At 70.0% G+C, this 49,428-nt stretch carries 47 protein-coding genes, 2 tRNA genes and 3 pseudogenes; 27 read left to right on the forward strand and 25 right to left on the reverse strand.

Annotated elements, in window-relative coordinates; genetic code table 11:
- Positions 1-223: 223 nt before the first annotated feature.
- Both ETD83_RS08050 and ETD83_RS08055 read right to left on the reverse strand, forming a co-directional pair.
- Positions 224-997, reverse strand: coding sequence for an ArsR/SmtB family transcription factor (locus tag ETD83_RS08050; RefSeq protein ID WP_138644435.1), 774 nt, complete (start codon positions 995-997; stop codon positions 224-226).
- Between the two features lie 73 nt (positions 998-1,070).
- Positions 1,071-1,868, reverse strand: coding sequence for an SAM-dependent methyltransferase (locus ETD83_RS08055; RefSeq protein WP_138644436.1), 798 nt, complete (start codon positions 1,866-1,868; stop codon positions 1,071-1,073).
- Positions 1,869-2,014: 146 nt separating this feature from the next.
- Between ETD83_RS08055 and ETD83_RS08060 the strand changes: the two genes are divergently transcribed.
- The gene (locus ETD83_RS08060) at positions 2,015-2,512 is read left to right on the forward strand and encodes a hypothetical protein (RefSeq protein WP_138644437.1); all 498 of its coding nucleotides are present in this window, start codon (positions 2,015-2,017) and stop codon (positions 2,510-2,512) included.
- A 353-nt stretch (positions 2,513-2,865) separates the two neighbouring features.
- Positions 2,866-4,386, forward strand: coding sequence for a phospholipase D-like domain-containing protein (locus ETD83_RS08065; RefSeq protein WP_138644438.1), 1,521 nt, complete (start codon positions 2,866-2,868; stop codon positions 4,384-4,386).
- Between the two features lie 50 nt (positions 4,387-4,436).
- On the opposite strand, the gene ETD83_RS08070 is transcribed toward ETD83_RS08065, so the two are convergent.
- Complete coding sequence (locus ETD83_RS08070; protein WP_329602701.1) at positions 4,437-5,339, reverse strand: TetR/AcrR family transcriptional regulator; 903 nt, start codon at positions 5,337-5,339, stop codon at positions 4,437-4,439.
- On the opposite strand from ETD83_RS08070, the gene ETD83_RS08075 reads away from it, so the two are divergent.
- Entirely contained in the window at positions 5,340-5,903 is a 564-nt protein-coding gene (locus tag ETD83_RS08075; protein ID WP_138644440.1) for a dihydrofolate reductase family protein, read from the forward strand.
- Positions 5,904-6,044: 141 nt separating this feature from the next.
- Here ETD83_RS08075 and ETD83_RS08080 read toward each other — a convergent pair whose 3' ends face one another.
- Complete coding sequence (locus ETD83_RS08080) at positions 6,045-6,332, reverse strand: hypothetical protein (protein WP_138644441.1); 288 nt, start codon at positions 6,330-6,332, stop codon at positions 6,045-6,047.
- 355 nt (positions 6,333-6,687) lie between these two features.
- Between ETD83_RS08080 and ETD83_RS08085 the strand changes: the two genes are divergently transcribed.
- A complete protein-coding gene (locus ETD83_RS08085; RefSeq protein ID WP_138644442.1) occupies positions 6,688-8,343 on the forward strand; it encodes an amidase in 1,656 nt (551 codons plus the stop codon).
- A 364-nt stretch (positions 8,344-8,707) separates the two neighbouring features.
- Here ETD83_RS08085 and ETD83_RS08090 read toward each other — a convergent pair whose 3' ends face one another.
- The 3 genes from ETD83_RS08090 to yczE form a co-directional block, all read right to left on the reverse strand.
- On the reverse strand, positions 8,708-9,775 hold the full coding sequence (locus tag ETD83_RS08090) for a homoserine dehydrogenase (protein ID WP_138644443.1): 1,068 nt from the start codon (positions 9,773-9,775) through the stop codon (positions 8,708-8,710).
- Between the two features lie 278 nt (positions 9,776-10,053).
- Entirely contained in the window at positions 10,054-10,914 is an 861-nt protein-coding gene (locus tag ETD83_RS08095) for an LLM class flavin-dependent oxidoreductase (protein WP_171064078.1), read from the reverse strand.
- Positions 10,915-10,925: 11 nt separating this feature from the next.
- Entirely contained in the window at positions 10,926-11,546 is a 621-nt protein-coding gene (gene yczE, locus ETD83_RS08100) for a membrane protein YczE (RefSeq protein WP_205717549.1), read from the reverse strand.
- A gap of 75 nt (positions 11,547-11,621) precedes the next feature.
- Between yczE and ETD83_RS08105 the strand changes: the two genes are divergently transcribed.
- Positions 11,622-12,095 carry a MarR family winged helix-turn-helix transcriptional regulator gene (locus ETD83_RS08105; protein WP_138644445.1) on the forward strand — a complete coding sequence of 158 codons (474 nt, stop codon included), beginning with the start codon at positions 11,622-11,624 and terminating at the stop codon, positions 12,093-12,095.
- Positions 12,096-12,927: 832 nt separating this feature from the next.
- On the opposite strand, the gene ETD83_RS08110 is transcribed toward ETD83_RS08105, so the two are convergent.
- Positions 12,928-13,197 carry a MerR family transcriptional regulator gene (locus ETD83_RS08110; protein ID WP_138644475.1) on the reverse strand — a complete coding sequence of 90 codons (270 nt, stop codon included), beginning with the start codon at positions 13,195-13,197 and terminating at the stop codon, positions 12,928-12,930.
- Between the two features lie 1,329 nt (positions 13,198-14,526).
- A complete protein-coding gene (locus ETD83_RS08115; RefSeq protein ID WP_138644446.1) occupies positions 14,527-15,720 on the reverse strand; it encodes a PP2C family protein-serine/threonine phosphatase in 1,194 nt (397 codons plus the stop codon).
- Positions 15,721-16,258: 538 nt separating this feature from the next.
- On the opposite strand from ETD83_RS08115, the gene ETD83_RS08120 reads away from it, so the two are divergent.
- On the forward strand, positions 16,259-16,783 hold the full coding sequence (locus ETD83_RS08120) for a MarR family winged helix-turn-helix transcriptional regulator (protein WP_171064079.1): 525 nt from the start codon (positions 16,259-16,261) through the stop codon (positions 16,781-16,783).
- 548 nt (positions 16,784-17,331) lie between these two features.
- Here the strand turns inward: ETD83_RS08120 and ETD83_RS44285 are convergent.
- Positions 17,332-17,595: a GPGG-motif small membrane protein gene (locus ETD83_RS44285; RefSeq protein WP_138644448.1), complete on the reverse strand. Its 264-nt coding sequence runs from the start codon at positions 17,593-17,595 to the stop codon at positions 17,332-17,334.
- Positions 17,596-17,760: 165 nt separating this feature from the next.
- On the opposite strand from ETD83_RS44285, the gene ETD83_RS08130 reads away from it, so the two are divergent.
- The gene (locus ETD83_RS08130; RefSeq protein WP_138644449.1) at positions 17,761-18,603 is read left to right on the forward strand and encodes a DUF1206 domain-containing protein; all 843 of its coding nucleotides are present in this window, start codon (positions 17,761-17,763) and stop codon (positions 18,601-18,603) included.
- A gap of 260 nt (positions 18,604-18,863) precedes the next feature.
- On the opposite strand, the gene ETD83_RS08135 is transcribed toward ETD83_RS08130, so the two are convergent.
- Positions 18,864-20,036, reverse strand: coding sequence for a PP2C family protein-serine/threonine phosphatase (locus ETD83_RS08135; protein ID WP_138644450.1), 1,173 nt, complete (start codon positions 20,034-20,036; stop codon positions 18,864-18,866).
- A 155-nt stretch (positions 20,037-20,191) separates the two neighbouring features.
- Between ETD83_RS08135 and ETD83_RS08140 the strand changes: the two genes are divergently transcribed.
- From ETD83_RS08140 to ETD83_RS08160, 5 genes are all read left to right on the forward strand, one after another.
- Positions 20,192-20,632, forward strand: a complete 441-nt coding sequence (locus ETD83_RS08140; protein WP_138644451.1) for a MarR family winged helix-turn-helix transcriptional regulator — start codon at positions 20,192-20,194, stop codon at positions 20,630-20,632.
- 455 nt (positions 20,633-21,087) lie between these two features.
- The gene (locus ETD83_RS08145) at positions 21,088-21,486 is read left to right on the forward strand and encodes an STAS domain-containing protein (RefSeq protein ID WP_171064080.1); all 399 of its coding nucleotides are present in this window, start codon (positions 21,088-21,090) and stop codon (positions 21,484-21,486) included.
- Between the two features lie 52 nt (positions 21,487-21,538).
- Entirely contained in the window at positions 21,539-22,384 is an 846-nt protein-coding gene (locus ETD83_RS08150) for a hypothetical protein (RefSeq protein WP_138644453.1), read from the forward strand.
- 14 nt (positions 22,385-22,398) lie between these two features.
- The gene (locus ETD83_RS08155; RefSeq protein ID WP_205717550.1) at positions 22,399-22,764 is read left to right on the forward strand and encodes a hypothetical protein; all 366 of its coding nucleotides are present in this window, start codon (positions 22,399-22,401) and stop codon (positions 22,762-22,764) included.
- Between the two features lie 104 nt (positions 22,765-22,868).
- Positions 22,869-23,108, forward strand: a complete 240-nt coding sequence (locus ETD83_RS08160) for a hypothetical protein (protein ID WP_138644454.1) — start codon at positions 22,869-22,871, stop codon at positions 23,106-23,108.
- 28 nt (positions 23,109-23,136) lie between these two features.
- On the opposite strand, the gene ETD83_RS08165 is transcribed toward ETD83_RS08160, so the two are convergent.
- The 7 genes from ETD83_RS08165 to ETD83_RS08190 all read right to left on the reverse strand — a co-directional run bounded on the left by ETD83_RS08165 (position 23,137) and on the right by ETD83_RS08190 (position 27,779).
- Positions 23,137-23,991, reverse strand: a complete 855-nt coding sequence (locus tag ETD83_RS08165; protein ID WP_138644455.1) for a hypothetical protein — start codon at positions 23,989-23,991, stop codon at positions 23,137-23,139.
- Between the two features lie 384 nt (positions 23,992-24,375).
- Positions 24,376-24,564, reverse strand: a complete 189-nt coding sequence (locus ETD83_RS08170) for a hypothetical protein (RefSeq protein ID WP_138644456.1) — start codon at positions 24,562-24,564, stop codon at positions 24,376-24,378.
- Positions 24,565-24,823: 259 nt separating this feature from the next.
- Positions 24,824-25,990: an acyl-CoA dehydrogenase family protein gene (locus tag ETD83_RS08175; RefSeq protein ID WP_138644457.1), complete on the reverse strand. Its 1,167-nt coding sequence runs from the start codon at positions 25,988-25,990 to the stop codon at positions 24,824-24,826.
- A 186-nt stretch (positions 25,991-26,176) separates the two neighbouring features.
- Positions 26,177-26,250: transfer RNA gene (locus ETD83_RS08180), tRNA-Val, on the reverse strand.
- A 122-nt stretch (positions 26,251-26,372) separates the two neighbouring features.
- Positions 26,373-26,443, reverse strand: a tRNA-Gly gene (locus ETD83_RS08185).
- Between the two features lie 313 nt (positions 26,444-26,756).
- Positions 26,757-26,927 carry a hypothetical protein gene (locus ETD83_RS42300; RefSeq protein ID WP_171064081.1) on the reverse strand — a complete coding sequence of 57 codons (171 nt, stop codon included), beginning with the start codon at positions 26,925-26,927 and terminating at the stop codon, positions 26,757-26,759.
- Positions 26,928-26,981: 54 nt separating this feature from the next.
- Positions 26,982-27,779: a putative protein N(5)-glutamine methyltransferase gene (locus tag ETD83_RS08190; protein WP_138644458.1), complete on the reverse strand. Its 798-nt coding sequence runs from the start codon at positions 27,777-27,779 to the stop codon at positions 26,982-26,984.
- 62 nt (positions 27,780-27,841) lie between these two features.
- Here ETD83_RS08190 and ETD83_RS08195 point away from each other — a divergent pair, with 62 nt between their 5' ends.
- From ETD83_RS08195 to qcrB, 4 genes are all read left to right on the forward strand, one after another.
- Positions 27,842-28,552, forward strand: coding sequence for a 2OG-Fe(II) oxygenase (locus tag ETD83_RS08195; RefSeq protein ID WP_138644459.1), 711 nt, complete (start codon positions 27,842-27,844; stop codon positions 28,550-28,552).
- Between the two features lie 113 nt (positions 28,553-28,665).
- Positions 28,666-29,250, forward strand: a complete 585-nt coding sequence (locus ETD83_RS08200) for a hypothetical protein (protein WP_138644460.1) — start codon at positions 28,666-28,668, stop codon at positions 29,248-29,250.
- Positions 29,247-30,335: a PrsW family intramembrane metalloprotease gene (locus tag ETD83_RS08205; protein WP_138644461.1), complete on the forward strand. Its 1,089-nt coding sequence runs from the start codon at positions 29,247-29,249 to the stop codon at positions 30,333-30,335. The genes ETD83_RS08200 and ETD83_RS08205 overlap by 4 nt, the downstream gene beginning before the upstream one ends.
- 121 nt (positions 30,336-30,456) lie before the next feature.
- Complete coding sequence (gene qcrB, locus ETD83_RS08210) at positions 30,457-32,085, forward strand: cytochrome bc1 complex cytochrome b subunit (RefSeq protein WP_138644462.1); 1,629 nt, start codon at positions 30,457-30,459, stop codon at positions 32,083-32,085.
- Between the two features lie 3 nt (positions 32,086-32,088).
- Here qcrB and ctaD read toward each other — a convergent pair whose 3' ends face one another.
- Positions 32,089-33,774, reverse strand: a complete 1,686-nt coding sequence (gene ctaD, locus ETD83_RS08215; RefSeq protein WP_138644463.1) for an aa3-type cytochrome oxidase subunit I — start codon at positions 33,772-33,774, stop codon at positions 32,089-32,091.
- Positions 33,775-33,887: 113 nt separating this feature from the next.
- Here ctaD and ETD83_RS08220 point away from each other — a divergent pair, with 113 nt between their 5' ends.
- The 3 genes from ETD83_RS08220 to ETD83_RS08230 all read left to right on the forward strand — a co-directional run bounded on the left by ETD83_RS08220 (position 33,888) and on the right by ETD83_RS08230 (position 36,201).
- Positions 33,888-34,454, forward strand: a complete 567-nt coding sequence (locus ETD83_RS08220) for a YbhB/YbcL family Raf kinase inhibitor-like protein (RefSeq protein WP_230420764.1) — start codon at positions 33,888-33,890, stop codon at positions 34,452-34,454.
- A 68-nt stretch (positions 34,455-34,522) separates the two neighbouring features.
- Positions 34,523-35,710, forward strand: a complete 1,188-nt coding sequence (locus ETD83_RS08225; RefSeq protein ID WP_138644464.1) for a zinc-dependent alcohol dehydrogenase — start codon at positions 34,523-34,525, stop codon at positions 35,708-35,710.
- Positions 35,711-35,814: 104 nt separating this feature from the next.
- Positions 35,815-36,201 carry a nuclear transport factor 2 family protein gene (locus ETD83_RS08230; protein WP_138644465.1) on the forward strand — a complete coding sequence of 129 codons (387 nt, stop codon included), beginning with the start codon at positions 35,815-35,817 and terminating at the stop codon, positions 36,199-36,201.
- Between the two features lie 103 nt (positions 36,202-36,304).
- On the opposite strand, the pseudogene ETD83_RS08235 reads toward ETD83_RS08230, so the two are convergent.
- A pseudogene (locus ETD83_RS08235) lies at positions 36,305-37,117 on the reverse strand (catalase); the annotation flags it as partial.
- Positions 37,118-37,331: 214 nt separating this feature from the next.
- Between ETD83_RS08235 and ETD83_RS08240 the strand changes: the two are divergent.
- Together ETD83_RS08240 and ETD83_RS08245 are read left to right on the forward strand one after the other, a co-directional pair.
- The gene (locus tag ETD83_RS08240) at positions 37,332-37,688 is read left to right on the forward strand and encodes a histone-like nucleoid-structuring protein Lsr2 (protein ID WP_138644466.1); all 357 of its coding nucleotides are present in this window, start codon (positions 37,332-37,334) and stop codon (positions 37,686-37,688) included.
- 17 nt (positions 37,689-37,705) lie between these two features.
- Complete coding sequence (locus ETD83_RS08245; RefSeq protein WP_132169897.1) at positions 37,706-38,035, forward strand: histone-like nucleoid-structuring protein Lsr2; 330 nt, start codon at positions 37,706-37,708, stop codon at positions 38,033-38,035.
- A 183-nt stretch (positions 38,036-38,218) separates the two neighbouring features.
- On the opposite strand, the gene ETD83_RS08250 is transcribed toward ETD83_RS08245, so the two are convergent.
- Both ETD83_RS08250 and ETD83_RS08255 read right to left on the reverse strand, forming a co-directional pair.
- Positions 38,219-39,223: a hypothetical protein gene (locus ETD83_RS08250; protein ID WP_138644467.1), complete on the reverse strand. Its 1,005-nt coding sequence runs from the start codon at positions 39,221-39,223 to the stop codon at positions 38,219-38,221.
- Between the two features lie 191 nt (positions 39,224-39,414).
- Complete coding sequence (locus ETD83_RS08255; RefSeq protein WP_138644468.1) at positions 39,415-40,374, reverse strand: MBL fold metallo-hydrolase; 960 nt, start codon at positions 40,372-40,374, stop codon at positions 39,415-39,417.
- A gap of 165 nt (positions 40,375-40,539) precedes the next feature.
- Here ETD83_RS08255 and ETD83_RS08260 point away from each other — a divergent pair, with 165 nt between their 5' ends.
- From ETD83_RS08260 to ETD83_RS08280, 6 genes and pseudogenes are all read left to right on the forward strand, one after another.
- Complete coding sequence (locus ETD83_RS08260) at positions 40,540-41,889, forward strand: hemolysin family protein (RefSeq protein WP_138644469.1); 1,350 nt, start codon at positions 40,540-40,542, stop codon at positions 41,887-41,889.
- The gene (locus tag ETD83_RS08265; RefSeq protein WP_138644470.1) at positions 41,886-42,899 is read left to right on the forward strand and encodes a hemolysin family protein; all 1,014 of its coding nucleotides are present in this window, start codon (positions 41,886-41,888) and stop codon (positions 42,897-42,899) included. Before ETD83_RS08260 ends, ETD83_RS08265 begins: the two co-directional genes overlap by 4 nt.
- A 60-nt stretch (positions 42,900-42,959) precedes the next feature.
- On the forward strand, positions 42,960-43,193 hold the full coding sequence (locus tag ETD83_RS08270; protein ID WP_138644471.1) for an RNA polymerase subunit sigma-70: 234 nt from the start codon (positions 42,960-42,962) through the stop codon (positions 43,191-43,193).
- Positions 43,194-43,197: 4 nt separating this feature from the next.
- A pseudogene (locus ETD83_RS46275) lies at positions 43,198-43,329 on the forward strand (Clp protease N-terminal domain-containing protein); the annotation flags it as partial.
- A 96-nt stretch (positions 43,330-43,425) separates the two neighbouring features.
- Positions 43,426-43,743 (forward strand): Clp protease N-terminal domain-containing protein, encoded by a 318-nt coding sequence (locus tag ETD83_RS46280; RefSeq protein WP_456236745.1) that lies wholly within the window; start codon positions 43,426-43,428, stop codon positions 43,741-43,743.
- Between the two features lie 28 nt (positions 43,744-43,771).
- Positions 43,772-45,151: an FAD-binding oxidoreductase gene (locus tag ETD83_RS08280; protein ID WP_138644473.1), complete on the forward strand. Its 1,380-nt coding sequence runs from the start codon at positions 43,772-43,774 to the stop codon at positions 45,149-45,151.
- Between the two features lie 45 nt (positions 45,152-45,196).
- On the opposite strand, the pseudogene ETD83_RS08285 reads toward ETD83_RS08280, so the two are convergent.
- From ETD83_RS08285 to ETD83_RS08295, 3 genes and pseudogenes are all read right to left on the reverse strand, one after another.
- A pseudogene (locus ETD83_RS08285) lies at positions 45,197-45,993 on the reverse strand (LLM class flavin-dependent oxidoreductase).
- 49 nt (positions 45,994-46,042) lie between these two features.
- Complete coding sequence (locus tag ETD83_RS08290; RefSeq protein WP_138644478.1) at positions 46,043-46,846, reverse strand: carbon-nitrogen hydrolase family protein; 804 nt, start codon at positions 46,844-46,846, stop codon at positions 46,043-46,045.
- Positions 46,847-46,880: 34 nt separating this feature from the next.
- Positions 46,881-49,388 (reverse strand): DEAD/DEAH box helicase, encoded by a 2,508-nt coding sequence (locus ETD83_RS08295; RefSeq protein ID WP_138644474.1) that lies wholly within the window; start codon positions 49,386-49,388, stop codon positions 46,881-46,883.
- Positions 49,389-49,428 lie beyond the last annotated feature (40 nt).

The following is a 49,428-nucleotide window of genomic DNA, read 5'->3' on the forward strand; positions in this document are numbered from 1 at the left end:
CCCCAGGGCGCCTCCCCCGCCGTCCACCCGGAGTCGATGACCGCCGAACTCGACCCCGCCGACGAGGAGTACCTCGCCTGCCTCGCCGACTCCCTCTGGCCCGACGACGAGTACCTGGAACTCGAGCACACCACCGACGGCGAAGAGGAAACCGGCGGGAGCGGCATGCGCCTCTAGCCCGGCCCGCGAGTCACCGAGGCGAACCGGGGCCGGAGGCAGGCGGTCATTCGGCGGGAAGGGGCTCGCCCGTCTCCAGGAGCGTCTTGAGGCCGGACAGGACCTGCGGCCAGCCGTGGCGCGACATGTCGAGGAGGGCGTCGCCCGCCGCGTGGACGACCGTCAGCTTGACCGTCTCACCGGACGCCTCGATGTCGAAGGTCACCTTGGAGCGGGGTTCGGCGAGGAGCTTGAGGCGCGTCTCCTCGTCCACGCCCACGGCCTTCGCCCATTCCGGGGTGAACGTGTGCCAGGTGTAGGAGAGGCGGCGGGGCGGGTCGGCTTCGAGGACGACCTGCTCCGGGTCGGCCATCGTCGCGCTCTCCTCGTGCCAGGTGATCGTGGAACCGGGGGCCCAGTCGGTCTCGAAGGCGACGCCCCAGTAGCGGCGGGTGAAGGCCGGGGCGGTCAGCGCCTGCCAGAGCCGCTCCGGCGTGGTCCGGATGTAGGTGGTGTAGACGAACTCGCTCATGGGGTCCTGCTCCAATGCGGTTTTCAGGTCGGCGAGCGCGTTCGCCCGCTCCCGGTCGTACCGACTCATCCAGCGGTCGGCTATGGCGTTGATCGGGGCGGCGTTGAGGTAGTGGAGCTTCTCCCGGCCCCGGCGCATCGTCGTCACCAGGTCCGCGTCCTCCAGCACGGCGAGATGCTTGCTGACCGACTGCCGGGCCATGTCCAGCCCCGTGCACAACTCCCGGAGGGTCTGCCCGTTGCGGGTGTTGAGGCTGTCCAGCAGCCTGCGGCGGCTCGCGTCGGCGAGCGCCTTGAAGACCTCGTCCATGCACCGTCCCAATATGCAGCCATCTGGTTGCCTGGCACAATATGCAGCCATCCGGCTGCATGTCAATCCCGGGTCACGGCTTGCGGCCGACACCGCCGTAGGCGTCCACCGCGTCCGGTTCGGAGGCGCCCTCCGGACGCCAGTGCGTCACGGGGACGATGCCCGGCTCCAGCAGGTCCAGGCCGTCGAAGAACCGCCCGATCTGCTCGGGGGTGCGCAGGACCAGCGGCGCGTTCCCGGACGCGTTCCAGACCTCGACGATCCGGTCGGACGCCTCGCCGTGGACGACGTTCGTCCCGTCGAACATGGCGAAGTAGCTGCCCGGCGGCACCGCGCCCAGAAGCCGCCGGACGATCGCGAACGCCTCGTCGTCGTCCGGGATGAACTCCAGGATGCCCATCAGCGTGAACGCGATCGGCCTGCCGAAGTCCAGCGTCGCGGCGGCGGCGTCCAGGATGCGGTCGGGGTCGCGCAGGTCGGCGTGGACGTAGGCCGTCGCCCCCTCGGGCGTGCTCGCGAGCAGGGCTCTCGCGTGCTGCAGGACGAGTGGATCGTGATCCACGTAGACGATCTTGGACTCGGGCGCCGCCCGCTGCGCGACCTCATGGGTGTTATCCACCGTCGGCAGGCCCGACCCGACGTCGATGAACTGGCGGACGCCCGCCTCCGCGGCCAGATGCCAGACGACCCGGTTGAGGAACAGCCTGGACGCGCGGGCGAGGCGCGCCACGTCCGGGAGCATCCCGAGGATCTGGTCGCCGACCTCCCGGTCCAGCGGGTAGTTGTCCTTGCCGCCCAGCCAGTAGTTCCAGATGCGCGCCACATGGGGAACGCTCGTGTCGATGTCGGGACCGGGCCTGTCTGCGCTCATACGCGGTTCCGTTCCCGGCCCCCGCCCCGTCAGTCGTCGCCCCGCCTGTCGCGACAGTGACAACCTTGGCGGTGGCGCGGCAGGGGAACCGTGACCTCGGCTTGCACGTCTGTTGAACAGGCAGCGAGCGACGGAATGAGATCGCGTTGGACGAACTGGCCGAGGCGGCAACCATCATCCAGGCGGTCACGGTCATCCTGGGAATCCTGTTCGCGATCATGCAACTCCGCCAGGTCTCGCTCGCCCGCAATCTGGAGACGATGAAGTCCCTCTTCGATGGATTCGCCGAGCTCTCCAGCTATGCCGAGAGAAAGGCGATCCTCGACACCGGGCCGGTCGAGCCGCAAACCGCCTCAGAACAGGACCTCCTGCTCTACGCGCGGCATGCTGACTTCTTTCACAGTCTCGGCTTCCACTCGCGCAACAAGTTCGTCTCGCGCCGTTATCTTCTGGAGCTGTACAGCGGCGGGATCATCAGCATGTGGCAGTGCCTAGAGCCGTTCGTCCAGTACATGCGCGACGAGAAGGGCGTCTCGAACTACAGTCACGACTTCGAGGCCCTGGCAGCCGCCGCCCAGGCCTACCGCGCGAAGAACTTCCCATCCGAAAGCCTCCGCTGGGCCGCCGGCAGCGAACCCGGCTGACGAACCCGAGCGCATCTCGGCATTTATGGAGTGAAATTCAGCGAACTCGGTGGCGGGCCCTACTCCAGGCCCGCAGGCCGGGCCGCGACGTCGGAATCGGCCGAATCTTCAATCCCGCTTGGCTGACGCTTGGGCGCCGGACGAGGCCGAATGGGATACGCATGGATATGTGAGGGGACACGTTTCCCCGGCTTCGTGAGGCCACGAATTACAGATGAGGTCCGCTTTCGGCGGAGGTCTTGTGACTGAATTATTGCTCGTCAGACCCAGGGATCACGCGCTATTGGGAGTCCGATGGTCCGGGCTGGACGCCGCTGGCGCCGGTCCGGACGTCGCTTCCCGGGAGGAAAGTCATGGCCAGCACTGATCCAGCGACCTGGTTCCTGCCCGCGTCACAGATGCCGCGGTTCCCCGCCTTCACGTCCGAGAACCAGGTGACCCCGCTGGTGGACGGCCGGGAGTACATGGCGCACCTGGCGGCCCGGCTGGCGGGTCAGGTGTCGGGCGACCACCTGCACTTCACCGGATGGCGGACGACCGGCGCACAGGCCCTGGAACCCGACTTCGCGCCCGGGGTCACCTTCCTCGACCAGGTGTCCGACCTGATGTCGCGCGGGGTGACGGGCCGGTTCCTGATCTGGCTGGCCGGGCCCGGCGGGAGCGGCAGCGGGAGCGGCAGCGGTGGTGCCGCTCCGGCCTCGCAGATGGTGGAGAACATCGACTTCGTCGCCCAGGCGAACAACCTCGGCGCGACGGCCGTGCTCGACAACCGCACCGTCTCGTTCAGTTCCCACCACCAGAAGACCGCGGTGCTCAGCGTCGACGGCGTGGAATGGGCCTACACCGGCGGTATCGACATCGCCCCCGACCGCTGGGACGTCCCCGCGCACGACCAGCCGTCCGGACGCACACGGGAGGGTTTCGACGCCTGGCATGACGTGCACTGCGCGGTTCAGGGCCCCGCGGCGGCGCACGTCTGGCAGAACTTCACCGACCGGTGGAACGATCCCACACCGGCCAACTCGATACCGGCCATGCCCGGCCCGGTCGTGCCGCCGCCGATCGTGGGCGGCCCACCCGCCCCGTTCAGCGCCGGAACACATCATGTGCAGGTCCTCCGGACCCTGGCCTGCAACGTGTACCCGTTCGGCATCGCCGGGGAGCAGACCGTCCGGCAGCTCTATGAACGCGCCGTCGACAATGCCGAGCACTATGTCTACATCGAAGACCAGTACCTGTGGCCGTGCACCGGGGATTTCAGCGGTGGCCCCGCGGGGCTGGTGAACAGGCTGCGCGAGGCGACGGTGCGCGGCGTCAAGGTGATCTGCGTCGTGGCTCACCGCAACGACCTGGCCGTGACCGCGCCGTACCACAACCAGATGCAGCAGGACGTGCTGGACCTGTTGCGCCGCGACCGCCCGGACAACGTCTTCGTCTTCCATCTCCAGACGCCCGGGCAGGGCTCCGACATCTACGTCCACGCGAAACTGATGATCGTCGACGACTGCCTGGCGGTCATCGGCTCCCCCAACATCAGCCGCCGCAGCCAGACCTCCGACTCCGAGCTCTCGGTCGCCGTCGTCGACGCCGATGTCGTCCCCGGCACGATGGACGGGGTCGCGGTGCCGGTCTGCCGGTTCGCCAAGGACCTGCGCATCGCCCTCTGGAGCGAGCACCTCGGCCTTCCCGACCCGAGTGCCGTCGACGACCCCATCGCGGGTCTCACCGAGTGGCCGGACCAGAACATCTCGACACCGGACGCCCCCGATTCGAGGCACCACGCCGTCTGCCACTTCGTCGATCCGGACCGGCCCCTGCCCTTCCTGCCGGACCTGCGTCCCCTGATGAACCTGGAGACCACCTGCTTCCCCTGACCTCCCCATCCTCGTCTCAGATGGCGACTTCAGGAGCCGGGTGATGGGCCTCACGTGTGACTTGCCGGGTCGGTGCTGTCGCGGCCTACGCCGGGAGCGGATCGGCGGGGTCTTGGGGTGCGTTGTTTGATGGCGTGGTCGAAGCCGTCGAGGATGGCCTTCAGGCCGAACACTTGGGTCACGGTGGTCGAAGGGCTGGCCCTGATGGTGGCGAGCATTGGGAAGCGATCGGCGTTGCGCAGGATCAGGTCACGCATGATCGGGGTGGCGGCCTCGCCGGCCGTCCAGGCCTGGGTGCCGTGGGTGGCGGCCGCATGGACGCCGCGGAGGTGGCTGGACACCAGCATGACCGCCTCCAGGCGTTCGCGTTCGGTCAGGGGGGTGTCGCTCAGGGCGGCGAGGGCGACTTCGGGCCAGCCGGTCTCGCGCGGGCCCATCACGCGTTCGCCGGCGGTGATCGAAGGCAACCAGGGATGCTCCTGCCAGGTGGCGGCCAACTGGCGTGCGTACTCCTCCAGGCCGGCCCGCCATCCGTTGAGCCGGCTCAGGTCGGGAGGTTCGCCGACCGCGGCTTCGATCATGACGGCGATCAGTTCGCTCTTGCCGTTGACGTAGCGGTACAGAGCCATCTTGGTGAGGCCGAGTTCGGCGGCGACCCGCTGCATGGAGACGGCCTCCAGGCCCTCGGCGTCGGCGACCCGCACCGCGGTGTCGGCGATCTGAGCGACGTCGAAAGCGGGCTTGGGCCCTCTGCTGGACGGTTTCCGCAGGCCCCATAGCAGTTCGGCCAATTCCTTGGGGTCCTGGTCGGTTGCCATCCGCGTCCTCTCGCTTGCCAGCTCGCTCAAACTATCTCTACGATACACAGTGTCCTTAGGACGCAGTTTGCTTCCTCGGAGTGGAAGAAGGAGCGCGTCCACAGGAGGCTCGTCATCGAGACAGGGAGCAGGCATATGTCCAAATCGGTGCTCGACATGTCGATGTCGCTGGACGGGTACATCTCCGACCCCGACGATTTTCTCGGCGGCGAGGACGGCGAGCGGCTGCACAAGTGGGCCGACGCGGCCGGTCAGCCGTCCGAGGCGGCCAAGCAGTTCCAGGACGAATGGAACGCCGCCGGTGCGGTCCTGGCCGGACGGCGGACCGCCGAACTCATGGATCACTGGGGTGGCGATCACGGCGGTCTCCCGATCTTCGTGCCCAGCCACCGGCCGCCCAGCCCGGCCGCCCGCTGGGGCTATCCGCTGGTGACCTACGTCCAAGACGGGATCGAGAGCGCGATGGCACAGGCCAAAGCAGCCGCCGGGGACCGGGACGTGCAGGTGCGCGGCGCCTACACGGGACAACGGGCGCTGGAGGCCGGGGTACTGGACGAGATCGTGATCCATCAGGTCCCGGTGCTGCTCGGTCGCGGTCACCGGTTGTTCGAGGTGCTGCCCCTGGAGATCGAACTGGAGATCGTCCAGGTACTGGACACGCCGGAGGCCACCCACATCCGCTACAGAGTCCGCATCTGAGCCGGGTCGGCCACAGAGACGCTGGACCGGCTTCAGATCACGCGCTCGAATTCGAAGTCGCCAGGGTCCTTCGGTTGTGTATTTCCTCACCACCACCAGGTGGAGCGCTTGCCCCGTACCGCGGATCTTGCCGTTGAATAGCTACGCATCTTCGCAGCTGGCCTGCAACTGAGCTCGGTAGAAACGGCCATAAGGGTCGGCGGGATCGAAGAAGACCTGCGGATCACCGACGATGACACAGGGTCCGTAGTAGCCGATGGATTGCGCCGTGGCTCGGGCGTCGTCCAACGCGGCATCGAGGGCGGTCGGTCGGGTGGGGCCGAATCCGCCGCCGTCAACTAGCACTGAACCGGCGGGTGCGGCTGCGGTACTGGCGAGGAAGGCAACGACGAGAGCGCTAGCGACGGCGGCACGGCGGATGCGAACCATGGGAGACTCCGATCATCGAGGAGCTGGCCTGACAACCTCCGATCGGATATTCGCGCGAGACACTCGAACGGATGGCGGTGGCGCAGAAGTTTCTCAGGCCGGGTTACGAGTAAGCCATTGTTCCCGGAGCCGGTTGAGCTTCCGGGTGGCTTACGCGCAGCGGCGCGGGTCGGCACCGAGAGTCACATGGCGCTGGCCTTCGTGGGTGATGTGTCCGCTTCTGGCGGGTAGCCGCTCCGGCACCCCCGGGCCATAATCAAGGCGGCACAGTCAGCGGCTACTCACGGGCGGCAGGGCCGAACGCACATCTCCCGCGCTGGACGTCGAGGCGCCAATCGGTGACGAGGAGGCCGATATGGCAAGACGAAGACGGAACCTGCGCACCCGAGCAGCGGCCTTGGTAGCCGGTGTCGGCATCCTGACGGCGCCCGTGGTCACAGTCGGCGCGGCAACGGGCAGCGGTGCCGCGCTTGGCGACGCGGGCAACCGGGCGACACCGGCCGACATCGCCGAGTGGGTGGTGGACATGGACGCCGCCGAGTTACGCCGACTGCTGGCGAGCGGCCAGGTCACCTCGGTCCGATTAGTCAAGGCATACCAGGCACGCATCGATGCCTACGAGCAGGCGTATGCCGACCAGCCCGGTGTCAACGCGGTCATTCGCAGGGACCCTACAGCGATCGCCGATGCCGCCCGGCTCGACGCCGAGCGCCAGCAGGGCCACGTCCGCGGCCCACTGCACGGCATCCCGCTCCTGATCAAGGACAACTACGACACCGAAGACCTGCCCACGACCAACGGCTCGCTGGCACTGAGGCACTGGCGCACCGCCGACGACGCCGAGCAGGTCGCGCGGCTGCGCGCGGCCGGGGCGATCATCCTCGCCAAGACCAACCTGCATGAGTTCGCCTCCGGCGTCGAGACCATCAGCTCGCTTGGCGGACAAACCCGCAACCCCTACGACCAGACCCGCAACCCGGGCGGTTCCAGCGGCGGCACGGGCGCCGGTGTCGCGGCCGGCTTCGGCGCGGCCGGCCTGGGCTCGGACACCTGCGGCTCCATCCGCAGCCCCGCGGCGCACAACAGCCTGGTCGGGTTGCGGCCGAGCCAGGGGCTGTCCAGCCGCGACGGCATCGCGCCGCTCTCCGACACCCAGGACACCGGCGGCCCCATGGCCAAATCAGTCACCGACATCGCACTGATCCTGGACGCCACCGCCGGATACGACCCGGACGACCCGCCCACCAAAGCCTCCATAGGACGGATCCCCCGCACCTACACCACCGCTCTGGACGACACCGCCCTGGTCAACGCCCGCATCGGTGTGTTCACCGACTATCTGAGCACGTCGGTGCCCGCGCAGGCGACGACGGCGCTGGTCCGGACGGCCACCGAGGACATGGCCTCGCAGGGCGCGACCATCGTCGAATTGCCGGCCCAACCCGCGCTGATGTCGGCGGTGGACGCCTCCTGGGTGTTCGTCCACGAGATGGAGCGCGACCTCAATCGCTACCTGGCGGCGCCGGGCTCACGATTCCCCCGTTCGCTGGCCAGGCTGGAGCCACCGTCCGACATCGTGACCCTGGCCGACATCGTCACCTCCGGCCAGGTCACGCCCACCGTCCTGCAGCGGCTCAAGGAACGGCTGGGCACCTCGACCGGCCCGCAGGACGCCTACCACCAACGGCTGGCCCAGCGCGCACAGGCACAACAGTTGCTCCACAAGCTGATGAACACGCATGACCTGGACGCACTGGTCTACCCGGCAGTCTCACAACAGGCCGCGCCGATCGGGCAGCCCCAAGAGGGCCTCAGGATCTGCGCCCTCGCCGCCAACACCGGGTTCCCCGCGCTGACGATCCCCGCCGGTTTCACACCCAAGGGCATGCCGGTAGGTGTCGAGCTACTGGGACGCCCGTTCAGCGAACCGACACTGCTCGGGCTCGCGTTCGACTACCAGACAGCGACACACCACCGCCGACCACCGGCAAGCACCCCACCCCTGAACTGACCCCGCGGACCGAGTGCGGTGTTCCGCTGTGTCATCCCGTGTTTGCAGCCGGTGCCGGTGGGTCCAGGCTCATCACCGCCAGTGCCTCGGCGGAGGTCTGGTTCCTGAGGGTGGCCGCCACGCCTGCTCCCGGGCAGGACACGTTCTGTGCCACCGCCTCGTCCAGCCACCGCTGTACCCCACCAAGACCGGCGCCCGTGCCCGCCGAAAAGCTCATGCCGTCGTCGGCTCCGGCATCGCCGTCGTCGTCGCGTGCGGGGACGCGGGCAAGGGCAGACGCGGCAGCCAGACGCGGCGCCGCCACTGTCGGAGGCTTCGTCTGGGGCGCCGGCCGGTCTTGCCGCCTGGTCGCCGGTTCGCCGGGTCAGGACACCGCGGGCTGCGCATTCGTGATCGCGATGATGTCGCTGAGCACGCCTTGGCCGGCGAGTTCCGGTCCCGCTCCAGGCCCGATGATCGTCACTGCTCCGACCGGGCCGGCCTGGCACACCACGGCGTTGGTGACGCCGTCGATACCGGCCAGCGGGTCGCCGGCGGGAACGACTTCGGGCTGCACGCGGGCGGTGACGGTTCCGGTGCCGTCGGGACCGGAGAACGCGAGTGTCGCGAGGTGTCTGAGCCGCCCGCCGGCCGACGCCGCCTGGCGGACTTGCCGGGCGGTGACTTCGGTGATGCCGTGGCGGGTGACCTGCTCGCGGCTCAGCTGCCTGCCGAAGACCAGCGCCGACAGGATCATCACCTTCGCGACCGTGTCGTGACCCTCGACGTCGGCGGCCGGGTCCCGCTCGGCCAGTCCGGCGCGCTGCGCCTCGGCCAGCGCCTGCTCATACGACAGACCGTTGGCCATCTGGGACAGGACGAGGTTGGCAGTGGCGTTGAGCACTCCACGCAGCGCGGACGGCGCGGTGCCCGCCAGGCCCTCGGTCAGCGTGCTGAGCACCGGGGTGCCGGACATGACCGTGGATTCGGCTCGGAACGCCACGCCGTGGCGCTCCGCCAGCGCGCTGAGCTCGGCGCCGTGCAGGGCGACCGGCCACTTGTTGGAGGTGACGACGGGGATTGCGCGCTGCAGCGCCTCGCGCATGTGGGTCACGCCCGGTTCGCCGTGCGCCGCCGGGCTCGCCGTCACCTCCACCAGAAGGTCGGCCTCGGTGGCGCGAAGCCCGTCGATCGCGTTCGGCCAGACACGCGCCGCGGGCTGGTCGGTGATCGGCCGGCCGGCGGATGCCGCCGCCAGCGTGGACCCGAGGTCGAGACCGTCGGGGTGATAGATGAATCCGTCTCGGGCGTTGCCGACGCCGACGACCGTTACAGCTCGGCCGTACCGGGTCGCGATCCGTTCCGCCTGCGCGTCGAGGGCACTGGCCAGCCATCTGCCAACCATGCCGAAGCCGACCAGCCAGATCCGCACCGGGCGCTGTGTCCGAGTCATCTGCGAGCCTCCGCTCTGGGGCCGTGCACCCGCGCTTCGCGGATGCGGGACGTACCAGGCCACTCCTCGGCTCGAACCATCCGGTCGGCCCTCCGAACACGGACTAGGACGCCCCACCCGCGCTGGATCTGGCTGCGCTGTACACGTTCACCCTGTCGTACCACGCATAGGTGTCGAGGGCGGACTGTCGCTTGGCTCGGGAGGGTGGCGGTCTGCCCTCGTGTTCGCCGCGCAAGACCTCGAGCCGATGCCCATCCCGTTGCCCCCAGCACGGGGTGTCACGCCGACGCGCGGACGGCCGGGAGGACCTCCTCGGCGAGCCGGTGGACCTGCTCGGTGCGGTCCGGGCCTGTGGGCTTGAGGTTCAGTGCGGTGAAGCCCAGTTTCACGCAGGCGGTCAGGCCCTCGGCGACCTGCTCGGGGGTGCCGGTCAGATCCCCGGTTCCGGCGCCGATCCGGACCTCGATGTTGTACGCGAGCGCGACGGCGCCGGGATCCCGGCCGGCCTCCTCGGCCGCGGCGAGCACCCGGTCGCGCGGCCCGGCGATCACGTCGGGCGGTACGAGCCCGTACGACGGGATCCAGCCGTCGGCGACCCGGCCCGTGAGTGCCAGCGCGCGGGGGCCGAAGGTGCCGAGCCAGATGGGGATGCGCCGGTCGGGCTTGGGCTCCAGGTCGGCGGCCTCGGTGTGATAGAGGCGCCCGGCGAAGGTGAACGCCGGCCGGGACCACAGCCCGCGGGTGATCGCGACGGCCTCCTCCAGGCCGTCGATCTTGTCTCGCGGCGTGGGCACCGGCAGCCCGAACGCCCGGAACTCCTCGTCGGAGTACCCGCCGCCCATCCCCAGGATGAGCCGGCCGCCCGAAAGCCGGTCGAACGTCTCGGCCATCTTGGCGACCATCGCCGGCGGCCGGTACGGCACGCCGAGCACCCGGGTGGCCAGCCGGATCCGGGTGGTGGCCGCGGCGATCCACGCCAGCATCGTCCACGTCTCGAACGACGGGCTGGTGCCGCAGGGGTGGTCCGAGGTGGAGACGAAGTCGAAGCCGAGCCGCTCGGCCTCCGCCGCCTCGCGGACCGGGTCGCTTCCCGGCGCCGCCGATGCCGGCACGTCCAGCCCGAACTGCAGAGCGTTCATGAGATTCCCTTTCATCGGACGCCGACCTGCGTCTTCGCCGCCTCGCCGGCGTGATCGCGGACGTGCTCCACGGTGAACAGTGGGATGAAGAACTGCGCCAGCGGGCCGATGGCGGCGGCGTAAAGCACCGTTCCGACACCGACGGTGCCGCCCAGCAGCCACCCGGCCGCCAGCACCGACACCTCGATCGACGTGCGCGCCAGGCGGATCGACACGCCGCGTCGCGCCAGCCCGGTCATCAGACCGTCGCGCGGCCCGGGACCGAGGCTCGCGCCGATGTAGAGCCCGGTGGCGATCGAGTTCAGCACGACCCCGGAGGTCAGTAGAGCGACTCGCACCGCGAGATCTCCCGGCTCCGGCAGGAGCATCAGCGCGAGCTGCGCGGACGGCCCCACGACCAGCACGTTGCTGATGGTGCCGAGGCCCGGCCGCTCGCGCAGCGGGATCCACAGGGCCAGCACCAGCGCTCCCACCACGTTGACCACCAGGCCGATCGGCAGCCCGCTCCGCTCGGCCAGACCTTGGTGAAGGACGTCCCACGGGGCCAGCCCCAGTCCCGCCTTGAGCGGCAGCGCGATGCTGACCCCGAAGAGGATCAGCCCGGCGTAGAGGTTCACCAGACGAACTCGCATCGCAACCTCCGGGTTGACGTGTCAACATTCTAAAATAAGTTAGATGACACGTCAACCTTCAGGTAGGATGGGCCCGTGTCCGAACCGCGCTGGCTCACCGAGCCCGAGGACCGCGCCTGGCGGGGCTACCGGCGCATGCGCGCCCTGCTCGATCTGCAGTTCACCCGCGATCTGGCGCGCGACTCAGGGCTGTCCGAGGCCGACTACGACGTCCTCTCCACGCTCTCCGAGACCGAGGGGCACCGGCAGCAGCTCAATGACCTGGCCGCGCAGATCCTGTGGTCCAAGAGCCGGCTCTCCCACCACATCACCCGCATGGAGAACCGCGGCCTGGTGGCACGCGAGGACGCGCCCGCCGACCGACGCGGCTGCTTCGTCGTCCTCACCGACGCGGGTCTCCGCGCGATCGTCGAGGCCGCACCGCCGCACGTCGAATCCGTCCGCCGGCACTTCATCGACCTGCTCACCGACGACCAGATCGACACACTCGCGGCCATCGCACAGACCGTCGTCACCAACCTCACCGAGCCCGACCGCCCCACCCCATAGCGCCCGGCGCCGCGGCCTCTGCGGCAGGACGACGAAAGAAGACGCGGCTCAGGTGGCCATAACCACGCGCTGGACCTGGTTGGTGCCCTCGTAATCCGGGCGATCTCGGCTACGGGCTACGCCACGAAGAAGTGAGCCGGGCCCCACCGAAGGCTCAACAACCCGACACGGTCCCTGATCCGGACGAAGGAGATGCGAACCCGCGTCTTTTCACGTGCTGCGATTGCCTCTCGTTGGACATATTTCGGGAGTAGGCAGGAAGCATGCCGCTATCCCCGACGGTTGGTGAGATCCTCACCAGGCCGGTCGCGATATTCCTGAAACGGCGAGAGTAGAGCGAGCAGGGTGGGGTCGAAGGGAGCTCTCCATCTGCGGAGGCCGGTTCAGGAGTGCCGCCAGCGCTCATTGGCTTCTCGCAGTGGGGTCGCAGGATTCGACCAGGATCTCAGCCGTCCCCGCTTGAGAACAAATGCCCGGGCCTGGGGGCAGGGGAAGGCGGAGTCGGGCCCTGAAGTGAACTGATCGCACACACTGAAGGCGCGAGACTCGATTTCTTGCAGGCCGGGCGTCTCCTTCTTACTACTTGGAGTGGTGGTCAGGCTGGGGCGAACCCGCCGATCTTCCGCCCTTAAGCCCGCACCTCACGGGCGCAAGGCTGCTGCATCGCGGTGGGGGGCTCACCTGCTACCTCAGGGTGCACAGGACAGCTCCACAGTGACGCCCATGGCAGAACACCGGTCACCATCGCTGCTCCGCCCACAATGAAGCGGCCCGGCCCCAAGCAGCGGTGGCAGTGGGTGCGCAGCGTGCGTTTGCCGCTGTTTGGGGCGTGCTAAGCGGGGGATGAGTCGCGGCGCTGCTGGAGTTGGGCGTTGATGCGTTGTGCCTCGGCGAGTTGGTCTTCCAGGATGATGATGCGGCATGCGGCGTCCAGGGCGGTGCCCTGGTTGACCAGGTCGTGGGCGCGTTGGGCCAGGCGCAGCTGGTAGCGGGAGTAGCGGCGGTGGCCACCGGCCGAGCGTTGCGGGACGAACAGTCTGGCGGTGTCCAGGCTGCGCAGGAAGGCTGGGGTGACGCCGAGGATGTCGGCGGCGCGGCCCATGCTGTAGGCGGGGTAGTCCTCGTCGTCCAGCTTGTCTTCCAGGTTGTGGTCGAGCCTGTCGTCCGGGGCGGCGCCGCGCGTGTTGTCGGGCGTGGCCCCGGCACCGCTGGTGGTGCTTGGCGCTGCGCCGGTCGGCGTGGGCTGCGGGTCCTGGTGTTCGGTGTGGCTGCCGGTCTGAGCCGGCCGGGTTGGGTTCACAAAACCTTCCGTACTGCGCTGTGCCTGTTCTTCAAGGCTTGGTTCGGGGTGGGAACGTGACGGGGCCCCGGCGCCAAACCGCGGGCGCCGGGGCCGTGAGGTACCACACCATCCGTCCGGCACGAAGGCCGGTGGTCGTGCGCGCCGCCCGCCTGGAGCGGGGGCGCGGGGATCGCGGATGCGTGACCGCGGGCCACGGTCGGATCTGTGGCTGCGGTTCCCGCGCGGTGTGACTGAAGCCCGCTGCGGGCGATCCCGATGGTGCCGAGGCCCTCCTTCCGTATTCTCCTACCTGCGTTCTTTCCCTCACTTGACTTCATGCTGCCGGCGGCCCGTTGGCCGCCGGGCGCCCGACCAGCTGCCGGAGTCCCTTGCACTGCGTTGACCCCGGCACGCCCGGCCTGCGCCATCCACTTCACCGGGCAGTTCGTCATCTGCCACGTCTCATGGACTTGTTCCTCGTCGATGACAGGAACACTACCCCACATCGCCGCGAATATCTACCTCGATCACTACAGGTTTTTGGTGCCTGAAGGCAGGTTGTGCCCGCTGATCAATCACTCACACCGGCACGATCTCAACCATTCGAAGTCGCCGGGCGTATGCCGGCGATCCGGCAGCGGACCGGCACCGATGGCCGCACCAACGCCAGGTGACCGGCAGAGGGAGAGGGGTGGAGATGGGACGGCCGGAGACCGACGGCCTCGGTACGACATCGTGGGCACCTTGCCGACGGGGTGTCTGACCGGATCGATGCGCACCCGGTTCTAGGCCGCGGTGATTCGGCGAGTGAGGACAGGCTCCAGATGCGGGAGAGGGGAGACCTTGGGTTCTGAACGTGATCGCAACATCTGACCCGGAGGGGTGGTGCAGTGACCCCTGCGCGTCGCGGACGTGGAGAAGCGCGGTCCTGCTCGCTCGCGGACAAGCGTGATCAATATCGTCGGCTCATGGGGCAGGGATGGCAGCTAGGCTCCTGGCCTTTGTGACTCCCGCCGGGTCTCGGTCCCGAACCGCCTACTTTGGCGCCAGCAAGCAGGGTTGTGGGGCTGGAGCCGACGTGCGATGGCGTCTGGCGGGATGCTGCTCGCGCGGCGAGGCCGCTTCCTCAGGCGCGCGGCGCCCTGGGGGCTATTTCCAATCGAGGCAGACGGCGACGGCGTCGTCGTCCAGGTCGGTGGCTTGACGGTGTTCGATCAGGGCCTTGATGATCGAGAGCGGCACCTCGGCCGCCTCGAGCGACCTGGTGCGCTGGAGAGTGTCCTCCAGCAGGACGGTGCCGAAGTCGCCACCGTCGGGTGCCTGGGCGTCGCAGACGCCGTCGCTGACGATGATCAGTCGGTCCCCTGGTTCGATTTGAAAGCGTTCGACCTGGTAGCGGGTGTCGGGGAACATCCCGAGCGGCATTTGGGGGTCGAGCTCGAGGGGTTCTATGTGGGTTCCGCGCATTCGCAGGATGCGCGGTGAGCCTGCGTCGACCGCGGACACCATGCCATCGGCCAGGTCGATGCGCAACGCGAGGTTCTCGGTGAACTCGCTGCCCCGATAGCGGGCATAGACCATGTCGTTCGCGAGGCTGACCTGATCGGCGAGATCCGCGCCGAACCGGCGGGCATTGCGCAGGGCTCCAACGGTGAGAGAGGTCAGCAGTGCGGCCTGGACACCGTTGCCCGAGCCGTTGGTGACACTGAGACTCAGATGGTCGCGTTCGGTGGACCAGTCGAAGTTGTCGCCGCCGACCGCGTACGCCGGTTCGAGATGGCCGGCCATGCTGAATTCAGCTCCACCGCATCCATAGGCGGGCAGCAGCTGCCATTGCAGTTCGGCCGCCAGGGTGAGCCGCCGGTGCCGGCGGGCGCGTTCGTAGCGGTCGGTGTGTTTCCATGCCAACTTCAGGGCGCAGCCGACGATCTCACCCAACTGGGCCAGCTCAGCGAGCAGTGAGTCATCGAGCAACGCGTCAGAATCGGCGCTCAGGCGGATCTCGAGCACACCCACGGGTTCTCCGCGCGCCGTCACCGGGATGAACAAGCGCCGCTCTCCGGCCCTTCCGACGATGGCCGGGACCGGTACCGGACTTTGAGAACCGAATGCGCGGCCTGCGGGACTGTCGCAGATCCGGACCGCACCCGACGAGGCGGGATCGTCGATGGGCAGCAGGAGGCGTCGCTGGTAGTCGGCCAGCAGTAGTCGAAGCGACGTTGTTTGGGGGAAGGAGCCGAGGACGGCGGCGGTGAGCGCTTCGGGCAGTGAATGCGCCGGCGCCGCACGCAAGGCGGTCTCGATCTTCCTCCGCCGATCCGGCGGGGTCATCGCGTCCTCCATCTCCGCTGAACCTCCAAGCTCTTGGGACGCGAACCACAGGTGGGCCGGCACGCGGCGCCGGCGCCACCGTCGTGTCCAGAACGCGCGCCGGAGCGCAGCCGGACCGGTTGTGGATTGGAGTCTCCAGAGTCCCCATCACCAGAACTCACCTCGGTGGAGGTGAACCTGAGTCGCCGACCGACTCCCTCCGTCGGCGCCCAGCCCGGTCGTCCCCTTGCGGGAGTCGGAAGGACCGATCCGCAGACTGACATAAAGCTTGCCATATGGCAAATGTTCGCCGCTGGTCGGCACGGTCCCCGGGAGCTGGTCCGTGAGCCGGCGGCTGAGCCTGGTGACGAACGGTGGGTGGAGGCGCGGGCCTGCGTCGACGGTGTCGCAGGACGGAAACCGATCGCGTGGTCGATTATCGTGAGGGTGCGCCGGTCGCTGTGATCCGCACCGGCGGCGGCGTCTGGGCCAAACCTTCCGGTGGCGACCCTGTTCACCGACGCTGGTGCCACGGCGTGCGGCTACTGCAGCATTGTTGGGAGGGCCGTTCGTGAGTCCCGGAGAGTTGCCTGCTGCCGAAACCCTGCACAGTGGTGTGAACGCCGATGTCGTCACGGCGGCTGAGCGTGCCCTGGGGGCCGTGGTGGTGCTGTGGAACCGGGCTGGGCGAGACCTTGAGGTGTCTCTGTCTCCGATCCAGTTGCAGACGATCGAGATCATCGCCCGCCATGGCGAGGTCAATCTGCGCGGCCTGGCATCCGAGCTGGACGCCATTCCGTCCTCGGCGAGCCGGCTGTGCGACCGCATGGAGGCCGCGGGACTGGTCATCCGGGAGGGGGCGCTGGCCGATCGCCGCGAGGTCGTCCTGCGACTGACCGAGGAGGGGCAGGCCCTTTTCGCTGAACTGAGCGAAAGGCGCAAATCAGTGGTGGCAGAGGCGCTGGCCGGGATGACATCGGCGTCTCAGCGGTGCCTCATCGATGCCCTCACGGAGTTCGGACGGCTGTGCGAACAGCCGGATGCCGCGCAACCGGATGTCGTGCAGCCGCCGATCGTGCGAGACCGCTCCGCCTAGTGCGCTGGTGGGCCCCAACAATTGTCGCCGGCCTCCTCGAGCGGATGAGCGGGGCCGACGTCACCGTTGCCTGGTTCGGCGAACCTCGCTGTCATCCAAAGGTCCTGATCACGGCTGGCAGGATATGCAGACCCTTGATCCGGGTCGTGCTGGAATCGGCACAGCGCCGAGTGCCCTGGCCTGCGCCTACTTCGCACCCGAGCCCTTTTCGCCGAACTGCTCTGCCGGGCGCGTCGGCGTGGACGCGGAGCTCATGCTGCCCGGCCCGCACGCCGACAGCGCGTCGGCAGGCTGGCCAGCAGCGCCACTGTGCGGGTCTGTTGTCGAGCGGAGTGCGGATCCGGCGGTATCAGCGATAACCCCATCCGCCGTTCCTTGTAAGGGAGCGTCATGCTCCATCTCCTCGGGAAGTCAGGGGGCGGAGCGCCGGGTCCTCCTGCCGCCGCGGCGGCGTGATGGGCTCAGAATTTTCAGCACGACCCTGAACGGCAGTGTGATGACGGTCACGATCGTTCCGAGAATGTCTCGAAGGGCACTGAGGATTCGATTCATCGCTTTCTCCTTGCGGCGGGGGTCCGCAATCGCTGCGGCGAGCAGGACCCGGGGGCGAGAAGGTGGTCGTGAAGGCACCGCATCGCGAGAGGTGCTGGATACGGCGAGGGGCCGAAGATGCTGACGCCGCCAGGGCCGACCACCAGCCCGACGATGATCAGGACCACGCCCCAGAGGATGTCGCGGCGCGCGACACGTACGTAGATCCCGGCGATGACCAGGATGACTGCGATGGCCGCGAGATTGTTGCCATGGGGCAACGGTTCCCGGGCGCTGGATGCTCAAACACGCTAGTGAAGCGGCAGGGCATGGCGATAGGCGCCGGTGCCGACGGTGGGCCGCCACTGTTACCCCAGGTCTTGGCCGACGCGCGTTTGGCTTGATGCCGAACGGGGAGAGCCGCCCGTCCAGTGAAAGGTGGCGATATGTCGGCGAACGTGGCAGGCAGTGTGCCAGGCACAGGGCGCAAGACCGCGGGACACCCGTGGTTTCATCGTCTGACCCGCACGGGCCTGGCGGCCCGCGGGATCATCTACCTGCTGATCGGACTGCTCGCGGCGCAGATCGGCATGGGGAACGGAAAAGGAGAGGCGGACCAGAAGGGAGCGCTGGCCACTGTGGTCGGCACCCCTGGCGGGACAGTCGCACTCTGGTTGATCGTGGTCGGATTCGCCGGCCTCGCCTTGTGGCAATACGCTGAGGCCCGCTACGGCCAGCCGGTCCCGGACGGGCACAAGGCGCACAATCGGCTCGTGTCGTTCACACGCGGCCTGCTGTACACCGCCAGCCTCATCGGGGCATTGGCCTTCGCCCTCGGCCACCAGGGCGGCTCCACCGACCAGCGGTCCCAGGCCTTCACCGCCAAGGTGATGGCCGAGCCGGGCGGCCGTTGGGTCGTGCTGGCGATCGCGGCCGGCTTCCTGATCGTGGGAGCCGCCATCATCTACACCGGAGCCCGGCGAGAATTCCTGCAGGAACTCAAGACCGGGCAGATACACGCCCGGGCACGCCAGGCCGTCACGGTGCTGGGGCTGCTCGGCAACTGCGCCCGCGGCCTGGTCTTCAGCGGAGTCGGCGTCTTTCTCGGCTATGCCGCGATCACCTTCGACCCGGGCAAGGCCAAGGGCTTGGACGGCACCTTGCGCGAGTCGGCGCACACTCCAGCCGGCCCGTGGCTGCTGGTCGCCGTGGCCGTGGGATTGGCGATCTTCGGCGTGTACTCCTTCTGCGAAGCGCGCTGGCGCAAAGTGGAGACCGTCCGGGCCTGATCAACGCGCCGACGGGAGCGACCTTCAAGCCCGCGAGTCGGTCGGTATCGGTCAGGTGCCGCGGCAGACGTCGGCGTAGCGCCCTTGACGAGTGAGGTACATTCACATTAGTTGCCATATGACAACTACTGACTCATGGAGATACCGGGAGAAACCTTGATTAAGATCATCCTGCTTATTGTGGTGATTCTCGTCGCGCTCGCGGTAGCCCGGATGATGCTCAATCGCCGCCCTTAGGCAACGGCGATGATCTGGAATACTTATTTCCAGTCAAGGCAGAGCACCACGGCGTCGTCAGCGAGATCGCGGCCTTCGTGATAGTCGATCAGGGAAGCGATGATCGACAGCGGAACCTCTGATGTGTCCTGTAGCCGAGTACGCCGGATCTGCTGCTCCAGGACCAGCGTTCCGTAATCACCGCCGCTGGGAGCGGCGGCTGAGAAGACGCCGTCGCTCACGATGACGAGGCGGTCTCCAGGCTCGATATTGAAATGCTGAATCTCGTAAGCGGTTTCGGCGAACATCCCCAGCGGCATCTGATGCTCGAGTTCGATCGGGGTCACCTTCGCCCCGCGCATGCGAAGGAGGCGCGGTGATCCCGCGTCGACCGCCGAAACCAGGCCATCGGCCAGATCAATGCGCAACACCAGTGTCTCGGTGAATTCCTCGCCGCGGTAACGGGCATGGACGACGTCCCCCGCCAGGCTTGCCTGCTCGGCCACATCTCCGCCTGAACGCCGCGCGTTCCGTAGCGCTCCCACGGTCAGCGAGGTCAGCAAGGCCGCTTGGATGCCCGTCCCGGAACCGTTGGTCACGGTCAGTGCCAGATGGTCCTGTTCAGTGGACCAGTCGAAGTTGTCGCCACCGATTGAGTAGGCCGGCTCCAGGTGGCCCGCCAGGCTGTACTCCGAACCCGCGCAGCCCTGGCCGGGAAGCAACTGCCACTGCAGTTCCGCGGCGAGCGTCAGTCGGCGTCTGCGGCGAACCCGTTCGTAGCGGTCGGTATGGTTCCAGGCGACCTTCAGGGCCGCCCCGGCGATCTCGGCGATCTCATCGATCTCATCGACAAGTCGGCCGGGCTCGGGAACCGTCGTCACGACGCCGAGCACACCCAGGCGCTCACCACGCGCCAGAACCGGAGCAAGAATCTCGCATGCCGCGCTGCCGTCCTCGAGCGTGACGGGCTCCAGCATCGGGCGGCGGGAGATGAACACTCGCCCGGCCGCGGTGCCCAGCATCTGAATGGGGGCGTCGTCGAGTTCGCCATCCGGTGAAAGCAGCACGCTGAGGTGATAGTCGGCCAAGAGCAGCCGAACGACCACCACGTCAGGCAGCCCCTCCACGATCGCCTTCTCCAGAGACTCGGGCAACGAATGCGCTGGAGCCGCGCGGATCGCGCGCTCCACCTCGGCCGGGAAATGTGATCGCCGCATCAGCGCATCACCGACATAGCTCTAAGGTGCCCTGAATGAGACTTTCGGTGACGGGTAGGGGATCGATGATCAGCCGCCAACCCTCCTGGCACGGGTGAGGTAACAAATTGACCGGCCCCAGGGAGTCCCCCTCGGAAGACATCCCCACCGACGTCATGCACGCAGCCGATTACCTCGCGCGGCTGTGGGCACAAAGCCGTGAGGGCGCCGAGCCGTCCATCTCCAGCCCGCAATTCGACTGCCTCCTCGCCATCGACCGGCGAGCGGGACTGACCATCAACGAACTTGCCGGAGCTCTGGTGGCCGCTCCCTCGTCGGTCTCGCGTCTTTGTGACAGGCTGCAGGCTGCCGGTCTCGTAGAGCGGGAGACACCCGACGCCGATCGTCGCAGGACCACGCTGGTACTCACGCGTCATGGGCGGCAGCTCCTTCATCAAGTTGTCCACCGGCGCCAACGTGATCTGGCCGCGCTCATGAACCAGATGTCAGCAACCGGTCGCGCCGCCTTGCTGCGCGGACTCTCCGACCTTCAGGCCATCCTTGATGATACCTCCCCAAATGCCCTGATCGAGGGCGACGGACCCATGCGGGCCTGAGACCGACACAGCCTTCAAACCTGGGCAGCCACACCCAGGGCAGGCATGCCGCACGGCAGCGAGCACGAAAACCCATCCTCGGCGCGCCAACGTCGAGCACTATTAGTTAGTGCCCGAATACGCTATGCCACCCTCGGGTAGCGACCGCGAGGGTGTGGCGCTTCGGGGCACCGGCGGTTCCGTCGACGGTCGGCTCCGCCACCGGCTGGTGCCGGAAATCGACAGGACTGGCCGACAGAGATATAGTTGCCATATGGCAACTATTGTCGACGCGTGAGACTTGTGTCTTCATCACAGAGCTTTGGATGCTGCCACGCCCGGGACGACCTGGCACGTGGCCGCTCGGAAGCCGAGCACAGATCTGGAGAGTCTGGTCAAGGCGTCCGCGCGAGGGGCGCGGGTGATCTGAGTTGATGCCACCCAGCCGCAGACTAGGGCAAGGAGGGCAAGGTCGCGTGGACGGACGACTCGGTCTGTACAGCAAAACACTTCCCGGGGCCACGCTCGTCTCGGTCGAGGGTGAACTGGACGGGTCCGCGGTCGAAGAGTTTGACACCTACATCACGCGAGTTCAGCAAGGCCCCGGTGATCACCTGGTCGTCGATCTTTCCGAAGTCGCAATGCTGGACAGTGCGGCGGTACGCGCGATCATGCGGATCCAGAGCTACGCAGTTGAGCACGGCGGATCGGTTCGGCTGGCCGGGCTACAGCCTTTCGTGCGGCAGGTCATCCGGCAGACCAAGCTCGATGAACGCATACCGGTTCACCGCGATGCGACCGCGGCTCTCCGCGCCGCGCTCACCGGAATGCCAGGCGGTGCTTCAAACTGCTCGATCCGCGACATGAGCGTCTGATCACGAGGAATGCTTACTTCTTCCCTTTGCCGAAGGCCAGGCTCAACTCGGTTTGCCCGTCGAGCCGGCTCCGGCGTGGAAGGAGATCCTGGCGGGGCTGCGCGACCCGGTTCCGCGGGCGTCGGCGATCGGCGCGCTGGCCGACCTGGTGGCCACACCGTTGGGCCTGTGGCTGCTGCGCACGTCCTACGTCACGCCCGGCACCGACCCGGCTCCGCTGCTGGAGAATCGGTTCGCCGGCTCCCGCGCGCTGCGCGCCCATCTGTTCGACCGGCTCATTCCCGCGCTGATCGACACTCGTCCGCCCAGCGACGACCCCGCCGAGATGTTCCGGCCGCGCCGCCGCCACGACCCCGCCCAGGTCCGCCGCTGGCTGGGCTACCTCGCCCACCAGCTCACCCGTACGGGCAGTCGCGACTTCGCCTGGTGGCACCTGGCCCGCACGGCCCGCACCACGCGTTTGCCCAGGCTCATCGCTGCCCTCGCGATCGGCATCGCCGCCGTCGCCGCGACCGCACTGGAGTTCAGCCCCGAGTTCGGACTCGCGGTCGGTCTTGTGGCCGCGCTCGTCGGCGGCGTGACGATCGCCCTGGTGACCTGGCTGCGGACGGCGTCCTGGAACGGGAACCTCCCGGCTTCGCCGACCTGCGGCTTCGCCGACGCCTCAAGCTCCTCGTACGCGTTCTCGGAGCGCGCCTCGCGGTCTGCGTCGCCATCGGCATGGCGGTCGGGTTCCTGGCCTGGTCCGTGTTCGGGCTCACCGGCTGGTTCGGATTCGGGCTCGGGCTCGGCCTGGAGGGCGGGCTCGTGTGGGGCCTGGCGGCCTGGGCCGAGGCTCCGGCCAAGGACGAGCGGGCGCGCACGCCTCTGGCCAGCTGGCGTGCGGACCGTACCCTGAACCGCCTGCGCATCGTGACGGCGGGGCTCGTCTTCGGGCTGGTCGGCGGGCTGGTGGGAGGCATCAGAGGCGGGCTCATGGGCGGCGCCGGCGGCATGTCCGAGGCGGGCCTCGGGAGCGGGCTCGTCGCCGGAGGCGGTTTCGGGCTGCTCGGCGGACTCCTGTTCGGCTTCCTGATCGGCCGGCACCACGCCTGCTGGGCCTGCATGGCCGCGACCGACCGGCTCAGCCGCCGCGGCCGTCTCCCGCGCAGGCTGATGCCGTTCCTGGACGACGCCCACCGACTGGGGCTGCTCCGAACAGCCGGGCCGGTCTACCAGTTCCGCCACGCGTACCTGCACGACCACCTGGCCGCCACCTACGACCCGGACGGGGAGTGAGCCGACTACGAGTGAGCGTGCTGCGGGCGGCGGCCCGCAGTACGGCGCGCCCGTCCGGCCCTGGAGTCCTAGCTCGGGACACCAGCCGTAAGGTAGGTAGCTAGATGATCACGTGCTCGCCGCCGGGGCGGCCGGCGGGCGGGCCGGTCGCCGCGGATGCTCACCGCGATCTCCTCCCGCCCGCTCAGCTCGATGCGCAGGTCGGCGCGATTGATGTTGGCATTGTGGCGATGCCGGCGAACCCGGGCCGGTTCGTCGTGCCGCCGTTCGGTCTCGCTGATCAGCTGGCCCGCCGTGGTCGGCCGGTGTGCGACCTGTCGCAGGACCACGACAGCCTCAGGTGATCCGATCACGAGAGGTCGGGAACGGCGCTCAGGGGGCACAGATGGCGTAGGCGGTTACGCTCCAGGGGTCGGGTGAACCGGCGCCTGGGGTTTCCCGTCCGGTCGCGGTGACGCTGGTGAGCGCCGTGTTCGGGACGACCTGCTCGCGGATGAGCGAGTTGGTGTCGGGAAAGCCTCCGATCGAGGAACTGCCCGCGTGCACGCGAGTGCCCGCCGGGCAGGTGGCGGTGGCCGACTTGGGCGTCGTGGAGTCGCTGGCCGACGATCCGAAGACCAGGGTGCGGCCCTGGATCGGATTCGCGCAGACCGCGACGGACGTGATGGTCCAGGTGCCGGCGTAGCCGGTGTCATCGGGCACCGCCGGGGTCAGGACCTCGGCCGGGTCGAAGGGGTTGCTGCCGAGCAGCATCACCTGTCCCTGGCCGTTGTTGACCTGGCCGCCCATGCCGATGATGTGCTTGCCGCTTGGACAGAATGCCGAGGTGTAGGTCACACCTGTCGAGCCGGGCCCGGTGCTGGCGACGTGCTGCGCCCCGGCAGGTGCCGAGCCGCAGATGGCGTGGGCTCTGATCTGCCAGTTGGCGCCGTAGCCGGTCTCGTCCTCGTGCGCGCCGACCTTGTAGCCGCTCAGCGTCGAGGTCGGCCGCAGGCCGGTGAACACCACCTCACCAGCTCCGTTGATGATCTCGCCACCGCCGCCGAGCACTGAGGTGCCCGCCGGGCAGGCGGCCGTGACGGACTTGGCCGTCGACGAATCGCTGACTGTGGTGGCGCTGATCCTCTGCAGATTCGGTACCGCCTGGGCCTGCGCCGTGGTGATAACTATTAAGGCGAAGGCCGTTGCGGTGATGGATAACGGGCGAATCAGGCGGTTTGCGGTCATGGTCCTCTCCGAATTCTTCCCCCGCGGTAATGCGGTCGGGCGTGTGCGCCTATCGTCGGCCATGCCGGTTCGGATGCCTAGGCCGGGCGGAGGCCGGATTGCGCCATGCAGCGATCCGGTATCCCCGCGCGAGCCCCCTTTGAACACAAGGGCATCGACGCTCAAGGCCGATGAAATTCCCACGACGGTGAAGATCAAAGATTGCGATCTACGCGGCATTGTGATCGGAACTTCGGAAGGATTCTGCGCGATCGTCCATCCGACCGAAAATCAGTGACCTTCGAGCACTTCCGTACCGAAGGTGCGGCCACCTTGAAAATCAACCTCGATGACGCCGCAGGGACGGCCACCGCTAGCTTCAAAGCCCACCCGCCACCGAATCAGCTAGGGCGTGTCTCCCAATATGTGACCCAACTCGGTGAGCGCGTACTCGCGCAGGTCTCCGCGCACGGCCTCGACGGAAATCTCTCCGACGCGTGCGCGCACACGGTCGTCGAAGACGAGCACTTCCAGCGCGTACGAGCTCGGTACCCCAGCGTCCTCGCCCATGTCCGGCCACTCGATGCCCGGCATCGGCGGAACCTACGCCCACGTCTCCCCGTTCATGCGCGAGCGGCTCCAAGCGTTGTGGGAGACGACCCCGGACCAGCGGGCCGCCCTCTGGTCGACGTCCCCGGTGCCGGTCCTGAACGCTCGCCGACCGGCGCAAGCGGGTTGGCCGTCTCCTGATCGGCCGTCCGCGGAGGGCCAGCCCTCGGGGCAGCGGCTGCATCTAACGATCTTGAGCCGCTGTCGACGAAGAGTTTCAGCACGTCAGGTTCTGTCAGACGGGCTACTTCAGGAGCTGGCGGGCCATGACCACGCGCTGGATCTGGTTGGTGCCCTCGTAGATCTGGGTGATCTTGGCGTCGCGCATCATGCGCTCCACCGGGAACTCGCGGGTGTAGCCGTAGCCGCCGAGGAGCTGGACGGCGTCGGTGGTCACGTCCATCGCCACGTCGGACGCCAGCGCCTTGCACGCCGAGGACACGAAGGTCAGGTCGGCGACCTTCTCGCCGTGCATCGCCCGCTCGGACTTGATCGCCGCGTGGTAGGTGAGCTGGCGGGCCCCTTCGAGCCGCATCGCCATGTCGGCCAGCATGAACTGCACGCCCTGGAAGTCGGCGATGGGCTTGCCGAACTGGCGGCGGTCCTTGACGTAGCCGAGCGCGAAGTCCAGGGCGCCCTGGGCGATGCCGAGGGCCTGGGCGGCGATGGTGATGCGGGTGTGGTCCAGGGTGGCCAGCGCCGTCTTGAAGCCGCTTCCCTCGGCGCCGATGATCCGGTCGGCGGGGATGCGGACGTCCTCGAGGATCACCTGGCGGGTCGGGGAGCCCTTGATGCCCAGCTTGCGCTCCTTGGGACCGAAGGAGACGCCCGGGTCGCCCTTCTCTACGACGAACGCGGAGATGCCGCGGGCGCCCTGCGCCGGGTCGGTGACGGCCATCACCGTGTAGTACTCCGACTCCCCCGCGTTGGTGATCCACATCTTGGTGCCGTTCAGCACCCACGCCTCGCCGTCGCGGACCGCGCGGGTCTTCATCCCGGCCGCGTCCGAACCGGCGTCGGCCTCCGACAGGGCGTAGGAGAACATCGCCCCGTCGCGCGCCACCGGGCCCAGGTACTTCGCCTTCAGCTCCTCGGAGCCGGACAGCAGGATCGGGACGGTGCCCAGCTTGTTCACCGCCGGGATCAGCGACGACGAGGCGCACGCGCGGGCGACCTCCTCGATCACGATCACCGTGGCCAGGGCGTCCGCGCCACCTCCCCCGTACTGCTCGGGGACGTGCACCGCGTGCAGGTCGTTGGCCACCAGCGCGTCGAGGGCCTCTTGGGGGAACCGGGACTCCTCGTCGACCTCCGCCGCGAACGGGGCGATCTTGGCGTCGGCCAGCTCGCGCACGGTGCTGCGCAGCAGCTCGTGGTCCTTGGACGGCGCATAGGCGGGAAAGTCGTTCATCGGTCCTCCGCGGGTCCCCGGCAGCGTCGACGGGCCATTACTTTGACGGCCAATATTTGAACGCCAAAGTAAGCGAGAGGGCCGCGCGGAGTCAAGGCGAGGCCGGGCGACACGCGTCACATGCGAAGGCGGACGGTCCCGCCGGCCCCCGTCCGGGTCGGCGGGACCGTCCTTTTCCGTGGCCGGTTGACCGGACAGGGCTCGAACCTGCGACCCGCTGTGTGTGAGACAGCCGCTCTACCCGACTGAGCTACCGGTCATCGCCCGGAGCGCCTTGGCCGTCGCCACTCCGGCATGGGTGCCCGCCGGCGGGCGGTGGCGTCCGCCCGCCTGGGCACGGGAGAACCAGCCGGGGGTCGTTACTCCCGCCGGTCCAGTCCAGAGCCGCACCCGGGAATCGAACCCGGTTCGCCTGGGTGGAAGCCAGGTGTCTCACCATTCGACTTGTGCGACGTGTGCTGGGCATGAAAAAGCCGCCTGGGAGGATCTCCCTGGCGGCCTCTGGAGGGGCTTTCAGATCTATCCAGAGGCGTCCGCGGGGACGCTGGAACCGCCTTGCGGCCGAACACCGAAAGACCGCCGCCGATACTGGGTGACAATCCCGGTCATCGTGCGGCTCCCTTCTCTACTCGTCCGTTCGGCTTGTTACCCATATGGTGCGGCATGGGCTCCGACATTGGCAATCGCTTTTCACGCGGGACCGCACCGGGGGCCTCCCAGCTCGTGGGTCCCCGGTGCGGCCGTCGTTGATCGGCAGAGCGCCGTGTCAGAAGGCCCTGCGGCGGGTGCGGGCCGGGCGGCGGCGCGACGGGGTCAGCAGCCGCTGGAGGATCCTCAACGGCAGCGTCACGACGCTGATGACCACGCCCGCCAGGGCGCTGAGCACGCCCACGACCGTGCCGACGATGGCGCTGAGCGCTGCACTGATGCGGCGCATAGGAATTCACTCCTTCAAGTCGTCCTATAGCGCCCTATACCCGCACTCGGTGATTTACACGGACTTTGCCGCGACGATGACGGTGGCGGCGAATTCCGTGGATTCGGCGACGGTCGCGGCGAGGCCGGCCCGGTCGGCGGCCGCGACGGCGTCCGGGACCTGCCGTCCGCTCGTCTCGAACAGCAGGCGCCCGCCCGGCGACAGCCAGTCCGGCGCCTCGGCGGTGACGCGGCGCAGGACGTCGAGGCCGTCCGCGCCGCCGTCGAGCGCCACGCGCGGCTCGTGCTCCCGCGCCTCCGCCGGCATCATCGCCAGCTCGCCGGCCGGGACGTAGGGCACGTTGGCGAGCAGCACGTCGATCCGGCCGCGCAGCGTGGCGGGGAGCGGGGCGAAGAGGTCGCCCTCGTGGACGTGCCCGCCGAACGGCTCGACGTTGCGGCGGGCGCAGCGCACCGCCGCGGGCTCGATGTCGGCGGCGTGCAGCGTGAACTCGTCCCGGCCGTCGGAGAGCAGGGCGGAGGCGAGGGCGGCGCCCAGCGCGCCGGTGCCGCAGCAGAGGTCGACGACGACGGGACGCGGCGGAGCGAGCGCGGCGGCCTGCCGGACGAGGAACTCGGTGCGGCGGCGGGGCACGAAGACGCCGGGGTCGACGGCGATCCGGAGGCCGCAGAACTCGGCCCAGCCGAGGACGTGTTCGAGCGGCAGCCCGGCGGCGCGGCGTTCCACCATGGCGGACGCGTCGTCCGGCGTGGCGGCCGTGGCGAGGATCAGCCGGGCCTCGTCCTCGGCGAAGACGCAGCCCGCGGCGCGGAGCCTGGCGACGATGGCGGTTTCGGTGTGTGGTCCGGTCATGAGCGACGGCAACTGTATCCGAGGCCCCGCAACGTCCCCTGCCCCGGCGGTGTTGAAAGGACATGAGCATCTACGCGGACAGGGTCGCGGAGGGCGACTGGGCGGCGCTCGCCGATGAGATGGACGCCTACGGCAGCGCCCTGACGCCCCCGCTTCTGACCAAGGAGGAGTGCGGAGAGGTCTCCGCCCTTTACGACGACGTGGGACGGTTCCGTTCGACGATCGACATGGAGCGGTACCGGTTCGGCGCCGGGCAGTACCGGTATTTCGCCGAGCCGTTCCCGGAGCCGGTCGGCGAATTGCGCGCGGCGCTGTATCCGCGCCTGCTGCCGATCGCGCGGGAATGGGCGCCCCGGCTGGGACGGCCCGCGCCCTGGCCGGACACCCTCGCCGAATGGCTGGACATGTGCCACGCGGCAGGCCAGACGAGGCCGACGCCGATCCTCCTGAAATACGGGCGAGACGACTGGAACGCCCTGCACCGCGACCTCTACGGCGACCTGGTGTTCCCGCTCCAGGTCGTGATCGGCCTGGACGAGCCGGGGGTCGACTACACCGGCGGGGAGTTCCTGATGGTCGAGCAGCGGGCCCGCGCGCAATCGCGGGGCACGGCGACGCTGCTCCCCCGCGGTCACGGCCTGGTCTTCACCACGCGGGACCGTCCGGTGCGGACGAAGCGCGGGTGGTCGGCGGCACCGATGCGGCACGGGGTCAGCGTCGTCCGGTCAGGGCGCCGCCACTCCCTGGGCCTGGTGTTCCACGACGCGACCTGAGCCGAGACGGCCCGCACGCCCGGTGACCGCGCGCTGGTGACCTGCCCGCCCTGACCTTGTTTAGGCGCATTGTCAAGGGGCATCCCCGCTGCACGGGTCATCAGGGGGGCTGTGTGACGCGGGTGAAGTGGTGGGGGACGGGTCTCGTGGCGCTCACGCTGCTGGTCCTCTGGGCGGGCCTGCCCCTGCTGGACAAGGCGCTCGGGAACGGCGGCAGGCCGCTCGCGCCGGGGACGGTCGTGTCGGTCGGGACGGAGCGCGACGGCGTCCGGCCGATCACGCTGACCATCCCGCACGGCGGGTGGGCCCTTGACGAGGCCGAGACCTCGCTCACCGGCAACGCCGAGCTGACCAGCGAAGACGTCGTGGTCAACCTGAACGTCGCCGTCCCGCTGGCCCCGTTCGACGCGCGCGAGCTCTGGGACGGCTTAGGCCGCATCGTCGCGCTGGGCGGGCGTACGCGGCTCGGGGCGCGGCCCGTCCCGATCGTGACGGCCCACGGGATGACCGGGCTCACCGGGACGATCACCGGGCGGGACCGGGCGGGCACGGCGGCGGTCTTCGCCACGGACACGCTCGGGGCGACGGTGACGGCGGCCGGTCCCCCGCTCGCGTTCCGGAGCCTCGCCCCGCAGGTCCAGGCGATGGTGCGGACGCTCACGATCGCGGCGCCCTGGACGTCGGAGACGGGCCCGTGATCCGCAGGCCGGCGTTCTGGCTCTGGGCCGCGGTGTGCGCGGGCGGGGCGTGGATCGCCCTGCGCGGGATGGACGCCGCGGTCCGTGCGTTCCCGGTCGGCGCCGTGGTGGGCGGCGCGCTCCTCGCACCGGCGCTGGCCGCCGGCGTCTGGGGGCTGCGGCGGCTGCATCCCGTCCGGTCGCACCGGCTCGGGTACGCGCTGATCGCGGTGGCGTGGGGCGGGCTGGCCGCGTTCGGGCTGGCGTTACCCGCGAACGCGGCCTTCCACGCGGTCATCGGGAAGGCGGCCGGGCCGGATTTCAACTCCGCGTGGGGCGCGGCGATCGCCGCGCCGGTGGACGAGGAGATCCTGAAGCTGCTCGGCGTGGTGACGCTGGCGCTGATGGCGCCGTCCGCGATCCGCGGCCCGCTGGACGGCTGGGGCTACGGCGCCCTCGTCGGGCTCGGCTTCCAGATCTCCGAGAACTTCCTCTACGTGCTGAACACGATCGTGCTGACCGGGGCGACGCAGGACGTGAACGCGGCGCTGTTCTCGTTCGGCAGCCGGGTCATCGGCGGCGCGTGGTGGAGCCACTGGGCGATGACGGCGATCGGCGGGGCGGGACTCGGCTGCCTGTTCGGCCGGGTGTCCCGGGGAAGCGCGACCATGGCCGCCGCCGCGTTCGTCCTCGCGATGGCGCTGCACTCGTGGTGGGACGCGCCCGTCCTGCAGGGGGTGGTGCTGCTGCCGGTGAAGGGCGCGCCGATCCTGCTCGCGGCGATCGTCGCGTACCGGCTGGCGCGGCGCCGTTACCTGTCGCACTTCCGGCGGACGGTCCACGCCGAGACGGTGCGCGGCGTCCTCGTGCCGGGCGAGGGACATGTGCTCATCCACCGCAAGTGGCGCCGGAAGGAGCGGTGGGACGTGCCGACCGGCGAGCCGCGCCGGCTGCTCGCCCGGCTCAGGGCCGCGCAGCTGAGCCTGATCGAGGACGGTCTCGGCGGCCTGGAGCGGGACCCGCGGTCCACCGTGCGGCTGCGCACCGACGTCCACGACATGCGCCATCACCTCAACTCGTGCCCCTCGCCCCGGCGCGTGGCCTGACGCCCGGCCGCCGCGTCCGCCCTGCCCGAGGCCCGCGTTTGCCCTGCCCGGGGCCGCGTTTGCCCTATCCGGCCCCGGGTACCCGCCCTGCGAACCGGTGCTCGGCCAGGGGAGAAGCTCGATGGCGGGTCGGAAGGGCGGCGCGAAGGCCGAGAGACTCGGAAGGCTCGCGCGGGGCGTCAACGACCGGCTCGGCTCCACGGAGTTCATGCACCGCAACCTCCGCAAGGCGTTCCCGAAGCACTGGACCTTCCTGCTGGGCGAGATCGCGCTGTACTCGTTCATCGTCCTGCTGATCACCGGCGTGTACCTGACGCTGTTCTTCAAGCCGAGCGGCGCCACGGTCGTCTACGACGGCTCGTACGCGCCGCTGAACGGGCTCACGATGAGCGAGGCGTACGCGTCCACGCTGCACATCACGTTCGACGTGCGGGGCGGGCTGCTGATGCGGCAGATCCACCACTGGGGCGCGATCGTCTTCCTCGCGGCGATCAGCGTCCATCTGATGCGGATCTTCTTCACCGGCGCGTTCCGCAAGCCCCGCGAGGTCAACTGGCTGATCGGCGTGACGCTGTTCGCGCTGGCGCTGGCCGAGGGGTTCGCCGGCTACTCGCTCCCGGACGACCTGCTGTCCGGGACGGGCCTGCGGATCATGCAGGGCATCGTGCTGTCGATCCCGCTCGCCGGGACGTATCTGAGCCTGTGGTTCTTCGGCGGCGAGTTCCCGGCGAGCGAGACGTTCCTGCCGCGGCTGTTCACCCTCCACATCCTGCTCATCCCGGGGCTGCTGCTCGCGCTCATCACCGCGCACCTGATGATCCTCTGGCATCAGACGCACACGATCTGGCCGGGCCGGGGACGGCGGGAGCGGGCGGTGACCGGCGAGCCGACGTTCCCGAACTTCGCCGTGCAGAGCGCCGCGTACTTCCTCTACACGTTCGGCGTGCTGGCCGGGATGGCGGCGTTCGCACAGGTCAACCCGATCTGGCTGTACGGGCCGTACGAGCCGGACCAGGTCTCGGTCGGCTCGCAGCCCGACTGGTACGTCGGCTTCCTCGAAGGCGCCCTGCGCATCATGCCGCCGCTGTCGACGACCCTGTTCGGGCACACGGTCTCGTGGAACGTGCTGCTGCCCGCTGTCGTCCTGCCCGGGGTGTTCCTCACGCTCATCGCGATGTACCCGTTCGTGGAGCGCTGGGCGACGGGAGACGAACGCCTTCACCACCTCCTCGACCGGCCCCGCAACGCCGCGACGCGGACCGCGATCGGCGCGGCGGTCATCGCCTGGTACGGCAACCTGTGGGCGGCGGGCGGCAACGACGTCCTCGCGTACATGTTCGGCATCCCGCTGTTCTGGACGACGTGGTTCTTCCGCGTGGGCTTCTTCGCCGCGCCGCTCCTGGCGTTCACCGTCACCCGGCGCGTCTGCCTGAGCCTGCAGCGCCGCGACCTCCAGCAGCGCGTGGAGGGCGTGGAGAGCGGCCTGATCAGGCTGAGCCCCGACGGCGGCTTCCACGAGCGGCACGAGCGGCCGTCGGAGGAGCGGGAGGCCGTCCTGCGGGCCCGGCAGCCGGGCGAGCTCGTCGCGCCCTACCCGCACCACCTCATCCCGCTGCCGACCCCGGACCGCGCCCGCACGCAGGTGCGGACGCGCGCCAACCGCTTCTACCTCAACTACCAGAGCGAGTCGCACGGCGGCGGCCAGGGCGACCTGCGCCACGACGGGCAGCACCAGGACGGCGGCGAGTAGGTCTCAGGTGCCCTTGGGGGCGGGCAGGGCGGCCTCGGCCTCCTGGGGAGGCTCTTTCGGCGGGAAGCGCATGTCGAACGCGGGACGGATCGAGCGGATCCGCGGCATCGACGTGAAGTTGTGCCGCGGCGGCGGGCAGGACGTCGCCCATTCCAGCGAGCCGCCGGTGCCCCACGGGTCGTCCACGCCGACCTTCTCGCCCCGCCGCCAGGTGCGCAGCACGTTCCACAGGAACGCGAACGTCGACGCCCCGAGGACGAACGACCCGGCCGACGAGATGAGGTTCAGCGTGGCGAACCGGTCGGGGTAGTCGGCGTAGCGGCGCGGCATGCCCTCCGCGCCGAGCCAGTGCTGGACGAGGAACGTCGTGTGGAACCCCACGAACAGCGACCAGAAATGGATCTTGCCCCAGGTCTCGTCCAGCATCCGGCCGGTCATCTTCGGCCACCAGAAGTAGAACCCGCCGAACATGGCGAACACGACCGTGCCGAACAGGACGTAGTGCAGGTGCCCGATGACGAAGAACGAGTCGGTGAGGTGGAAGTCCAGCGCCGGGGACGCCAGGATCACGCCGGTCAGCCCGCCGAACAGGAACGTCGTCAGGAACCCCAGCGCGAACAGCATCGGCGCCTCGAAGGTCAGGTGCCCCTTCCACAGCGTCCCGACCCAGTTGAAGAACTTGATGCCGGTCGGGACGGCGATCATGAACGAGGTGATCGAGAAGAACGGCAGCAGGACCTGGCCGGTCGCGAACATGTGGTGCGCCCACACCGTCATGGACAGCCCGGTGATCGCGATGGTGGCGCCGACCATGCCGAGGTAGCCGAACAGCGGCTTGCGCGCGAACACCGGGATGATCTCGGTGATGATGCCGAAGAACGGCAGCGCCACGATGTAGACCTCGGGATGGCCGAAGAACCAGAACAGGTGCTGCCACAGCAGCCCGCCGCCGTGCGCGCCGTCGTAGATGTGCGCGCCGAGCCTGCGGTCGGCCTCCAGCGCGAACAGCGCCGCGGCCAGCACCGGGAACGCGATGATCACCATCAGGCCGGTCAGCAGCGTGTTCCAGCAGAAGATCGGCATCCGGAACATCACCATGCCGGGGGCGCGCATCCCGATGATCGTGGTGATCAGGTTGACCGCGGTCAGCGTCGTGCCCACCCCGGAGATGATCAGCCCCATGATCCACAGGTCGCCGCCCCGGCCGGGCGAGAACGTCTCGGACGTCAGCGGCGCGTAGGCGAACCAGCCGAAGGCCGCCGCGCCGCCCGGCATCAGGAACCCGGCGAGGACGATCAGCGAGCCGAACAGGAACAGGTAGTAGGTGAGCGCGTTCAGCCGCGGGAACGCGACGTCCGGCGCGCCGATCTGCAGCGGGACGACCACGTTCGCGAACCCGAGGAACAGCGGCGTCGCGAACAGCAGCATCATGATCGTGCCGTGGATGGTGAACAGCTCGTTGTACTGCTGGTTGGCCATCACCTGCCGGCCGGGCTCCATCAGCTCGGCCCGCATCAGCATCGCCATCAGCCCGGCGATCAGGAACATCGCGAACGAGGTCGTCAGGTACAGGTAGCCGACCATCTTGTGGTCGGTCGTCGCCAGGACGTGGCTGATCCTCGTGCCCTTGCGGTGCCGCGCGAGCGCGTCGGCGACGCTGGTGTCGTCGCTGCCCCGCACGGCCGTCATCCGGCCCTGCCCTGCTGGGGGGCGCCTCCCAGTCCCCTGGGCCGGAGGAGGCACGGTGATCCTCGCTCCGCTCCGGTCATCGTGCCTCCTCCGCGTCCAGGTCCACCGGCGACATGCCCCGCAGCCCCGTTTCAAACGCCGCCGCGGCCACCGGGTCGTCCGGCCGAATCCGGGCGTCGACCAGCGGAACCCGGCATCGTCGCGCCGTCATCGGGCACGACGGCACCATGGAGGAGATCTCGCTGCGGAGCCCAGCATTCGCCGACAACGGTCCGATCCCGCCGGAGTACTCGCACGAATCGGGCGACCTCTCCCCCGAGCTGCGCTGGTCGGGCGTCCCGGCCGCGTGCCTGGAGCTCGTCCTGACGTGCGTGGACCCGGACGCGCCCGGCGGCACGTTCGTCCACTGGATGCTCGGCGGCATCCCGCCCGAGCGCGGCGGGCTCGCGGCGGGCGAGGAGCGTCCGCGCATCGCCCGCGGCCGCAACGACTACGGCGACAACGGCTACGGCGGGCCGCACCCGCCGCCCGGCGACCCGCCCCACCGCTACGTCTTCACCCTGTACGCGCTGCGCGGGCCGTCCGGCCTGACCTCCGGGTTCTCGGCGGACGACCTGCGCGCGTCCCTGAAGGACGACGTCCTCGCCTCCGCGACCCTCATGGGCACCTACGCCCGCTGACGACGTTTTGCACCGGACCGCCGGGTAGGGCCGCTCACAGGCGGGGACCCAGGCTCTTGGAGGACACGATGAAGGCTGTCACCTGGCACGGCAAGCGCGACGTCCGCGTCGAGGAGGTGCCCGACCCGGAGCTCAAGGAGCCCGACGACGCGATCATCAGGGTGACCTCGTCCGGGATCTGCGGGTCGGATCTGCACCTGTACGAGGTGCTCGGGCCGTTCCTGAGCGCGGGCGACATCCTCGGCCACGAGCCGATGGGGATCGTCGAGGAGACCGGTCCCGAGGTCACCCATGTCAAGCCCGGCGACCGCGTGGTCATCCCGTTCAACATCTCGTGCGGCCGCTGCCACATGTGCGGCATGCGGCTGTACGCCCAGTGCGAGACGACCCAGGTCCGCGAGGAGGGCATGGGCGCCGCGCTGTTCGGCTACACCAAGCTGTACGGGCAGGTGCCCGGCGGTCAGGCCGAGTACCTCCGCGTCCCGCAGGCCCACTTCGGGCCGATCAAGGTCCCGGAGGGCCCGCCGGACGAGCGGTTCGTGTACCTGTCCGACGTGCTGCCGACCGCCTGGCAGGCCGTCGAGTGGGCCGACGTCCCGGACGGCGGGACGGTCGCGGTGCTCGGTCTCGGGCCGATCGGGCAGATGGCGTCGCGGATCGCCCGCCATCGCGGCCACCGGGTGATCGCGATCGACTTCGTCCCGGAACGGCTGGAGATGGCGCGGCGGCACGGCGTCGAGGTGATCGACGCCGACGACGCGGACGACGTCCCGGACGCGGTCCGGCAGATCACCGGCGGCCGCGGCACCGACTCGGTGATCGAGGCGGTCGGGATGGAGGCGCACGGCTCGCCCGGCGCCAAGTTCGCGCAGACGCTCGCCGGGCTGCTGCCGGGCGGCTCCGCCGCGCCGCTGATGGCGCGGGTCGGCGTCGACCGGCTGGCGGCGCTGACGGCCGCGATCGAGATCGTCCGGCGCGGCGGGACGATCTCCGTCATCGGCGTCTACGGCGGCATGACCGACCCGCTGCCGATGATGCGGATGTTCGACAAGGGCATCGGGCTCCGCATGGGCCAGGCGCACGTCAAGCGGTGGATCGGCGACCTGCTGCCGCTGGTCTCGGGCGACTCCGACCCGCTCGGCGTGATGGACCTCGCGACGCACCGCTGGCCGCTGGACAAGGCGCCGCTGGCCTACGAGATCTTCCAGAAGAAGCAGGACGGGGCGATCAAGGTGCTGCTGCAGCCCGCCGCCTGACCCGCGCCACCGGCCCGAGCCGCGCCACCGGTGATGATCGCGAACCGGGCCCGCTGCCTCTAGGCTTGCCCGCGACTCCCCGGGCGAGCATGGAGGTGGGCCCGATGCACCCGTTCCGCGCGGCCATCGAGAAGGGCGACCTCGCCGCCCTCCCGGCACTGCTGGCCGAGGACGTCACGTTCCTCAGCCCGGTCGCGTACGCGCCCTACCAGGGACGGGCGGCGGTCTCGGCGATCCTGCGCGCGGTGACGCGGGTGCTCACCGACTTCCGCTACGTCCGGGAGATCGGCGGCGGCCGCGACCACGCGCTGATCTTCAAGGCGCGGGTCGGCGACCGCGAGCTCCACGGCTGCGACTTCCTGCACCACGACGACGACGGGCTGATCGACGAGTTCTGCGTCATGGTCCGGCCCCTGTCGGGCGCCCTCGCGCTGTCGGACGCGATGGCGGTCGAGTTCGAGGCCGTCAAGCGCGAGCTGGGCCTGGCCTGACGGCCCTCTGGCCTCCTCCCCCCGCCGCCGGGCGTCAGGCGGCCACGGGCGACGTGGCGCACGGGCGAACCGCGCCCGTGGTTCGGCGGCCGGGACGAGCCGCACGCCGAACTCTTTCCGGGTCCTTGCCGGCGATCTTCTGGGGCTCGTCCCATGCGATCGAGTGGGTGGCGAGCCGCGGCTTCCAGTGGAACTTCACGAACGCCGGACCGCCCTCGGTGTTGACGAGCCGGAACATGTGGACGCTGAATCCCCGCGTCATCGCGAAACTGCGCGGAAGCGCCCGCTCCGACAACAGCCACATCACCATGTGCATGGTCTCGTGCTGCAGTTGGACGAAGTCCCAGAGGGTGCCGTGCGCGGACGACGCCTGCGGGATCTCGTTCAGCGGCTCGGGCTTCCCGCGTACGAAGTCGGGGAACTTTGGGCCGGTCCTGGATGAAGAAAACGGGCATGTTGTTCCCGGCGAGGTCGAAGTCGCCCTGCCGCGTGGAGAACTTCGTCGCGAAGCCGCGGACGTCCCGGACGGTGCCGGCCGAACCGCGCGATCCCGCGACCGTCGAGAGCCGCACGAAAACCGGCGTCGTGAGCGACGTGTCGCACAGGAATTCAGCGGTCGTGTAGGCGGCGGGCGACTCGTGCCGCCGGAAATGGCCGTGGGCGCCCGCGCCGCGCGCGTGCACGGCCCGTTCCGGGATCCGCTCGTGGTCGAAATGGGTGATTTTCTCACGGACGTGGAAGTCGTCCATCAGGACGGGCCGCGTTCGCCCGCCGACAGCGAGTTGTCGGTGCCGTCGGCCCTCATTCCCTGATCCGTGGTGAGACTCGCGTCTTCCGGGCTCACCCGGCGGCGTTCCGGCCGCTCCCGCTTCCGGTCCTCCCGGTCGGCGGGTTGGCCATGTTTCGGCTCCTTCATGACGGAATTGGCCCACGGGAGATGTCCGCTACCCCCCGATCAACCGGACATGCACCCTTTGACCCGAACTTGGACGGGGCGCGCCGTCGCGACACGCGCGTCCGGCCTTCCTGCCGTTCCACCTCGTCCGGCGCGTCCCGGCGCCATGGCCGGCGCCGTGATCCGCTACGGTCGGGGGCGCCGCACGGGCGAGGGGAAGGAACACTGAGTACACATGGCCGAGAAGGTCATTCGGGTGGACGACATCGACGGCTCCGAAGGAGCCGATGTCGCAAAGCGGGACTTCGAAGTCCTGGGCCGGACGTTCACGATCGACTTGAGCGACGACAACTTCAAGCGGCTGAACGAGATGCTGGAGGTGCTCGCGCCCTTCATCGAGAACGCCGCCGAGGTGAAGCCCGCCGGGAAGGGCCGCAAGTCCCGCACCGCGAAGATCAAGGGCTACACGAACGGCGATGTCCGCGCGTGGGCATTGCGAAGTAACATCGAAGTCTCTGAACGTGGCAAGATATCGGATGAGGTCTATGCTGCATTCATCGACGCACATCCGGACGCGAGGCCGGACGCATAGCAAGAGGGAGTCCCCGCATGGCACAGAAGGTCGAAGTCCTTCTCGTGGATGACATCGACGGCGGCGAGGCTGACGAGACCGTCAGCTTTTCCATCGATGGCACCGCATACGAGATCGACCTGAGCAAGAAGAACGCCAGCAAGCTGCGCAACGGCCTGGAGCCGTTCGTGGCCGGCGCCCGCAAGGCGCGCAAGCCCGCCGGTCGCGGCGGCCGCGCGGCGCGGACCGCGGGCAGCCGCGAACGCTCCGCCGAGATTCGCGAGTGGGCGAAGAGCCGCGGCATCAAGGTCAATGAGCGGGGGCGTATCCCCGCCAATGTGATCGAGCAGTACGAGGCCGCGCACTAGCACGGCGGCCGCGTCGCCGGCGGTGTTCCGGCGCGCACGAGGGGCCGGGGCGGTGGGATATCCCATCACCCCGGCCCTTGCGTGCGCGGTGGGCAAACCCGTGCCCACGCAACGGGCAAATCATCTTTTATGGTCCGCATTCGCCGGAATAGTGCGGGAGAACACAATAGGCGACCGCGCCCCTTACTCGGCGGGGAGCCTCAGCTCGTGCCCGGCGCGCAGGGCGCTCGTGACCCGCTCCCGGAGCGCCCGTTCCGCGCGGTGCGCGTCCTCGGCCATGCCGCGGATCTCCGCGCCCGCCATCTCGTCCCCGACGGTGCTCGCGAGCAGGTCCCGGTAGCGGGCGTTCTGCTCGGGCAGCTCCCGCAGCACCCGCGACTCGTGGTAGGCGTCGTCGGCCTCGCCCGCCCGCCGCGCGTACGCCTCAAGCGCCTCGATGCGCCGGGTGACCGAGCGGACCGACAACGCCAGGGCGCGGTCCTGCGGTTCGAGCATGGCCCGGACCCGCGGGGAGAGCCGCTCGGGCTGCTGGGCGCGCCGCTCCCGGCGCAGCCGCGTGTGCTCGGCGAGCGCGCCCGCGATCGCCCATTCCTGCCGCGGCAGGACGACCGCGTTGTTGACGTCGTCCAGCAGCCCGGCGCCGTGCGCCTGCGACCCGAGGACGGCGTCGATGGCCCGCTGGGCACGGACGAGGAGCCGGGCGGCGGGCCGGTCGAAGTCGCCCGGCAGCAGATACGAGCCGTGGTGCTCGCGGGCGGCGCGGGCCGCGGCCGGCTCGCGGACGTGCCGCAGCGCGCCGGCGACCCACCCGGTGAAGCTCGCCGCCGCGAGGACGGCCGCGGCATCGGTCTGGCCGAGCAGCAGCAGGAGGACCTGCAGGGCCGGGGTGAGCATCATCGCGGCGATGGGGAGCCGCCCCCAGCGCATCGCGCCGCCGACGAGCTCGTCCCCGTCGAGCGAGGCGAGGAAGAACACCCGGAGCCAGCCCCCGGGCAGGACGCCGTAGAAGAACGCGAACACCGGGATCCAGACCAGCCGGGCCGCGACGGTCGTGGCGCGGAGCCGGGGGCGCGGCGGGCGCGGCGCGCAGGCCGCGACCAGCAGCTCGGGGGCGGCGGCGAGGACGGCGCGGTCGTCGCCGGAGATCTCGGGGTCGAACACCGGACGGGGGCGGCTTTCCTCTTTCATCGGCACTCCCCACCGCGTCAGGGAAACCTGTGTGTCGAGCGAAGCGAACCGGCGGGTGCGGGGGCTCTCCCCCACGCGTGACGGGTGCCGGAGGCTGTTTCCGACCCTTTCACGCGGGGTCGGCTCTCTCCAGATTGTCACGAGATCCGGACATCGGTCCTTGACGCGGGCGTCAGACCGTGCTTGCCCGGTCAGTCCTGCAGCCGGGCCCAGACGTCGCGGTCACGGTCGGCGGTCCAGATGCGGGGGCGTTCGACGCCCTCCAGCTCGTCCCAGAGGCGGGCGACGTCGAACGGAAGGCAGTGCTCGAAGATCGGCCAGCGGCCGTAGGCGGGCGCGAGCGCCTCGTGGACGGCGCCGAACGCGTCCTTGAGCGTCCCGCCGCGCACTCGGACCTTGCCCGTCTCGCGGATCATCGTGTCCAGGAAGTCGCGGGTCTGCCCGATGGCGGCGTCGGCGGCGTCCCGGCCGTGCGCGACGGTGCCGCGCCCGCCGACGAGTGTCTCGGCGCCAAACGAGGCGACGTGGTCGAGCGTGCTCGACGCCCAGTCGCGGTGGAACGCGTCGCCGGTGTAGAGCGCGGCCTGCGTCTCGACGAGGTCGCCCGCGAACAGGATCCGGTGCCGGGGCAGCCACGCCACGAGGTCGCCCTCGGTGTGGCCGCGCCCGCAGTACGCCAGGTCGAGGTCGCCGCGGTCGCCGCCGAGGTCGATGGTGAGCGTGCGGGAGAACGTCACGTTCGGCCAGGTGAGGCCGGGGATGCCGTCCGGGTCCTTGAACAGCCGGGGCATCCGGCCGTACTCCGACTCCCAGTCCTCCTTGCCGCGCTCGGCGATCAGCGCCCGGGTCAGGTCGTGCGCGATGATCACCGGCGCGCCGAACGCGCTGGCGCCGAGGGTCCGGACGGCGTGGTAGTGCGACAGCACCAGGTAGCGGATCGGCTTGTCGGTGTGCGTACGCAGGACGGCGAGCCAGTCGCGGGCCGCGGCCGGGGTCGCGAGGGCCTCGAAGCAGACGAGGAAGTCCTCGCCCTCGACGGCCCCGACGTTCGGGTCGCCCTCGGCGGTGAGCGCGTACACGCCGTCGGCCAGGACCTCCAGCGTCTGCGTCTTGTCGCCCAGATCTGCGGACGACGCGAACGGTCTGGGCATGTGCGCCCCCTCGAACTCGTGGCCGCGGCCTCTGCTCGTCCCCCATGCTTCCCACGGGTTCATTCCACACAGGGCGGTTGATAACCGTGCAAACGACCGGTGGGGAGAAGCCCGCCGGGCGGGTAAGGGGATCTTGCACGACCCGCGCGACGGAGGGAGAACCGGGTGTACGCCGCGCTCGGGCTGCTGGCCGTCCTCGTGCTGACGGCCGCGACCGGCTACTTCGTGGCGCAGGAGTTCGCGTTCGTCACCGCGGACCGGGCGCTGCTCGACCAGCGGGCCGCGGACGGCGACCGGGCGTCCGCGCGGGCGGTGCGGGTCATGGGACGGCTATCGTTCATGCTGTCCGGCGCGCAGCTCGGCATCACCGTCACCGCGCTCGTGGTCGGGTTCATCGCCAAGCCCGCGCTGGCCGACCTGATCGACCCGGCGCTGCGGGCGGGCGGGGTGCCGGACGCGGCGTCCGGCGGGGTCGCGGTGGCGCTGGGGTTCGGCCTCGCCACCGTGATCCAGATGATCCTGGGCGAGCTGTTCCCGAAGAACCTGGCGCTGGTCAGGGCGGAGCCGCTGGCGCGGGCGCTGGCCGCGTCCACGCTCGTCTACCTGACGGTGGCGGGCCCGCTGATCAGGCTGTTCGACACGGCCGCGAACCGGCTCGTCCGGGCGGCCGGGATCGAGCCGGTGGAGGAGCTGCACCATGGCGCGACGCTGCAGGAGCTCGGGCACATCATCGGCGAGTCCGGCGAGAAGCTGCAGGCGGGGCACGCCGACCTGCTGGAGCGGGCGCTCGTGTTCTCCGAGCGCGACGCCGAGGAGGTCATGGTCCCCCGCGTGGACGTGGTGACCGTCCCGGCCACCGCGCGCGCCGCCGAGCTGAGCGACGTGATCTCCGCGACCGGGCACTCCCGCTATCCCGTCGTGGGCGAGAGCGTCGACGACCTCGTCGGCGTCGTCGGCCTGGAGGAGCTGATCCTGCTCGGCCCGGACGAGGCGGAGCGCACCGCCGTCCGCGACATCGCCAGGTCGCCGCTGCTGCTGCCGTCCTCGCTGCCGCTGCCGGACGTGCTGACCCGGCTGCGCGCCGCCGGTGCCCCGATGGCCTGCGTGATGGACGAGTACGGCGGCTTCGCCGGCCTGGTGACCTGGGAGGACGTCGCCGAGGAGCTGGTCGGGGAGATCGCCGACGAGAACGAGCCCGGCGAGGACCTCGCGATCCGGACCGGCGAGTGGTGGACGACCGACGCCGGCCTGCGGATGGACGAGGTCGCCCACGAGACCGGCATCGCGCTGCCCGAGGGCGACTACGAGACCGTCGCGGGCCTGCTGCTGAAGCGGCTCGGACGGGTCGCGCGCCCCGGCGACGTCGTCACCGTCCACCTGCCGCCGACCCGGCTGGACGAACCCGCCCGGACCGCGTTCGTCGAGGTGCTGACCGTCCACCGGCACGTGCCTGAGCTGATCCGCGTCCGCGCCGTGGTCGACGCCGGGGAGACCGGCGGGGGGGAGGTCCGGTGAACCTCGCGCTGGGCGCGCCCGTCACCCTCGCGCTGCTGATCGGCAACGGCTTTTTCGTCGCCGCCGAGTTCGCGCTGGTGGCGGCGCGGCGGCCCCGGCTGGAGCGGGCCGCCGCGCGGGGCGGCCGGGCCGCGGCGGCCGCGGTCGCCGGGATCGACGAGCTGTCGCTGACGCTGGCCGGGGCGCAGCTCGGCATCACGATGTGCTCGCTCGGCCTCGGCCTGGTCTCCGAGCCGGTGTTCGCCAAGACGCTCACGCCGCCGATCCACGCCGCGGGCCTGCCGGACGGGGCCGCGCACGCGGTCGCGTTCGTCCTGGCCCTGGCGCTCGTCACGTTCCTGCACATGGTCGTCGGGGAGATGGCGCCGAAGTCGTGGGCGATCACCGCCCCGGAGCGCTCCGCGATGATTCTGGGGCTGCCGTTCCGCGCGTTCGCGACCGTCGTCCGGCCGCTGCTGGCCGCGCTGAACAGCACGACGAACCTGCTGCTGCGCATGATCCGCATCGAGCCGGCCGACGCGCGGGAGGTGTCCCGGACGCCGGAGCAGCTGCGCAGCATCGCGCAGGACTCGCGGCGCCTCGGGCTGATCGAGGAGAGCGAGCTGTCCCTGCTCACCGCCGCGCTGGACGCGCCGCGCACCCCGCTGGCCGGGCTCGTCGTGCCCGTCTCCCGCATCGTGTCGGTGCCGGCCGCGGCGACGCCGCAGGAGGTCATCGACACCGCCGCCCGCACCGGCCATCTCCGGATCATGCTGCGGGACGCGGGGAGCGAGCCGCTGATGGTGCACGTCCGCGACGCCTACCTGGCCCGCGCGCGGGGCAGCGGGACCCCGGCCCGGGAGATGGCGCATCCGGTGCCCACGGTGCCGATCGGCACGCCGGTCGGCGAGGCGGTCGCCCTCCTGAAGGGCCGCCACAGCCATCTCGGCCTCGCCGTGGCGCCCGACGGCCGCGTGACCGGGCTGATCAACCTCGACGACCTCCTGACGACGCTCCTCGCCGTCCGCTGATCCCGGCGAAAGTGTCAATGTGGGTTGACATCATCACGAGCGTCAACCTACATTGACACCATGAGCGACGGAGTGAAACTCGCCCAGGAGGCGAGCAGCCGGGATCCCGCGGTCGGGCTGCGGGCCGTGCGGGCGCTGCGCGAGCTGGCCGAGCGGCTGGAGGCCCTGCAGGTCGCCAGCGCCCGCGACCAGGGCTATTCCTGGCAGGACATCGCGGTCTGCCTCGGCGTGAGCCGGCAGGCCGTCCACAAGAAGCACGGCGGCAAGCGCCGCATTCTCAGGAAGGAGGACTAGCGCGATGTTCGAGCGTTTCACCGATGCCGCCCGAAGGGTCGTCGTCGACGCCCAGGCGGAGGCGCGGGACCTGCGGCACCACCACATCGGCACCGAGCACCTCCTGCTCTCCCTGCTGAACGGCGGCGGCGAGATCGCGCGGGCGGCGGGCGAGCACGGGCTGGACGCGCCCGGCGTCCGGGCCCGGATCGCCGCCATGAGCGAGGACCCGCTCGACCCCCAGGCGCTGAGCATGCTCGGCATCGACCTGGACGCCGTCCGGGAGGCGACCGAGCGGACCTTCGGGCCGGGCGCCCTGGACGTCCCCGCCCGCGAAGGCCGGGGCCCCAGAGGGCACATCCCCTTCACCCCGAAGGCCAAGAAGGCCCTGGAGCTGAGCCTGCGGCACGCGGTCCGGCTCAAGCAGAAGCAGATCCGCCAGGGCCACATCCTGCTCGCCCTCCTGCACGACGACGAGTTCCTGTCGGTGCGGCTCGCCACCGAGGCGGGGGTGGATCTTCCGGCGCTGCGCGCCCATGTCGAGCGGCTCACCGCGTCCCTGGCGGCCTGATCGGCAGCAGGTGTGATTATTTAGAGACATGTCGGACCTGCTGGAAGCGCTGCGCGGCACCGTCCCCGCCGACCGGATCGTCACCGACCCGGACGTGATCTCCTCCTACACGCACGACGAGGCGGCCTGGGCGCCCTACGGGACGCCCGCCGCCCTCGTCCGCGCCGGATCGACCGGCGACGTGCGCGACGTCGTGGCGGCCTGCGCCGAGCGCGGCGTCCCGCTCGTGCCGCGCGGCGCGGGCACCGGCGTGTCCGGCGGCGCGAACGCCCTCGACGGGTGCGTGCTGCTGTCCCTGGAGGCGATGGACGCCATCGTCGAGATCAACGCCGAGGAGCGGCTCGCCGTCGTCCAGCCGGGCGTGGTGAACGACGCGCTGCGGCAGGCGTGCGCCGAGCGCGGCCTCTGGTACCCGCCCGACCCGTCCAGCGCGCCGTGGTCGACGATCGGCGGGAACGTCGCCACCAACGCCGGCGGCCTGTGCTGCGTCAAGTACGGCGTGACCCGCGACTACGTCCTGGCCGTGGAGGCGGTCGTCGGACGCGGCGAGGTCGTCCGGCTCGGCCGCCGCACCGCCAAGGGCGTCGCCGGATACGACCTGTGCGGGCTCATGGTCGGCTCCGAGGGGACGCTCGGCGTGATCACCGAGGTGACCGTCCGGCTGCGCGGCGCCCGGGCCCCCGAGCGCACCGTCGTCGGGTACTTCGACACCCTGCAGGCGGCGGGCGAGGCGGTCGGCGCGATCACCGCGGCCGGGATCGTCCCGAGCGCGCTGGAGCTGGTCGACCGGCACGTGCTGGAGGCCGTCGACGCGTGGCGGAACATGGGCCTGTCGGCGGACGCGAACGTCCTGCTCCTCGGCCGCACCGACGTGCCGGGCGAGGCCGGGGACGCGGAGGCCGCCGCGATGGTCCGGCTGTTCGAGGAGGCGGGCGCGACGTGGAGCGCCCGCTCGTCCGACGAGGCGGAGGCCGAGGCGCTCTTCTCCGCCCGCAAGCTCAGCCACCAGGCGCTCGAACGCCTCGGCACCCTCCTGACGGAGGACGTGTGCGTCCCGCGCGGCCTCCTCCCGGAGATGCTCACCCGCGTCGAGGCGACCGCCGCGCGCAACGACGTCCACATCGCGAACGTCGCGCACGCGGGCGACGGGAACCTGCACCCGCTCATCGTCACCCCGCCCGGCGACGACGGAGCCCGCGTCCGCGCCCAGCGCGCGTTCGACGAGATCATCGCCGACGCCATCGCGCTGGGCGGCACCGTCTCCGGCGAGCACGGCATCGGGCTGCTCAAGCGCCGCGGCCTGCGCGACGAGGTGTCCCCGGCCGTCATCGCCCTGCACCACGCGGTCAAGGACGCGCTCGACCCGGCGGGCATCTTCAACCCCGGAAAGGTCATCGGCACCCCCTGACACCCTGAGGGCCAGGTGGCGGCGTCCGGGGAGCCGGCCCGGGGGTCAGCGTCCGGCGAGCAGTTCCACGACGGACGCGAACTCCTCCATGTACTCCGCCGGGACCGACACGTACGACACGCCCAGCTCGTCGCGCCGCCGGGTGAGCGTGTCGGCCATGGCCCGCGGCGTCCCCGACAGCTTCGCGATCGCGTCCGCCGCCGCCATCTCGGCCGGGTCCACGCCCATCTGGCGGGCCAGCGCCTCCGGCACCTCGTCGCCGACGACATGGACCTGCGCGCACAGTTCCAGGTCGTCGAACCGCTCCCCCGCCGCCTCCCGGACGATCGCGACCAGCTCCGCGAGCTGCGCGTCGCCGGTCAGCGGCGGAACGCCGAAGGCGACGGTGTCCGCCCGCCGCGCGGCGAGCCGCAGCATCCGCGGCCGGGACCCGGCGACGAGCACGCGGGGCGGCCGGCCGCTCCCCGCGTACAGCCCCTCCGGCGGGCGGGCGACCCGTGCGGCACGCCGAGGATCTCGGCGTCCCGCTCCCCGCCGGGGCGTCCGGCGCCGATCCCGAGTTCGAACCGGTCGCCGGTGGCGAACGCCAGCGACGCCGCCTCCCAGGCGATCGCGTTCGGCGGCCGGGTCGCGGCGGACAGCACGAACGTGCCGACCCGCAGCGTCGTCGTCGCGCCCGCCGCCGCGGCGAGCATCACCGCGGGCACGGCCGTGAAGGACGTGTCGGGCATCAGCAGCGTCGAGTACCCGAGCTGCTCCACCCGCCGCGCCTGCGCCGCCCAGCCCGCGCCGTCCGGCGCCGACCATCCCATCACCGCGAACCGGAACTGCCTGGCCGCCATCCCACGCCTCCCGTGCCGTCGCTACGTCGGGCACCATTCGAGTGAGGGCTCACTCATTTGTCAAGGAGACCGTGAAACGGCGCAGGCTGAGCGCCGGGTTCTTCTCCCGGACGGCCGCGACCCGCTCCGCCGACACCTCCGCGGACGCGACACCGGTCCCCTCCCCGAGCCCGGCCGTGACCACGCCCATCGGATCCACGATCATGCTGTTCCCGGCGCCGGTCGGGGCGCACTGCCCGGCGGCGGCCACGTAGATGGTGTTCTCGATCGCGCGGGCCCGGACGAGCGTCCGCCAGTGGTCCTCCTTCAGCGGGCCGGGCACCCAGTCGGCGGGCAGCGCGAGCACGTCGGCGCCCGCGTCCACGATCCGCCGCGTCACCTCGGGGAACCGGACGTCGTAGCAGGTCTGCATGCCGAACGTCACGCCCTCGACGGCGAACGTCTCCGGGTCCCCGATCTCGCCGGGCCGGACCAGCGCCGACTCCTTGTAGCCGAACGCGTCGTACAGGTGCATCTTGCGGTATTCGGCCACGACGTCGCCGCCGGGACTGACCGCGAGGAGCGTGTTGGAGATCCGGGCCGGCTCGTCCAGGCGCTCGTTCATGCCCGCGACGACGTGCACGCCGAGCCGTCCGGCCAGCTCGGCGAGACCGGTGGCGAACGGGCCGTCGAGCGGCTCGGCCGAGTCGAGGAACCGCTCGTCCAGTTTCGGCGCCGTGAACATGGCGAACTCGGGGAACACGACGACGTCCGCGCCGCGGCCGGCCGCCTCGTCCGCCAGCTTGCGGATCGCCGCCAGGTTCTCGTCCTTGTCGACGCCGGGCGCGAACTGCGCCACCGCGACGTGCACCATGCTCATCCCCTCCTGCGTTGCTTGGGTTTCCGTGTCACATCCGGTCGACGCCGGTCACGCGGACGACGGCCTCGCCCTCCTGGTCGGAGCCCGCCAGGTCCACGTCGGCGCTGATGCCCCAGTCGTGGTGGCCCTCGGGGTCGTCGAACACCTGCCGGACGCGCCACAGCGCGTCCTCGGGGACCTCCTCGATCTGCAGCAGCTTCGGGCCCCGCGCGTCGGCGCCGGTGAACAGCTCGTCATGCTCGGCGAAGTAGCCGTCCATCGCGTCCCGCCAGGCGGCGGCGCCGAAGTCCGGGTCGAGCTCGCCCAGCTCCGCGTACCGCTCCAGCGCGGCCAGCTCCACCCGGCGGAACAGCGCGTTGCGGACCAGCACCCGGAACGCCCGCGTGTTCGCGGTCACCTTGGTGACGCGCTCCTCGATCGGCTCGTCCAGGTCGTCGGCGGCGGGGTTCGCGAGCTGCTCCCACTCGTCCAGCAGGCTGGAGTCGACCTGCCGCACCAGCTCCCCCAGCCACTCGATCAGGTCGATCAGGTCATCGGTCTTGATCGACTCCGGGACGGTCTGCTGCAGCGCCTTGTACGCCCCCGACAGGTACCGCAGGACGAGCCCCTCGCCCCGCGCCAGCTCGTAGAACCCGATGTACTCGGTGAACGTCATCGCCCGCTCGTACATGTCGCGGACCACCGCCTTGGGCCGCAGCGGATGGTCGCCGACCCACGGATGCCCGGCCCGGTAGATCTCGTACGCGGCGTCGAGCTCGTCCTCCAGCGGTTTCGGATGGTCGACGTCCTGGAGCAGCTCCATCCGCTCCTCGTACTCGATGCCCTCCGCCTTCATCTCCTGGACGGCCTCGCCCTTCGCCTTGTTGACCTGCGCCGCGAGGATCTGCCGCGGGTCCTCCAGGGTCGCCTCGATGACCGACAGGACGTCCAGCGCGTACGACGGCGAGGACGGGTCCAGAATCTCGAACGCGGCCAGCGCGAACGTCGACAGCGCCTGGTTGAGCGCGAAGTCCTCCTGCAGGTCGACGGTGATCCGCGCGTACCGTCCCATGTCGTCGGGCTCTGGCAGCACCTCGACGACACCCCCGGCGAGCAGCGACCGGTAGATCGCGATGGCCCGCGAGATGTGCCGCCGGCGCGCCGCGGGCTCCTCGTGGTTGTCGGTCAGCAGCCGCTTCATCGCCTGGAACGCGTTGCCCGGACGCGCGATCACCGACAGCAGCATCGCGTGGCTGACCTGGAACCGGGACCGGAGCATCTCCGGCTCGGCCTCCTGCAGCTTCTTGAAGACGTCCTCGTCCCACCCGACGAACCCCTCGGGCGGCTTCTTGCGCTGCACCTTCCGCCGCTTCTTCGGGTCGTCACCGGCCTTGGCGAGTGCCTTCTCGTTCTCCACCACGTGCTCTGGCGCCTGCGCGACGACGAACCCGACCGTGTCGAACCCGGCGCGCCCGGCCCTCCCCGCGATCTGGTGGAACTCCCTCGCGCGCAGCCGCCGCACCCGGTGCCCGTCGTACTTGCTGAGCGCGGTGAACACCACGGTCCTGATCGGCACGTTGACGCCCACGCCGAGCGTGTCCGTCCCGCAGATGACCTTCAGCAGCCCGGCCTGCGCGAGGCGCTCCACCAGCCGCCGGTACTTGGGCAGCATCCCCGCGTGATGCACCCCGATCCCGTGCCGGACGAACCGCGACAGGTTCCGCCCGAACTTCGTCGTGAACCGGAAGTTCCCGATCAGCTCCGCGATCCGCGCCTTCTCCGCCTTCGTGCACACGTTGACGCTCATCAGCGACTGCGCCCGCTCGATCGCCGCCGCCTGCGTGAAATGCACCAGATACACCGGCGCCTTCTGCTCGGCCAGCAACTCCTCGATCGTCTCGTGCAGCGGCGTCACCCGGTAGTCGTAGATCAGCGGGACGGGCCGGTCCGCCGACGTCACCAGGGCGGTCGGGCGCCCCGTCCGCCGGGTCAGGTCCTTCTGGAAGAACGCGACGTCGCCGAGCGTCGCCGACATCAGCAGGAACTGTGCCTGCGGCAGCTCCAGCAGCGGGATCTGCCACGCCCATCCGCGCTCGGGCTCGGCGTAGAAGTGGAACTCGTCCATGACCACGACACCGATGTCCGCCTGGGCGCCGTCTCGCAGCGCGATGTTGGCCAGGACCTCCGCCGTGCAACAGACAATGGGCGCGTCCGCGTTCACGCTGGCGTCGCCGGTCATCATGCCGACGTTGTCGCGCCCGAACATCTCGCCCAGGTCGAAGAACTTCTCCGACACCAGCGCCTTGATAGGCGCGGTGTAGAACCCGACCTGGTCTTTGCCGAGCCCCGCGAACAGCGCCCCGGCCGCCACCAGGCTCTTCCCCGACCCGGTCGGGGTCGAAAGGATCACGTTCGCGCCCGACACGACCTCGATGAGCGCCTCCTCCTGCGCGGGATACAGCGTGATCCCGCGCCCCGACACCCACCGTTCGAACGCCTCGAACAGCGAATCGGCGTCGGTGTCGTTTCCAGAGGGCAGCTCATCGATAAGGCTCACCCCTCCATCCTGCCGCGTCCCGCGCCCTGCCCGCGTCACC

Origin of the sequence: Actinomadura soli (genome assembly GCF_005889715.1) — a bacterium.
Taxonomy (GTDB): Bacteria; Actinomycetota; Actinomycetes; order Streptosporangiales; family Streptosporangiaceae; genus Spirillospora; species Spirillospora soli.

Coding starts and splice junctions, on each gene's coding strand:
- ETD83_RS08080 (WP_138644441.1), bottom strand. CDS start 6,332: ATGGTTCGCATCCGCCGTGCCGCCGTCGCTAGCGCTCTCGTCGTTGCC.
- ETD83_RS08230 (WP_138644465.1), top strand. CDS start 35,815: ATGCACCCGTTCCGCGCGGCCATCGAGAAGGGCGACCTCGCCGCCCTC.
- ETD83_RS08135 (WP_138644450.1), bottom strand. CDS start 20,036: ATGCGGCGATCACATTTCCCGGCCGAGGTGGAGCGCGCGATCCGCGCG.
- ETD83_RS42300 (WP_171064081.1), bottom strand. CDS start 26,927: ATGCGCCGCATCAGTGCAGCGCTCAGCGCCATCGTCGGCACGGTCGTG.
- ETD83_RS08240 (WP_138644466.1), top strand. CDS start 37,332: ATGGCCGAGAAGGTCATTCGGGTGGACGACATCGACGGCTCCGAAGGA.
- ETD83_RS08290 (WP_138644478.1), bottom strand. CDS start 46,846: ATGGTGCACGTCGCGGTGGCGCAGTTCGCGCCCGGCGTCGACAAGGAC.
- qcrB (WP_138644462.1), top strand. CDS start 30,457: ATGGCGGGTCGGAAGGGCGGCGCGAAGGCCGAGAGACTCGGAAGGCTC.
- ETD83_RS08170 (WP_138644456.1), bottom strand. CDS start 24,564: ATGCCGGGCATCGAGTGGCCGGACATGGGCGAGGACGCTGGGGTACCG.
- ETD83_RS08195 (WP_138644459.1), top strand. CDS start 27,842: ATGAGCATCTACGCGGACAGGGTCGCGGAGGGCGACTGGGCGGCGCTC.
- ETD83_RS08115 (WP_138644446.1), bottom strand. CDS start 15,720: ATGGAGGACGCGATGACCCCGCCGGATCGGCGGAGGAAGATCGAGACC.
- ETD83_RS08050 (WP_138644435.1), bottom strand. CDS start 997: ATGGACGAGGTCTTCAAGGCGCTCGCCGACGCGAGCCGCCGCAGGCTG.
- ETD83_RS08065 (WP_138644438.1), top strand. CDS start 2,866: ATGGCCAGCACTGATCCAGCGACCTGGTTCCTGCCCGCGTCACAGATG.
- ETD83_RS08245 (WP_132169897.1), top strand. CDS start 37,706: ATGGCACAGAAGGTCGAAGTCCTTCTCGTGGATGACATCGACGGCGGC.
- ETD83_RS08280 (WP_138644473.1), top strand. CDS start 43,772: ATGTCGGACCTGCTGGAAGCGCTGCGCGGCACCGTCCCCGCCGACCGG.
- ETD83_RS08090 (WP_138644443.1), bottom strand. CDS start 9,775: ATGACTCGGACACAGCGCCCGGTGCGGATCTGGCTGGTCGGCTTCGGC.
- ETD83_RS46280 (WP_456236745.1), top strand. CDS start 43,426: ATGCTCGGCATCGACCTGGACGCCGTCCGGGAGGCGACCGAGCGGACC.
- ETD83_RS08190 (WP_138644458.1), bottom strand. CDS start 27,779: ATGACCGGACCACACACCGAAACCGCCATCGTCGCCAGGCTCCGCGCC.
- ETD83_RS08110 (WP_138644475.1), bottom strand. CDS start 13,197: ATGGGCCGCGCCGCCGACATCCTCGGCGTCACCCCAGCCTTCCTGCGC.
- ETD83_RS08130 (WP_138644449.1), top strand. CDS start 17,761: ATGTCGGCGAACGTGGCAGGCAGTGTGCCAGGCACAGGGCGCAAGACC.
- ETD83_RS08070 (WP_329602701.1), bottom strand. CDS start 5,339: ATGCCTGCTCCCTGTCTCGATGACGAGCCTCCTGTGGACGCGCTCCTT.
- ETD83_RS08055 (WP_138644436.1), bottom strand. CDS start 1,868: ATGAGCGCAGACAGGCCCGGTCCCGACATCGACACGAGCGTTCCCCAT.
- ETD83_RS08160 (WP_138644454.1), top strand. CDS start 22,869: ATGATCACGTGCTCGCCGCCGGGGCGGCCGGCGGGCGGGCCGGTCGCC.
- ctaD (WP_138644463.1), bottom strand. CDS start 33,774: ATGACGGCCGTGCGGGGCAGCGACGACACCAGCGTCGCCGACGCGCTC.
- ETD83_RS08165 (WP_138644455.1), bottom strand. CDS start 23,991: ATGACCGCAAACCGCCTGATTCGCCCGTTATCCATCACCGCAACGGCC.
- yczE (WP_205717549.1), bottom strand. CDS start 11,546: ATGCGAGTTCGTCTGGTGAACCTCTACGCCGGGCTGATCCTCTTCGGG.
- ETD83_RS08250 (WP_138644467.1), bottom strand. CDS start 39,223: ATGAAAGAGGAAAGCCGCCCCCGTCCGGTGTTCGACCCCGAGATCTCC.
- ETD83_RS08255 (WP_138644468.1), bottom strand. CDS start 40,374: ATGCCCAGACCGTTCGCGTCGTCCGCAGATCTGGGCGACAAGACGCAG.
- ETD83_RS08075 (WP_138644440.1), top strand. CDS start 5,340: ATGTCCAAATCGGTGCTCGACATGTCGATGTCGCTGGACGGGTACATC.
- ETD83_RS08270 (WP_138644471.1), top strand. CDS start 42,960: ATGAGCGACGGAGTGAAACTCGCCCAGGAGGCGAGCAGCCGGGATCCC.
- ETD83_RS08140 (WP_138644451.1), top strand. CDS start 20,192: ATGCACGCAGCCGATTACCTCGCGCGGCTGTGGGCACAAAGCCGTGAG.
- ETD83_RS08175 (WP_138644457.1), bottom strand. CDS start 25,990: ATGAACGACTTTCCCGCCTATGCGCCGTCCAAGGACCACGAGCTGCTG.
- ETD83_RS08085 (WP_138644442.1), top strand. CDS start 6,688: ATGGCAAGACGAAGACGGAACCTGCGCACCCGAGCAGCGGCCTTGGTA.
- ETD83_RS08220 (WP_230420764.1), top strand. CDS start 33,888: ATGCCCCGCAGCCCCGTTTCAAACGCCGCCGCGGCCACCGGGTCGTCC.
- ETD83_RS08225 (WP_138644464.1), top strand. CDS start 34,523: ATGAAGGCTGTCACCTGGCACGGCAAGCGCGACGTCCGCGTCGAGGAG.
- ETD83_RS08095 (WP_171064078.1), bottom strand. CDS start 10,914: ATGAACGCTCTGCAGTTCGGGCTGGACGTGCCGGCATCGGCGGCGCCG.